This is a genomic window from Komagataeibacter melomenusus, assembly GCF_013155395.1.
GTDB lineage: Bacteria > Pseudomonadota > Alphaproteobacteria > Acetobacterales > Acetobacteraceae > Komagataeibacter > Komagataeibacter melomenusus.
Window position 1 is genome coordinate 1 of record NZ_JABJWC010000002.1, and the last position, 57,471, is coordinate 57,471.

Below are 57,471 nucleotides of genomic sequence, written 5' to 3' on the forward strand. Positions count from 1 at the left end.
CTTGTATCCCGACCAAGAATTGCGACGGTTTCGGCAATATCCTGTTTGCCCGCAAGGGCCCGACCGTGTCGAAGCGTGCGCAGCAGTGTCGTCAGTTCGTGTGCCATCATGCCACCTGCCGGTTACGGGGCTGCGGGCGCAGCAGCCAGGTCTGATCCTGGCCATGCGCCGGATAGCGTGAGAGGTCGGCCTGCATGTCGTGATGCGGCAGCCCATGCAGGGTCATGGCTCCAAGGCTTTTCCAGTGCAGGCGGCGGAAGAACAGCACGTTCTGTTCCTGCACCTGGGCCAGGAACTGCCTGGCCCCAAGCCCGTGCGCCGTGCTGACCGCCATGCGGATGAGTTCCGCCCCGATCCGTCCCAGTTTGCGATGGTCTTCATGGACGGCCAGACGGGAGCCGCGCCAGACGCCGGGTTCGGCTTCATGGATGCGCACGGCGCCCACCACCCGGTCCGGCATGCCCGCCATGCAGCACGCCGCGATGATGGGAATGGCAACCGCGTCGATTGCGTCCCGGTCATCATCCGCAAAGACCTGCTGTTCGGTGCAGAACACGTCGCGGCGCAGCGCATGATAGCCAGCCCGTTCCCACGGCGTGCGGGCCAGCCGCACGACATATTCCGTAGGAATGAACGGGCGGTCGTCCACGCCTTCGAGGATCGTGGTCATTGTTCATACGCCGAAAGCGAGGAACAGGCGCCACACCGGCCACATCCGGCCCGGATATCGGTGGATTTCATGTTCGCCTCGCGCAGCATGCGCCCCAGCGGGGCCAGCACGGACTTCATGAAATCGGCGGAAGGCGGGGCATGATTTTCCAGTGGCGTGCCGGAAATCGGCACGAACGGCACCACGAAGGGATAGACCCCGAGCACGATCAGCCGTTCGGCCAGCGCCAGAATATCTGCGGCACTGTCACCAAGACCCGCCAGAATGTAGGTATTGACCTGCCCGCGCCCGAAGAGGGGCACGGCGCTGGCGAAAGCGTCCATGTAGCGATCCACGCTGACCGTGGCCTTGCCGGGCATGATCTTCTCGCGCACCGCCTGTGTTGCGGCTTCGAGATGCATACCCAGGCTGTCGGCCCCGGCGTCGCGCAGGCGCTGGAACCAGCCGTGATCGCGCGGCGGCTCGCACTGGACCTGAAGCGGCAGATCCACTGCGGCCCGGATGGCACGGGCTGACTCGGCCAGCACGGCAGCGCCCCGGTCCACCACATTGGGCGTGCCGGTGGTCAGCACCATGTCACGCACGCCGTCCAGTTCCACGGCGGCCCTGGCGACCTCGGCCAGTTGTGCTGGCGTCTTGTAGGCAATGGTGCGATCGGCCTCCAGCGACTGGCCGATGGCGCAGAACTGGCAGGACGTGCGCCGGTCGGCATACCGGATGCACGTCTGGTGCACCGTGGTCGCCAGCGTATCGCGCCCATGCAGCAGCGCGATCTTCCAGTAGGGAATGCCGTCCGCCGTGCTCAGGCCATAAAAGCGCGGGGCGGCTGGGAAATGGATGGTGCCTAGTGTCTGCCCATCGCGTAGCAGCGTGCTGGCCCCGTGCTGGTCCGGCGGGCTGGCCTGAAATGGTGAATGCCGCGCGCCAGATGTATAGACCGGGACCATGACGGTCTGGCCTGCAATGGTAATCGTCTTGTGATCCGAAGGACCGGCGCCTCCCTTGCGGGCAATGCCGCCGGTCTGCTCACTGATCTGAAGCCCGAAGGATTGCAGGTCGGTGACGAGCTTGCGACCAGAAAGTGTACCGAGCGTCGGAATAGTCATGACGCAGCCTCATCTGTAGATGTGGGAACCGGATTGGCTTCCCCAACGTAATGAACGGTGCGGGCAGGCCGCCGGTCCTGAAGCAGGCTGAGCAGTTCGGGCCGGGCGTAATGCCCTACGGAATCCATCATCCGCTTGCGCTTGGTAATCAGGGCGAAATCGAGATCGGCAATCACCATCCCCTCGCCTTCCGTCAGTGGTGTGCCGAGCAGCTTCCCTTCAGGCGAGACGATGGCCGTGAAGCACCCACCCCGCATCGGGCCTTCCAGTGCGGGATCGCCCGCTATTTCCTTGATCTGCCCGTCCGTCAGCCAACCCGTGGCGTTCACCACAAAGCAGCCGGATTCCAGTGCGTGATGCCGGATGGTGACTTCCATCTGGTCGGCAAAGATCTGCCCGACCAGCGAGCCGGGGAACTGCGCGCAGTGGATTTCCTCATGCTGGGTCATCAGCGCGTAGCGGGCGAGCGGATTGTAATGCTCCCAGCAGGCCAGTGCGCCAATGCGACCGGCCGCACTCTCTACCACTTTCAGCCCCGCGCCATCGCCCTGCCCCCAGACCATGCGTTCATGGTAGGTGGGCGTGATCTTGCGGCGCTTGAGCAGGATTTCACCCGTGGCATCGAAGATGATCTGGGTGTTGTAGAGCGTGCCGAAATCGCGCTCGTTCACGCCCAGCACCACGACCATGCCGGTCTGGCGCGCGGCCTCGGCCACCATGTCGGTGACCGGACCGGGAATGACGACAGCGCGCTCGTAGAGTTCCAGATGCTCCCCACCGAAGCGGAAAGCCGGCTGGATGAACGAGAAATAGGGGTAGTACGGCACAAAGGTTTCGGGAAAGACCGCCAGTTTCACGCCTTTTTCGGCGGCCTCGCGGATGGCCTGACAGACTTTCCGGGCAGTCCCCAGACCATCGTCACCAAGGACGGGGCTGATCTGGATGGCTGCGGCGCGAACGATACGGGACATGGCGTGCGGTCCTCCCTTCGGCCTTCAGAGGGTCCAGGTATTGAGGATGAAGGCGTTGTCGCGCCGGGCCAGCAGGATGATGTCGAGCACGTCCTGCGGGTTGATTGGCGTGATGCCGGGGATCAGGTTCTGCTCGCCGTAGCCATAGAGGGCCTGAAGCGCGAAGCGGCAGGCATAGACTTTGCCGCCCTCTTCGAGGATTTTTGCGATCTGCTTGTTGCAGTTCATGTGCCCCGGAAAGGCTTCGTCGCCCAGGCGGGGAAAGCCGCGCTGCACACCAAGGGTAACGCCCGGTCCATACAGCAGCACCGACGTCTCGAAGCCCTTGCGGATCAGACGGGTGGCCTGCAGCAGGTTGACGAACCCGACCGAACCTTCATTGGCGACGGTGTGGAAGGTGATAAGGGCTTTTTCGCCGGGCTGGGCTTTGACATCCTCAAAGACCTTGTTTTCATAATTGACGAAGCAATCGCCGTCTTTGTACGGAGCGTGTTCGACTTTCGGCATGGTATCTCTCCCGTGATGCTGCGGTCTCCGGCAGGGAGCCGGGACTGACCGCATTGCCGAGGCAAACGTGGCACGGGAGGACGGAGAGCCAAAATATTGTATGCTTTATAAAAAAGGTACAAACGGCTCAAATCAGATTACATGCCGCTATCCTGCCAAGACAGAGACATACAAAAAATATACGACAACCATACAATCGTAAGGGGCATCCATAAGGGACTGTTTTAACGTAATTTAATAATCACGCAGTCGTGAATGAAGTGCCTTTTTGTTTTTCCATGTGCCCGCACGGCGCACCCCGGAATCAGATGTGCCCATCGATTCCAGACACTGCGCGCAGGTCACACAATATCGGCAAAGCCGGGTGAGCGCTTGTGCTGCAACACCGACAGCACGCCATGCAGGGATTCCTCAAGGCTTGCGGCATCCGGTGCGCTGCCCAATGCAATCCGGGCCCGCTGCGGCGGCTCGCCACTGATGGTGAAAACGGTGCTGGGCACCAGCGCCAGCCCCCGCCTGCGGGCATAGGCCACAAAATCCGCACTGCCCCACCAGTCCGGCAGTTTCAGCCACACATGCGGCCCGTCGGGGTTCATGCAGTGCCCCTCCCCCAGCACCCTGCGGGCAATGGACTGGCGCAGGCGCAGTTCTTTCTGGATGGCGTGCAGGATCGTATGCGCCTGTCCTGTCTGCATCCATCGCGCCGTGAGCGCGCTGAGCAGACCGGCATTGGTGAGCGCAATGGCCCGGATGGCCGCCGCGACCCGTCGGGTCATGTCCGCATTGGGCAGGGCCACATAGGCGGTGCGCAGGCCCGGACTGAGCGTCTTGGCAAGGGTAGCCACGTAGCTGACACGGCTGTGGTCCAGGGCTGCCAGGGCCGGAAGCGGCGTGTCCATCAGCAGGCTGTAGGGGTCATCTTCCGCAATATGCAGGTGGTGATGCTGGGCAACCTTCAGGATATCCTTGCGTCGTTGCAGGGACATCGTGGCCGTGGTGGGATTGTGGATGGTCGGAATGCAGTAGAGCAGCCGGGGATGATGTTCGGCACAGACCCGATCAAGCTGGTCCGGCATCATGCCTTCCATGTCACTGTCCACACCGACCAGAATGAGATCGAATTGCGCCGCGATGGTTCGGATACCGGGATAGGCAATGCGATCGGTGACAATGACATCGCCGGGCTGGGTGTGCGTGCTGACGATCGCCGCAAGCGCACTCTGGGCACCGGGTGAGACAAGGATTTCGTCCGTTCGCCTTTGACCGATCACGGGCGCGATCCATTTCGCACCAAGCTGGCGTTCCTCCAGTGTGCCGCCGGTGACCCGATAGGACATCAGGCTGTTCAGATCCTGCTGCTTCAGGATGGCCGCGATGTCGCTCTGGATAATCCGTTGAAGCGGCGGGTCCTGCGGGATGGGCGGCAGGTTCATGGTCAGGTCAACTACGGCTGGGCCGGTATGGCGCCAGTGGCTTTCCCCCGCACCGACGCGGACGAAGGTGCCCCGGCCGACCGTTGCGTCAATCAGGCCGCGCCGCCGGGCCTCGGTAAAGGCCCGGGTCACGGTCGTCAGATTGGTGCCAAGACAGTCTGCGATCGTTCGCTGTGGTGGTAGCCTGTCCCCTTCCCGCAGGTCGCCCTTGCGGATGGAAAGCGCCAGGGCATCGGCCAGCGTCATGTAAATCGCATTCGGACTCCGGCTGATCTCTTCTTTCCAGTGGGCGAGATAGGGGTATGCGGACATGGGATGGAATTTCCATACATTCGATGAGATTCCATTCGACCATATACCATACAATCCATGCAATAATGATCGATACAGATTAGGGTTGGGTGTTGCGCCTGAAGATCGGGGCTTACGAAGCGATGTTTGTCGAACAGGATTTTCTTCCCGGCGCCATAAAATAGCTATAGGGCGGCGACGGATGGCACTCAGGGCAAAATCTTCGTGAGACTGGCCAGATATATTTCGGTATGCTTCATACGTCTATATCGTCAGATGACGGTAATGGGGGGTAAGCGGAATGTCGACTTTTCTGTCGAGAACGCTATTAAAGTCGGCATACCACTTATCCCTTCGTAGAGGATGTTATATAAATAATTATATTTTCCAAACTCTATTGTATGCTATATCTGTCATTATATTTACCCTTGAAATTACATCTTCAGGAGTCCAGTCACTTTTTTCTACGACAAAACTTGGAACAGCATTTCCCCAATCATTAAAGATCTGTTTCTTTTGTGGAAAGCTTTTGTTGGATAGAATTTTATTCCGCTCTTCAGATAAAAGAATTAAATTTCCAAGAGAATTTATAATATTATCTGGCCATGTTTCTGAAAAATTAGACTGAGCGTGCACGTGCTCAATAGTCAATCTATCTACATTAACGTCAAAAAGTATATTTTCTATATAAGAAAGCTTCAATAAAATATACTTAACTAAAGAATTACTTTTTATCATCTTATTATATTGTATACTTCTAAAATGAAGTGCAAACTCTTCTTTGCTTGGTATTCTTTCGCGTAGTTCATTTTTTACAGATTCTATAACTATGCCAGCAGCATCTGAACTTTCAGCTTCGTAAAGATTTCTGGCCGCCCTACCATACATTGACGCAATACTGCCAGAAGATCGTTGCGACGTAATTGCATTAAATTGGAAATGAAAGTTTTCAACCGATCTCATGGCCTTTCTTAACGTTTTATAAGCTATTTTTCCCTCATCAAAAGATCTTAATAGGGACAGTACATAGGGTATTTGCTGTTCAACATTGAAAATCCTCATAGCCCTCAGAGAGTCTGCCAGAACATATTGATATTTTTTAAACAACGTATCAGGACGATATATCCTGAAATATCTTTCAGAATCTTTATCGAAAGCTTTCAAGTGAGACAGCGCGATACTTCGTCCTGAAGATTCTCCTGCAGCAATAATACCATCTCGCAACTTCGACTTAAAAGCTTTGAAAGCCTTTTGTTTTGTAACAGCAGAAAAGCGAGAGACCCAAGAATGAACAAAGAAATTATCTATTTTTACTGCATCACCGCAATTCGATATATTTTCAACTATTTTTTGCCATAATATTTTTAGTACATCAATATCTCCATTTTTCTCAAACAACGATCCAATACTATTCTTAATTAGGTCAGAAAGAGTTAGGTCTTGCCCTCTTGTGTTTAATGTTTCAAATATTATATAAGCATCATCTTCATCATCCAGTTCTATTTTAATAACTTTTAGGTTAAATATTATTTCTCTCAAGCCTTTTAAGGCTGATATTTTTGCAGCCTTTTTTCTTCTTGGTCTAACAGGCCTGAAGTGCTCTGCTGAAGATATTTATCAACATATCTGTTGAGATTGTCATAAGCCTGCTGTAGACGTAACTCTTCTTCTCTAGGCTGAGTATTTAATTCTGCATCGTCAAAGCTCTGAATCCTATCCTGCAAATAAGGGAACGAAGTCTCTGTTTTAAGTATAAAACTTTTAACATTATCTCGATCACGAGTTTCAATATAATTATGAACACCCTGTGCTAATTCGTGCTCACCTAAGTTCTTAAGATGATCTCTAATTGCGCACAAAAGTATAGTTATTGTAGTAAGCCTTTGCTGCCCATCGACAACCCCAAAACAATCTTGCTTCATGGAGTATATAACCATTGATCCTATGAAATACGATCCTTCGTCTGAACTGGTTATGTCATTCCAAAAATCTCTTATATTTTCAGCTTTCCAAGAATAGGGTCTCTGGAATCTAGGTATTACAATTATACCCATCCTTAATAGTTTTGATATATCAATATCTGCAGCTTCTATTTTCATTTTTACCACCAAATAAAAAAACTATTTAAGTCAATGTGAAATTATATCACACATAACTCAAGGAGACGGTTTATAAAAGCCGATAAATGATTATTTTAGGTTGATAGTTGATGTATGAATGTCCGAAATGAGGCGTGACCGGTCTGTCCGCTTTGATGATGCATCCTGTGCCCACATGAACGACCTGACCGCGTTGCATAAGGAGTCGAACAGACGTGCCGAGTAATATAAACCCAGTTGCCGCCGGGTAAGCTGCCTTGCCATCCGTGACGATCCGTTATGCAGACTCCACGGATAGAGCGATAATCGCCGGGTTCGTCTACGACCTGCTGAACGAGATATAAGGAGGGCAGCCTCCCGCGCGCGACGCCATTCTCGCGACAACAGACGTCGTTCTTGCGAGCCAGGATGTTACCGTTTTTTTCGCATGTGTGGATGAGCAGCCAGTTGGGTTCATGACCTTGAACGCCTGTATCGCACTCTATGCGGGAGGTCGGTTTGGGGAAATATCCGAACTCTATATAAGGCCCGATATGAGATCGCGCGGCATCGCCGCGCACTTGATCGTCCAGGCGGTGACGGAAGGCTGCGCACGCGACTGGAAACGGCTTGAAGTCGGCGCCCCGCCCTTCCGGCGGGAGCGGGGAGCCTCGCTTTCTATCGCGACAACGGGTTTGCGGAAATTGGCCCGCGGCTCCGCTTGATATTGTAAAAAACCGGGCAGAAAATATGACAGTGTTCAGGAAACCTGATCCACGATTTTCTGGATCCATGTGCTTGTGATGGGCGCATACGGGATCAGCATCCGGTAATAAAATGCGCCATAGAGCAGATCGAGAATGCGTTCTCCCGCCTCTGGCAATACGCCAAACTGCGCCAGCGCTTCCACGCCTGCTTTGCGTCTCGGTGCAATCCATCGATCCCAGAAAGCCTGTTCGAGCACCGCACTGGACTGGGCGGCGGCAATCATGTGCCGCAAAAGTTTACGCCGAGATTCGTCCAGCGCATGGCTGAGATCCTCAAGGGCGAAAACGAGCGTCTGCCTGGCATCCTGCCCGGTTCTATAGGCAATCTGCGGCGTCAGTTCCGACAGGAATGCATCCATCACAACGGCGGCGGCACTGTTCCAGCGCCGGTAGAGCGTTGTTTTCGCCACGCCTGAATGGCTTGCGATCGCCTCCATCGTCACCCGCTCCGGTCCCAGGTCATAGGCGAGTTGCAGCGCTGCCGCCTGTGCTGCCCTGGTCGCTTCCTGACTGCGTTTGCGGCCGCTTCCCGCCGGGGAAGTTTTTGCAGCATGAGATGGGTCGGGGATGTTCAAGATCGTTCTCCAGCGCGCTACGGGAAAACTGCCATTGCCCGCTGTTTTGCGCAACGCTCCGTATCGTTTATTGACTACGATACGGAGCGTATCGTAAGTGTTGGTCCCATCCTGATAACGGTCAGGACAGGACAGACACCGGAGCAAACCTGTGATTGGACAATCCATCCAGAAATGGGACGCCCTCGACAAAGCCAGGGGGGCTTTCCCCTACCCTTCTGACCTGTATCGCGACCGCTGTGTTCATCTCAGGGTCCTGCGCGCCGGACGTGCCCATGCCCGGATCGTGTCAATCAATACGAATGTGGCACGGCAGGCCTCCGGGGTCGTGCGGGTTCTGACGCATGCCGATATTCCGGGCCTCAACCGTTTTGGCCTGATCGCGCCCGATCAGCCCGTGCTGTGCCATGACCGGGTGCGCTTTTGTGGTGATGCGGTGGCCCTTGTCGTGGCCGAAAGCGAGCAGGAAGCGCGTCATGCCTGCAAGCTGATTCACGTCGAATATGAAGACCTGCCCGCCTTGCTGGATGCGCGGCAGGCACTCGCCCCCGATGCGCCGCAGATCGGGCCAGACGGCAATCTGTGCCATGAGGTCGATCTGGGTTTTGGCGACGTGGATGCGGCGCTGGCAGATTCTGCCCATGTCGTGCGCCTGACCTACAGCACGGGGCGGCAGGAACATGCGTTTCTGGAGCCCGAAGCGGGCATCGCCTGGCGTGATGAGAAGCAGCGGATCGCCATAACCTGTGGCGGACAGAACCCTTTTGCGGACCAGAAGCAGATTGCCGCCATCCTTGGTGTCCCGCTGGAGCAGGTCCATGTGTCGCATCCACCCATGGGGGGCGCTTTTGGCGGCAAGGAGGACCTGAATGTTCAGGCGCATCTGGCACTGGCGGTACATGCTACGGGTCGCCCTGCCCGCTATGTCTATGAGCGTGAAGAAAGTATTGGCTATTCCGTCAAACGCCATCGTTTCGAAGTCGATGTTGCGGTGGGCTGTGATGCCACGGGCAGGCTGACGGGCTTCAGGGCCGGCCTTCTGGCCGATACCGGGGCGTATATGACGCTGGGGCCGGCTGTTCTTGTTCTTGCAGCCGAACATGCCTCCGGCCCTTACCGTTTTCAGGCCAGCCGGATTCAGGGCAAGGCCGTCCATACCAATACCGGCAATGCCTCGGCCTTTCGCGGGTTTGGCAATCCGCAGGTTATTCTGGGCATTGAGCAGGCGATGGACGCGCTGGCGGCAAAATGTGGCCAAAATCCCATTGAGTTCCGGGTGCAGAACCTGCTTCGCGGCGGTGACCGGGCCGGGGCCGGGCATATCGTGCGCAATGATGTCACGCTGCCACGCCTGATTGCAGCAGCCCGCAACGGGCCATTGCTTCGTGCGCCTGAGGCAGAAACCCTGCGGCCAGATGAAGATGGCAGGCTGCGCGCGACCGGCTTTGCCTTTGTCTGGCAGGGCTTCGGGCTGGGAGCCGGGGCCGAACCCGGTTCCAGCGTCACCCTGCGCCGCGACGCGAACGGCCAGTTCTGGCTGGACTGTTCAAGTGCGGATCTGGGCGAGGGCAATCTGTCCGCATTCCAGCAGATTGCGGCGTCAATGCTGGGTTGCGCGGCGCATGACATCGGGCTTGATAGCGGCAGCACGGATAATACGAATTCATGGTCCACGAACGCCTCCCGCTCGGTGGTCGTAACGGGCAATGCCGTGGCGAAGGCGGCCCGTCAGTTAGCCGTGCGGATTGATGCGGGTGAAAACGGAGCGCTTGCAGAGACCGCGCATTTTGCCCCCGATTTCCCCGAAAAACTGACATTGGGCGCGCCGCATGTAGGGTATTCCTACGGCATACAGGCCGTGCGCATTGCGCTGGATACCGCGACTGCGAATGTCACGGTGGAAGAAGTCGAGACATGGCTCGATGCTGGAACGGTCATCAATCCTGATGGGGTGACAGGCCAGATCGAAGGCGGTCTGGCGCAGGGGCTGGGCTTTGCCCTGAGTGAAGACCTTGTGCAGCACGAGGGGCGTGTCCTGAACAACCGTTTCTCGTCCTACATCCTGCCCACCATCCGCGATGTGCCGGTGGATGTCCGTGTTCACCTGATCAATCACCCTGATGCATCAAACCCGCTGGGCGCGCGCGGCATTGCGGAAGTCGGGCTGACACCTGCGGCGCCCGCCATCGCCAATGCCCTTGCGCGCTGTCTTGGCCATCGCTTCGAACAGTTCCCGATCACGCCGGAGGCCATTCTGCCGGTCATGGAAAACGCCCTGTCATGATTACGTTCCAGCTCAATGACGCGCCGGTCCGGATAGCGCATGGGGGCAAGACCCTGTTGCAGGTCCTGCGCGATGATCTGCACCTCAGCGGCGCCAAGACTGGCTGCGGCGAAGGCGAATGCGGGGCCTGCACGGTGCTGGTGGATGGGCGGCCGGTCTGTTCCTGCCTTGTGGTCACCGAAACGCTGCAAGGCGCTACGGTTACGACCATTGAAGCCCTGGCCTGGACGCCAACTGGTGCGGAAATCTGTTCCGCCCTGGCGCGCGCGGGCGGTGTGCAATGCGGGTTCTGCACGCCGGGTATTGTCATGGCCTGGGCCGGGCGACACCGTGATGACACCCCCGATGATGCCCTTGAGGGCAATCTCTGCCGGTGCACGGGCTATGTGAAAATCCGCGCAGCACTGGAGCAGGCACCCTGCCTGCCGCAACACAGGGGCACCGTTTCCGGCAAGGCGGACCTGTCCTTGCAGGACGGCCTGGCCCGTCTGGCCCAAAACCCTGAACTGGTCCCGATCGCAGGGGGCACCGACCTTGTGGTGCGGGCGGGCCATGCTCTTGGCGCCCTCCGGCTGTTTTCGCTTGAGCGGCTGGATGCGCCGGAACTGCATCAGGTTTTTTGGGAGGATGGCAATCTCGTCATCGGTGCCCTGATGCGCTGGCAGGACATCCTGCATAATCCTGTCATCGCGCGTTTTGTGCCCATTCTCAGGGATGTCGCGCATGGGGTTGGCAGCCCGCAGGTCAGGAATGCCGCGACCATTGGCGGCAATGTGGCCACCGCCTCCCCGGCAGGAGACGGGCTTCCCGCGCTGGTGGCCCTTCAGGCCCATGTCCGGCTCATCCATCGCGATGGATGCCGGGAGATGCCCGTTGCCGCGTTCATCACGGGGGCCGGGCGCACGCAACGCAGGGCGGGAGAACTGATTGCTGGCTTTGTCATTCCCGCAAAATGCCTGGGCCAGCCGCAACTCTTTACCAAGGTCGGCCCGCGCAGGGCGCAGGCGATCTCGAAACTGTCCCTCGCAACGGTCGGCGTGCCTGATGACCCGGCCGGGATCAGCTTTGCGTTCGGGGCGGTCGGTCCCGTTCCCATGACATGCCCGAAGGCGCATCATTCCCTTGCCTCAGGCATGCGGGATGACGCGCATCTCAATGCCGTGGCTGACCTGGCCATGTCCGAAATCACGCCGATCGATGACATGCGCTCCACCGCTGCCTACCGCAGGCGCGTGGCTGGCAACCTTTTCATGCGCCATTGCCGGGTGCTCTTCAGCCGCACGGCGCGCAGAGGCGGCGGATGATGTCCTCTATCTGCCCACGGTCCAGCCTGGCGGGGGCCACCGAGCCATGAATGCCCATGCCCTCGACCAGGGCATCGAGTGCGCGGCAGGTCAGCGGATCGAAGAAGCGACCCAGCGCCTCCCGACTGGCCTGCATCCAGTCGCGCATGATGGCCGCGAGTTCGGGCTTGCGGGCGGCAAAGGCGTATAATTCATAACTCAGCAGCAGCGTGCGCGGCGTGGACCAGATGTTTCCGGCAATGATATCGACAAGCGCCTGTATTGCCTCCTCCCGGTTTCCGGCCTCGGCCAGCCGCCCGACAAACGCTGCGGAACTGGCATGGGCCACCTGCGTGAAAGCCAGATGCAGCAGGTCGTCCATGCCGTTGAAATGGTACGTCATCGAGCCAAGCGGCACGCCCGCCGCCTTCGCCACGCGGCGGTGCGTCGTGCCCTGCACGCCATATTCCACGATCACGTCCAGGGCAGCATTGATGATGCGCTGCTTGCGGTCGGGGTCAGGGCGACGGATGGCTGAAGGGTTGCTTGACATGAGGAAACAGGTTTAGCCTTGCGCTATATGTACGTTCGTACACAAGATGAATATCTCAACGATGCGGGATGGTAGCAGTGAGCGAGAATACCGGAAAGAACACGCAGCCCGGCATGACACGGCGCACGGTCATTGCAGCGGGCGCAGCAGCCGGTGGCATGGCCCTGGGCAGCGGGGCGCATGCCAGCACGCGCGGACCATGGCGGGGCGGGGTCTGGCTCAACAAACCACGCCACAGCGCGATCAGGGCCGATACGCTTGAGATGACAACGGACAAGGGCTCCGACTTCTGGCGCGAGACCTTTTATGGCTTCACGCGTGATAGCGGCCATTTCTACGGCATGCATGCCCCTGCCCGCTTCACGGCGCAGCTTCGCATCCGCGCTGAGTATGAGAAGCTGTACGATCAGGCCGGTCTCATGGTGCGCATTGACGAGACGCGTTGGGTCAAGGCCGGGATCGAACTCTCGGATGGCCGCGCCATGCTCAGCAGCGTGCTCACCGATGGCCGATCGGATTGGGCCACGGCTCCTTACGAAGGTGACCCGAAAGATTTCTGGATGCGCGCAAGCGTGGCCGATGGCGTGCTGCGGCTTCAGGTCTCGGGCGATGGCAAAACCTGGCCGCTCGTGCGCCTGGCCCCCTTCCCCGTGGCTGGGTCCTATCTGGTCGGGCCGATGTGCTGCACGCCTGAGCGTGAGGGCCTGAAGGTGCGTTTTTCTGACTGGCACCTGACCCCACCGCTTAACAAGCCGCTGCATGACCTGACATGATGCCCCACCGCAGCGAAAAACAGAAAATGCTGGCAGGCGAACTGTACGTAGCCAGCGACCCCGAATTGCAGCGCGAACTGGCGCAGTGTGCCGAGTGGCTTGCCCGGTACAACACCGGCAACGGCTCCCTGCCCGAGCGGCTGGGTGCAGTTGGGGAGAATACCTGCATCCGCCCGCCTTTTCAGTGTGATTACGGCTATAATATCTTCCTTGGGCGCAACGTATTCCTCAATTTCAACTGCATCGTGCTCGATGTGGTGCCGGTCACGATCGGGGATGGCACGCAGATCGGTCCGGGCGTGCAGATCCTGGCCGCCGACCACCCGCGCGACCCGGCCTTGCGCCAGAAAATGCTGGAATCTGGCCGCCCTGTCACTATCGGCAGCAATGTCTGGATTGGTGGGGGCGCCATCATCCTGCCTGGCATCACGGTCGGGGATCATGCCATTATCGGGGCGGGCAGTGTCGTAACCCGTGACGTGCCTTCTGGCGCAACCGTAGCCGGCAATCCGGCGCGGCCTCTGCATCTCTGATCATAACCTTGGCAAACAGACACACCCATGGCTGAATTCCAGTTTCAACAGATCGATGTATTCTCCGCTGAGCCGACCAGGGGCAATCCGGTCGCCGTGGTGATCGGGGCAGACGGCCTGACTACCGAGCAGATGGCCGCTTTTGCCAACTGGACCAACCTGAGCGAAACCACGTTCCTGCTCCGGTCCACCACCCCGGAAGCAGATTACAGGGTGCGTATCTTTACACCCCGGACCGAACTGCCCTTTGCTGGCCACCCTACGCTGGGTAGCTGTCATGCCTGGCTGGCGGCGGGCGGCCAGCCGCGCGGGAACATGATCGTGCAGGAATGTGGCCTGGGCCTTGTGCCGGTGCGCGCGCATAATGGCTGCCTTGCTTTTGCAGCACCCCCATTGCAGCGATCGGGTTCGGTGGAGCCTGCCCTGCTGCACCGGGTTGCGGATGGGCTGAAGATTCCCGCCTCATCCATCCGGGCCGCGGCCTGGACTGATAACGGGCCGGGATGGCTGTCCGTCATGCTGGGGTCGCGCCGGGAGGTGCTGGCGCTTGAACCCGATTACGCGGCCCTGTCTGACCTGTGTATCGGCGTTATCGGTCCCTGGGATGCGGCACAGGATGGAAAGCAGCCACAGTTCGAGGTGCGTGCCTTCGCCATGGCCTGTGGGGTGAACGAAGATCCCGTCACCGGTAGTCTGAACGCCGGGCTGGCGCAGTGGCTCATAGGCAGCGGGCTTGCGCCTGGGCATTATAGTGCCAGCCAGGGCACCTGCCTTGGCCGGGCCGGGCGCGTGCATGTTGACCTGGAAGATGGAAAAATCTGGGTTGGCGGGGTGACAACAACCCTGATTGCCGGTGTGCTGCGGTTATAACGGACCTTGCCCGCATGGCGGGTCAACTGGCAACGGCCTTCACCCTTGAGCAGGCAGGCCGTTTAGGCGGGAAATATGTCTGGCTCGCTTCGTGTGCAGATCATCTTTCGCTTTGTGACGTATTGCCGGGGTTTTTACGTTATATCCGCAATGGCGTGTGCACGGTACGGTCGCTGGTTACATGGCCCGTGTTAAGGGTTGTATTCGGCTCCAGCAGAACAACATGGCATTCGTCCCCCAAGGCTTCGGGGCAATGTTCCACCCCATGCGGCACAATAATGAATTCGCCCGCATCGACATCAATGTCGCGATCCCGGAAATGCATGCGCAACGTCCCGGCGATGACCAGGAACAGTTCGTCCTCATGCTCGTGATGATGCCAGTCAAACGTGCCCCTGAATTTGGCCAGCTTGATCTGGAAGGTGTTGATATCGCCCGCCACACGGGGGCTCCAGTAATCGGAAAATGCCGTGAAAGCCTGAGCCAGGTTGATTTTTTCCATTGAATGTCTCTGTCAGAGTTGCTGAACGATCGTCTGGACATAGGCAATCTGCCGCGCCAGATCGGGTAGCGTTGGGAACGCACCATCCAAAAGCGCCGTGCCGACCGTAAAACCGGCTGCCCCTGCCGCAGCGGTGGCGCGGATACGCTCCGCCCGATCGAGCGAACCGGCCACGATGACAGGCTTGCCTGCCACAGCGGCGCAGACCTGCCGCATCAGGCCGGGCACATCTCCCGCAAACCGATAGGCCAGCAGGTCCAGCCCATGAACGCCGGGCCGGGAAGCGAGATCGACCGCGCTGCGCACGATTGCGTTTTCGGTCCCTTCGAGAATGCTTGGATGCCCGCTGATCTGGCCGGGAAAAGGGTAATAGCGGATCGTCGTGCCTTCCAGCAGCCTCAGCGCATCATCGACATGGGTGCCACCCAGCAGGTAATCGACACCCAGCGCGATCCCGGCCTGCACCGAACGCAGTTCGCTATCGCGATCGAGCGAGACGACTTCCAGATAGACCTTCGCCCCGGCCTGGCGGATGGCGCTGGCAAGCGCCTGGAGTGCGGCAAACGGCAGCCCGATATCCTTGAACCCGATATGGCGGATGCCTGCCATGCGGGCGGTTTCGAGCAGATCGGCAGCGTTCTCCACCGTCCGGTCATGGCGGGTCAGCATGAAGATGAAATCGGGTCGGGTCATGTCGTGGCTCCGGTCGTAAGGCGAAGGGCGTAATCGAATGCCGTCTCCAGGCTCGAGGGGTCAGCAATACCCTGCCCCGCAATATCGAAAGCCGTACCGTGGTCAGGGCTGGTGCGGACGAAAGGCAGGCCGAGGGTAATGTTCACCCCCTGCGCCAGACCCATGTATTTGACCGGAATCAGCCCCTGGTCATGATATTGCGCAACCACGACATCAAAGCGCCTCCCGCGCGCCTGCATGAAGACCGTGTCACCGGGCCAGGGACCGGACGCATCAATGCCCTCGCTGCGTGCCTGCGCGATGGCGGGCCTGATGATGCGGGTCTCCTCATCACCAAACAGGCCCCCTTCCCCGGCATGGGGGTTAAGGCCCGCCACGGCAATGCGCGGATGTTCGATCCCCAATGCGCGTGCTCCCGTGCAGGCCAGCCGGATTGCCGCCATCTGGGCCGGAAAATCAGCACGCAGGATCGCATCCCTGAGCGAACAGTGGATGCTCACCAGAACGACCCGGATGTCCTCGTTCGCCAGCATCATGGCAACGCGCGCGCCGCCAGCCTGTTCGGCCAGGATTTCCGTGTGGCCGGGATAGGGCAGCCCGGTGGCGGCCAGCGCCTCCTTGTGGATCGGCGCGGTGACGATGCCCCGGATGGTGCCCGCCTTCGCCAGCCGGATCGCGCTGGTAATTGCCGCATGGGCTGCGCGGCCACTTTCGGCGCTGACCTGCCCCACTTGCGGCCGGGCTACGCATTCCGATGACAACAGCACATTCAGTGCCCCGTCATCAAACCGGGCATCGGCTGGGGTCGTAATCCGGCGCATGCGGGCCGATGGGTCAAGGGCTGCCAGTGCGTGGCGCATCACCAGCGGATCGCCCACCACGATCCAGCGCCGTTGGGCCGGTCGCCGCAGGAACATCCGGGCCACGATCTCCGGGCCAATCCCGGCGGGATCGCCCATCGTGACAGCCAGCGGCAAGGTGGGGCGGGTGGTTTCTTTGATCATTCGGTGAGAATAACGAAACCATCCATGAGGAAAATCGATATGAACTGACCTGTTCTGGTGATAAAAACTGACCAATGAAACGCTCAGACATGCCATCGCTGGACGACCTGCGTGCCTTTGCCGCGGTTGTGCGCCTCGGCTCGGTGCGGGCGGCGGCCACGGAACTGGCTCTGACACACGGGGCGGTCAGCCGCCGGGTGTCCAAGCTGGCCGATGACCTGAAACTCCAGCTTCTGGAACCTGACGGGCGCGGCGTGCGACCGACGCGGGAAGGTCTGCGTCTGGCAGAAGCGGCAACCGATGCGATGCAAGGGATCGCGGCGGCACTGGCCGCGATCCGGTCGTCATCCGGTGTGCAGCCGATCGTGCTGTCGTGCGAGCGCTCGCTGGCGATGCGCTGGCTGATCCCGCGCCTGTCCGACTTTCAGGACCGCCATCCGGGGATCGATGTGCATCTTTCAACCGGCGGCGGCGCGCTGGATTTTGCGCGCGACCGCGTCACGCTGGCGATCCGGCGCCTCGACTTTCCGCTCGATCCTGACTGGACAGTAACGATCCTTGCGCAGGAAGCGGTGGGGCCGGTCATGCGCCCTGACAGGGCACAACGCTTCGCCAGCGGGGATTATCTGGCGCTCGGCGCGCGCACCCGGCCCGAGGCCTGGAAGAACTGGCTGGCATCCCGGCCCGACAGGCCCACGCCGCGCGACATCCGTCTGTACGACCATCATTTCATGATGCTGGAAGCCGCTGCCAATGGTCTGGGCGTCGCCCTGTCGCCCTCTATCATCGCGACGGACGATGTCGCCACCGGCCGGCTGGCAGCGCCGGTCGGGTTCGATGCGGATGGAACATCTTACGGGCTGATCCGGCCTGGCAGGATGAAAATGACGGAAAACGTCAGGGCCCTGGAAGAATGGATCATCAGACAGGTGCCATAACCCGTGAGGAATATGGCCTTGCCGCAACGCTGCGGTGGCGCGATCTGGCTGCCATGAATCATACGGTCACCGGGGCCGAAATCCGGGATCTGACCATCTGGCTGCCTGCCTGCTTTCCTGCTTGCCTGCTTTCGGAACCCGATGCTTCCAAGCCGGGCATTCTCATCGGCTTGCAGCCTGACGGGCGATGCGGCGCAGGTCCGCATTGTCATACATCCGGCATCCATCACCCGTCTGCTCCACAAGCCCGGCAATCGCCTTCGCAACGGTTTTCGCATCAATGCCGCCATATGCAGAAAGCCTGCCGACCATAAGTGGTGCCAGAACCGTCGCCAGTCGTTGCCCGATCGCCTCCATCGGTCGTGCCTGTGCACGGTGGCCCAGCAGCATGCCGGGGCGCAGGATGTCCACGCGGCTGAAACCGAGTGCCCTGATGTCGCGCTCGATCGCGCCCTTGGTCCTGAGGTAAAAACCGGGTCCACCCGCCCCTACGGACGATACGAGAATGAACCGGCGTGCGCCAAGCGCATGCGCCGCTATGGCAAAAGCGAGGACATAGTCATGATCGACGCGGAACATGGCCGCCTGCGATCGGGCAGCGCGCATTGTCGTGCCCAGGCACGAAATCGCCACGTCAGCGCTGGCAGGGGCCACAGCCTGTAATGTCGCTTCGGGTGCTGCGCACAGGTGCTCGAAATCAATGACATGATCGGCGCCGGATGATTGCCGGCGTGTCAGGCTGGTGACGATGGTATCGGGCCGCGTGGCAAGGGCCGCATCAACGAGATGCCCGATCAGCCCGGTGCCCCCGATAAGCAGAACGCGCGTCGTCATCGCAGGATCAGATTGGTGATGGTATCGGCAAGCCTGCCGAAGGGTGGCTGAAGCAGGGTTGCCGCATTGAAACGCCCCTGTCGGTATACGCCCCGGGCATGCGTGAGCGCCATGAAGCCTTCCTTGCCATGATATGCCCCGATGCCACTGTCCCCCACGCCGCCAAATGGCAGGTCGTCCTGCACATAATGCATCAGTGTACCGTTGATCGTCACGTTTCCTGAAACCGTGTTCTTCAACACCCTGTCGCGTTCAATGCGGTTATCGCCAAAATAATACAGGGCCAGGGGCCGGGGGCGCGCGTTGATGAAGGCAATCGCGTCATCCAGCGTGCGATAGGTCAGCACGGGCAGGACGGGTCCGAAAATCTCTTCCTGCATGACCGCCATCTGCGGTGTCACATCCAGCAGCAGCACGGGCGCCAGGACATGATTTGCAGCTGAATCACTGCCCAGCCGGATAACCTGCGCCCCCTGTGCCGCGGCATTGTCGATCAGACCGTTCAGGCGCCCGTAATGATGCATGTTGAGAATGGCCGTATAATCAGGCGACCCCGCATAACCGTTCGGATGCTGCCTTTTCACGGCGTCCTGATAGGCCGTGGCAAAAGCGTCCCGGTCGTTTTCATGCACCAGCACGTAATCCGGCGCGATGCAGGTCTGCCCGGCATTGGTCAGCTTGCCAAATGCCACGCGGTCCGCCACCCGCTGCATGGAAAAGCCGGGCGCGATCACCACGGGTGACTTGCCGCCCAGTTCAAGCGTGACCGGGGTCAGATTGCGCGCCGCTGCCTCGGCCACCTTCTTCCCGACCGCCGTGCTGCCGGTGAACAGGATGTGATCGAACGGCAGGGCCGAGAACGCGGCCCCCACATCGCCATCGCCGGTTACGACAGAAACCTGCTCTGGCGGAAAGATGGCCTGAACGATCTCGCCGATGACTGCCGATGTGGCCGGTGTGAATTCCGATGGTTTGAGCATGGCCCGGTTACCGGCAGCGATCGCCGTGGCCAGCGGCACGAGGGCAAGCGAGACCGGATAGTTCCACGGCGCGATAATGCCCACCACACCCACCGGCTGCCGCACCACCCAGGCACGACCGCACTGGAAATAGGCCGAGACGTGGCGGCGCTGCGGTTTCATCCAGCACCCCAGATGCGCGATCATGTAATTGATCGACTGCACCAGCGGGATCAGTTCCACGATGGCGCTCTCGCGTTCCGAGCGCTGGCCGAAATCCGTTTTCAGGGCGCGCACGATCTCGGTGCGCTGCTTGAGGATTTCAGCTTTCAGGCGGCGCAGATCGGTCCGGCGCTGTTTCAGGTCGGGTGGCCCGGCCTGCAGGAACGCCGCGCGCTGGCGGTCGAGAATATGGTGCAGGTCAGTGGATGTAACATCGGACATCGCGTCCTCCATGTTTACAGGAGAAACTTATGCAGGCAGGATATGAAGCATGACGATCTGGTGTCAATGAAAGTTTCTTGTGTAAACATGGACCTCGCGAATGCGTGAAACCACGGACCGCCCCTATCATCACGGTGACCTGCGCCGCGCCCTGATCGGCACGGCGCTGGACATGCTGGCCAAAGACCAGAACTGGACTTTTACATTGCGGGAGGTGGCCCGGCGCACGGGTGTCAGCCACGCGGCGCCCTACAAGCATTTCCGTGATCGTGAGACGTTGTTACGCGAACTGGCCCGGATCGGCTTTATTCGACTGGGGGAGAGCCTGACAGGGGCCATGTCTCCGGGGCTGCCGTCCACGCGCGCGCACTTCATGGCTGCGGCGCAGGCCTGTATCGGGTTTGCCTGCCAGAACCCCGGTCTTTACCGGCTGATGTTCAGTTCCGATGCCGACAAGACGATAGACCCGCAACTGCATGATGCGGCCATGAAGACCTTCGGGATTCTTCTGGATCTGCTGGAAAGGGGCCAGCGTGACGGAAGTTTCCGTCCGGTTGCTGTAAGCGCGTTGGCCGCGGCAGGCTGGGCGCAGGTGCATGGCCTGGCCATGCTGGCGATCAGCAATCAACTGCTGGAAGAAAAGGTCGGGGCAACCCCGATCCCGGCCGCGCTGGAGGTATTGCTCGATGGCATGTGCCGCACCGATTGTCCCGTCCACGTTCCAGCATCAGGCGGCCATAGCGAGCATACATGCCCGACGCGATAGGGAACTGATGGCGCATATCCGCCAGATGGTGCACTTCGTGCATCACAATAGCGGTCGATCCGATCGACCAGATGCCTGGCACTGGCTGGCATTGATGCCTCGGTCAGCACGGTCGGTAACTGCTGCGACAGCGCATTGGCGGGGGCGATTTACATGGATCGGCCAGTCATTTTCCTGCCTGCCGCTCCATGCCCCCCGGCGCTACCCGCGCCAGTCGTGCAGGCGACGACATGCCCTGCCTTTCACCAGCCAGCGCAACAGCCCCCGACATCAGGGGTCCGGCCTGCCTGCGTTCCATGGCCATGCGGGGTCTCCTGTCAGGGCTGCCGCGCAGGTTGCTTCTTGCGCCCGGTTCTCAGGCTTCATCAGGTGACCGCGTCACGTCCGGGTCGGGAAAGGTGATGCAGGCGCCAAATCCCCTGCCTGACCCGGCCAGGGGGGAGCGCAGGTCCACGGTCACATCCATCTGCCGGGCGATGTTGCTGGCAATGGCCAGGCCAAGGCCGCTGCCTCGCGTGCCTGTTCCGCCGCGCACGAACGGGCTGGTCAGCCGCGCCAGCATGTCCGGCGCCAGTGCCGGGCAGTCGTTGGTGATGTCAATGCGGCCGTCGGGCATCACGGTCACATGCACGGGCGTCTCACGCCCCCCGTGCAGCAATGCGTTTTCAAGCAGGTTGCGCAGCATGATGCCGGTCGCATCCATATCGCCATGCACGAATATATGGCTGATTCCGTTTGCGGTCAGGATGATGCCGTGCCCATCATGCGCATTCGGCTCCATATCGTCAGCCAGCACGCACAGCACGCTCATCACATCGAAGCGATTGCGCCGGAAGGCGATGCCCGATGAGGCGCGCGAAAACTGCAGCAGTTTTTCCACCGTCCGGCCCAACTGGCGGGTGCGCCCGGCAATCAGGTCCACCCGCCTGCCCGCGTCCGAACCTTCCGGCACCATGCGGCCCAGCATCTGCACCTGCGCCAGCAGGCCACCGAGCGGATTGCGCAGTTCATGCGCGGCACTGGCGGCAAAGGCCCGCTCGGTGGAGAGCGCGGTCTCCAGTCGGGCCAGAAGGGTATTGACGGCATGCTCGATGGAGACGAGCTCGACAGGCAGGTCAAGCGCGGGGATGGGCCGCAGGTTGCCGCTGCCACGCGATTGCATTTCATCATGCAGGCGGTCCAGCGGGCGCAGGGCGCGCCGCACGATAAGGCGGACCAGCAGCCAGATGACAGGCAGGAACACAAGGATGGGCACGATGGCGATCGCCGTTGCGCGCCATGTGGCGCCACGGCGGTGCAATGTCGGCTCCCCTACCAGCACGCGATAGGCGGTGGCGGTCGGGGCCGCAACATAGACCCGGAAGCGCGGCGTATCGGCAAACCCGGTATGGATGTCGGGCACAAAAGGCTGGACCGGCGCATTCTGTGAGCGCAAAACCACGTGCCCTGACTGGTCAACGACCTGATAGGCCAGTGTCCGTGGCCCGACACCGGGCACCCATGCAACGGTATCGTGTGGTCCGTGGGGCTGTGTGGCGATGGTGGCTTGCAACCGTTCGGAAACCTCCTGCAGGGAATTGTCCAGCCGTTCCGTTATTTCGTAGCGGGTGAACCCAGCCACGGCCAGGCTGAGGGCCAGCAGGCTGAGGGTCACCACGCTCAGCACGCTGCTGACAATGCGGGTGGCGAGGCTCCAGCTTTTCATGCGGCCTCGCCATCGGCTAGGCAGTACCCGCGGCCACGGACCGTCCTGATGGTCATGTTGCCCACCTTCTTGCGCAGGCGGCTTATGAACACTTCAACCGTGTTGCTGTCCACATCCTGATCCAGCGTGTAAAGGGCCGTGTCGATCTGCTGGCGGGAATAGATCCGGCCGGGATGGCGCGACAGCAGTTCCATGATCGCCCATTCACGCGCGGTCAGGTCCAGCACCTGGTCCCCGCGCGATACGGCACGATTTTCCCGATCGATCGTAATATCGCCAATCCGGTAGCGCGCGCGCCTGCGCGGGGCTGCATACCGCCGTGATACGGCGGCTATGCGGGCCACGAGTTCGTTCAGGTCATAGGGCTTGACGATATAGTCATCCGCCCCTTCGGACAGGCCGGCAATGCGGTCGCTGATCTGGTCCTCCGCCGTGGTGATGAGGATGGCGATATTCGATGATGTACGGCGGATCTCGCGCAGCAGGTCGCGCCCGTTGCCATCCGGCAGGCCAAGGTCGAGCAGCATGAAGTCGTATTCCACGGTGGCCATGGCCGCGCGCGCGTCTTCCAGTGTCGTGAACCAGTCCACGGCATGCCCGTCCAGCCGCACGCGTTCCTGCACGGCCGCCCCAAGGTCATGTTCATCTTCCACAATCAGGATACGCATCAGTCCTGGCCCTTCTCGCGCATGACGCGGGCATAAAGTGATGGCAGCACCAGCAGGGTCAGCAGCGTGGAGGTGACCAGCCCGCCAATCACCACGCTGGCCAGCGGGCGTTCCACCTCCGCTCCGGCGCTATCGGAAAACGCCATGGGAAAAAACCCGAGGCTGGCCACAAGGGCCGTGGCCATGACCGGGCGGAAGCGGGATTCGGCCGCCGCAAAGGCCGCCTGCGCCACTTCCATGCCGCGCGCGCGCAGGGCCGCGATCTCGCTGAGCAGCACCACGCCGTTGAGGATCGCAACCCCGAACAGCGCGATGAAGCCGATCCCTGCTGAAATGCTGAACGGCAGGCCGCGCAGCGTCAGCGCCACGATGCCGCCGGTCGCCGCCACCGGCAGGTTGATGAAGACCAGCAGCGCTGGCCGTATGGCCCCGAACGCCACCACCAGCAGCGCAAAGATCAGGCCAAGGGCGATGGGCAGCACGATTTCCAGCCGCTGCATGGCCGATTGCAGGTTACGGAACTGCCCGTCCCACTGCATGGTATAGCCTGCGGGCAGCTTTACGTCGCGTGCGACACGGGCCTGTGCCTCGGCCACATAGGAGGCCAGATCCCGCCCGCGCACGTTGGCCTGCACCACCATGCGCCGACGCACCCGGTCGCGGCTTATGCGCGGTGGCCCATCGACTTCATGCACATGCGCCACCTGCGAGAGCATGACGCTGCCCTGCCCGTCCATGCGCCGGACCTGCAGCGCACCGATCGCGGCGGTCGAACCGGCAATGCGCGGGTCAAGGCGCACCTGCGTGCTGATGATGGCGTTATCGACAATGACCGGCCGGGCGCCGATATGCCCGCCAATCGCCTCCACCGTGTCCAGAATGTCCTGCACCGCCACGTTGCGGCTTGCCGCCTGCGTGCGGTCGATGTCGGCCACGATCAGCGGCACGGTGCCATCGCCCGCAGCCGCCACGTCCGCCGCCCCCTTCACGCCCGACATGGCGGCCACGACCCTGTTGCCCAGTTCGGCCAGCGTGGCCAGGTCATCGCCAAAGATCGAGACGGCAATCTGCGTGCGCACGCCAGAGAGCAGGTCATCCATGCGCATCTGCACCGGCTGGCTCCATGAATACAGCGCATCGGGCAGTTCGCGCCGCAGCGTGTCGTCCATCGCGGCGACAAGCCCGGCCTGCGTGCGGGCGGTTTTCCATGTGGAGGGCGGGTTGAGGAAAATGAAGCTGTCGGTCTCGTTCATGCCCATCGGGTCGGTGGGGATGGCGGATGTGCCGGTATTGCTGACCACGGAGCGCACTTCGGGGAAGTGGCGCAGGATCTGCTCCTGCTTCGTGACCGAGGCCAGAACGGTGTCAAGCGAGGCCGAGGGGAGCCGCGTGGTGGTGACCGCCAGCGCGCCCTCGTCAAGCTGGGGAATGAACTCGCCACCCAGCCGCATGGCAAGCCCCGCCGAGAGGACCAGCGCCACGATCGTGCCGCCAAACAGCAGGCGCGGATGCCCTTCCCCCCATGTCACCATGCGCGTGTAGGGCCGGCGCATGAAGGCGATCAGCCGCGTATCGCCCGCTGGCCGCACGCGCGCCAGCGCAAGGCTGGCCAGCACGGGGATGCAGATGAAGCAGTACGCAAGCGATGCCAGCAGCGCCATGATGACCGTCTGCGCCATGGGGCGGAACATGTGCCCCTCGATCCCCTGCAGGGTCAGGATGGGCAGGTAGACCATGATGATGACCAGTATGGCGAACCCCACCGGGCGCATGACCTGCTGCACGGATGAGACCACGAGGGGCATGAATTCCATCTCCGGCTCTTCCTCGCGCCGGGAGAGCACATGCTCGATCACCACCAGCGAGCCATCGACGATCATGCCGAAATCGATCGCGCCAAGGCTGAGCAGGTTGGCCGAGATGCCGAACTGCCGCATCCCCGCCATGGCGCAGACCAGCGCCACCGGAATGACCGAGGCAATGACCAGCGCCGCCTGCCAGCTCCCGATCACCACCACCAGCACGCCCACCACCAGCACCGCCCCCATCAACAGGTTGTCACGCACGGTGGCGATGGTCTGCCCGGTCAGGGTGGCGCGGGTGTAATAGGGCTCCAGCGTAACGCCCGCGGGCAGCGCCTGCCTTATGCCCGGCAGGGCGCGGTCTATCGCGGCAAGGGTGGCGTTGGAACTGGCCCCGCTTTCCATCATCACCACGCCGATCACGATCTCGCCCTGCCCGTCACGGGTCACCGCGCCAAGGCGGGTGCGCGCGCCGGTGGTGATGCGGCCAAGGTCGCGCAGGCGCACGGCGGACCCATCAGGGTTGGTGCGCACCGCGATATTGCCAAAATCCGCAAGGCTACCCACCAGCCCGCGCCCGACCACGCTCTGCTGTTCGGCATGGTGGGTGATCCACCCGCCGCCCGATGCCGCATTGCTGGCATCGACCGCGCGATAGACCTCGCCTGCCGACAGGTTGCTGCCAATCAGCCGCGCGGGGTCCAGTGTCACCTCATAGGTTTCCTCCGCCCCGCCATTGACGTTGACATCCACCACGCCGGGCACGAGGCGCATCTGCGGCACCACGGTCCAGTTCATGATGCGGTTGAGGTCCATGAGCGAGCGCCCGGCGCCACGGATCTGGAACTGCATGATCTCGCCCATGCCGGTGGCCAGCGGCCCCATGCTGACGGTGATGCCGGGCACGGATATGCTGGCGCGCGCCTGCTGGATACGTTCATTGACGCGGGTGCGGTCGAGGTTGATGTCGGTCCCGTCGGCAAACTGCACATACACCACCGACACCCCGCCGCGGGAGACGGAACGCAGGTCGGTCATGCCGGGAATGCCGGTCATGCTGGCTTCAAGCGGGAAGGTGATGAGCTTTTCCACTTCCTCCGTCGCAAGGCCGGGGGCGACGACCGAGACGAGCACCTGCCTGGGCGAAATATCGGGCACCGCTTCCACAGGCAGGCCAAGCACCACCATGATGCCCGCCGCCAGCAGCAGGCCCAGGCCGCCCAGCACCAGCATGCGCGCGCGCAGCAGGGCCTCGAGGTATCTGTGCGCCATCAGTCCGCATCCATCCCGGCAAGGCCGATGACCGAGCGCAGGGCGAAGCTGCCATGGGATACGACCGGCTCGTCGCCTTTCAGCCCGGAGCGGATGACAGCCCGCGTTCCGTCATCAAGCGCTACATCGACCACGACGGGCCGGTAATCGGTTTCGCTCACCCGCACGAACACGACGCTGCGCGCGTCAATATGCTGAAGGGCTTCGGACGGCACGACAATGCCCGCCACGCTGTCACGCTGCGCCAGCGTGGCATCCAGCACCATGCCGGGCACCAGGGCGCCGCCAGGGTTGGCCACGGTGCTGATGACCCGGACCAGCCCGGTCAGCGGGCTGGCCATGCCATCTACCGTATCGATACGCGAGATGAGCGGGCCACCGGGTACCTGCGTCACCTGCTGGCCGCCTGATCCGATCCGCGCCGCCTGGTCGGGCGGGATGTCGGAGACAAGCCATATGCCGGACAGGTCGGCCACGGTCGCCACATCCATGGTCGGGTCCACGTCGCCCGCCACCGATGTATTGATCGCCTGCACCGTGCCATCGAGCGGGGAAATCAGGGTCGAGGTCTCGTCTTCCGTGCCCTTGCTGTCCTGTTCCGATGATGAATTGAACTCCTCGGCAAAGCGGTGGCCCAGCGTGTCCACATCCGCCTGCCGGGCGCGCAGGGTGGCGTCTGCCTGCGCCAGCACGTCCTGCCTGCGGCGCAGTTCGGCCATGGAGATGCTCTCGCCCGCCAGCGCTTTCGCCCGTTGCACGGCACCGGCGGCATCGGCGCGGGCCGCGATGGCCGCCGTGAGTGCGGCGCGCATCTGGGCTGCCTGCAGGCGCGCGACATGCAGGGAGTGATCCTGATAGCGCACCAGCGCCTGCCCGCGCGCGACATGCGTGCCCGGCTGCACCAGCACCGCCAGCACCTTGCCGGTGCCTGCGGGGTGGATGTGCACAACCCGTGTCGTATCGGGCGTGACCCGGCTCATGACCGGCAGCACGGGCGCAACCGTGCCGGGCGTGGCCGTGACCACGCTGATGCCTTCATTGCCGAGTGCCGCCGCATCCAGCTTGACCACGGGCGGCAGCGTGGCTTCCTCCGCCCGGGCCGGAAGGCAGCCGGGCATGAGCAACAGCAGGGCGAGGGCAACGGCAACGGGCTTCATGGCACGATGCCTGTCGCGATCAGCATGCGGATGCTGGCCACATGCCACTCCACCTCCGCCCGGGCGCTGGCCAGCCGGGTATTGGCTGCCGCCTGCCGGGCGGCAAGTGCCGTGTCCAGGCTGGCTTCGCCTGCCCGCCAGGCGTGTTCCTGCGCCGCGGCGCGCTTCTCCATGCTTTCGGCAGCGCTGCGGGTGGCCTGCCGTGCCGTGGTGGCCGTGATCAGGCGTTCGCGCACGCGGATCAGTTCCAGGTGCACCATGCGCCGTGCCTGTGTTTCCTGGCTGGTGGCCGTGGCCAGCCGGTTGTGTGCCTCGGACATGATGGGGGTATTGCGGACCTCACTGGGCAGGGGAATGCTGAAATTCAGCCCCACGCGGTCATCCCACGGGCTGCCGTACTGCTTTTCATGGATGGCATCCACGCCAATTTCCGGGTTGGGCATGAAGGAACGGCGCGCCAGCTTCATGTTGGCCTCGGCGGCTTCAACATTGCGGTGCGCCACCTTGATGCGGGGGTCATTGTCTTCCATGTCACGCGGGGCGATGAAGCGGGCGTGGGTGACATCGCCTTCCCCATAACGCGCGAGATCCGGCACGACCGGGTGGCCGAGGAGCACGTCCAGCGCAGCGGTCGCGTTTTCGGCCTCCTCCTGCGCCAGGGCCAGTTCGTTGCGGGCGTTTTCCATCGCCGCCTGCGCCACCTGCCCGTCGGTCGCGGCCAGTTCGCCCCCCTGCACCGCGCGCGTGGCGCTGGCGGCCATGCGCGCGGTCGCATCATACAGGGTGCGGGCCACATCGACCCGGCTGCGGGCGATCAGGGCGGCGGCGGCTGCATCAAGCACCCGGATGGACAGCGCCATGTGTTCGACATTGAGCTGTTCATCAATCGACGCTGCTTCCGCGCTGGCGACCTGTTTCGTGGCGCTGCCCTGCCCCGGCAGCCACAGCGGCACCGACACGCCGCCCTGATAGGTTGTATAGCCTTCGTTACTGCCCAGCATGTGGTCATCCATGTATTCACCCGACAGGGTCGGGCCGCCAGCAAACCATGACCCGGCAGCGCTGGCGCGGGCGCGGGCGGAATGGTGGCCGACCTGAAGTTCGGTGCGGACGGGATCGATCGCCCAGGCCATGCCGACGGCTTCATGGAAGGATGGGCCAGGGCGGGCGTCCTGGGCCAGGGCCATCCATGGCAGGGCGCAGGCCATGGCGATCGAGACGATGGAGGGGATGGCGCGGTTCATGCTTCAGGCCATCATGGAATGGCGGGACCACCATGGCTGATCCGTTCGGCGAGATCGCTCCACAGCCGCGCCATCAGCAGATTGATGTCGGACGTGACCGAAAACGGGGACTGCGAACGCGCCAGGGGCGAAAGGGACATGCGTTCCCCGATGACAAGATGCCCCTGCGAGAACAGCCGGGCCGAAATCGCCCCCTGCTGCCCCTGCCCGATGGGGCGGGTAACGGAAATGCGCAGGTGCGGCGGCGGGGTGGCAATGAGACCGAATGCATGCCGTTCAGCCTCATCGGAGGGGCACGCCACGCCCTGCAGCACGGCATCACGCAGTACGGAATGGGGATAGCCGCCATACATGCCATCCACATGCAGGCGGATGCCTTTGTAGACTGTCATGCATATGCCTTCTGTCACACGCGCTGCCCGGCTGGTCGGCACCATCAGGAAGAAAATACAGGCCGTGTACAGGCTGCCCTGCAATATCCTTCGCATAATATGCGTCTGTTCCTCCATCTGGCGTAAAATTCCTGCCATCACGATGATGACACTTTAGCGATAGCAGAGAAACCTGACGCGAACCTGAACACTTCATTCTACAGTGGAAATTTATATTATGAAAATGATTATCATTTCGTTTCTGGAGCAGGTTACCAGGAGAAATACAGGGTGCGGGACTTGATTTCATGCAAGTCCGGGTCACCGCAGGGCGGGCATGCCGCAGGGTCTGTCCGGTAGAGGCCCGGATTCAGCTACCGATCGCTGCGATATGCGTGGCTGGAGCCATCAAGGGCCCTTCAGTGCAGGTGGGCAGAGGGAACCTGTTCCATATCGATCAATACAGAATTCGCTTGCATGCTGCTGCCTCCATGTTCTGTATTGATCGGTCCAGAACGCAAGGGAATAAGGTAATGAGTGTTTTTTCAGGCAGGAAGGCGCTCGTGATCGGCGGCAGCCGGGGCATTGGTGCTGCGATCGTCAGGCGCCTGAGCCGTGATGGCGCATCGGTGCGCTTCACATGGGCCGGTTCGCGCGCAAGGGCCGAAGACATTGCCCGCGAGACCGGAGCGCAGGCCATTCGGGCCGATGCAACCGACCGTTCAGCCATCCTCGGCGCCACGCGCGACGCCGGGCCGATCGATATTTTCGTCTTCAACGCAGGGATCTGCATTGCCGGTGATCCGCTGGTGCTCAACCCTGATGACGTTGATCGCATGATCGACATCAACATTCGCGCAGCCTATCACGGCGCGGTTGAAGCGGCCCGCGCCATGCCCGATGGCGGCCGGATCATCCTGATCGGTTCGACAAACGCCAATCGGGTGCCCTTCAGGGGGCTGGCGGCCTACAGCATGACAAAATCCGCCCTGCAGAGTATGGTGCGCGGGCTGGCGCGCGACTTTGGGGGGCGGCGCATTACGGTCAATGTCGTTCAGCCAGGGCCGACGGATACGGATATGAACCCGGCCAATGGCCCCGAGGCCGATCTCATGCACAGCGTCATGGCCATTAAGGAACATGGTTGCGCGGAGGATGTTGCCGCTTATGTCGCGTTCCTCGCCGGGCATGCGGCGCGCGGCATTACCGGGGCCATGCAGACCATTGACGGCGGCTTCAGCGCGTGATGCTGGCCATCCATTTCCGGACCGATTAGTATGGAAACTTATCCACGCGGAGGGAGGCACCACATGGCCCGGACAGGACGGCCCCGTGCGTTTGATCGGGACAAGGCGCTCGAGGCCGCGCTGAGCCTGTTCTGGGCACAGGGTTATGAACCGACCTCGCTGAACCAGCTCAAGGCCTGCATGGGGGATATTTCGCCCGCCAGCTTCTACGCGGCATTCGGGTCGAAGGAAGCGCTGTTCCGCGAAGTCGTGCAGCGTTACCTGGCAACCTATGGTCAGGTCATGGCGCCGCTATGGGATGAAACGCTCGCCCCGCGGGATGCGATTGAACAGACCCTGCGCCGCTCCGCCCGCATGCAGACAGCCCGCTCGCACCCCGCCGGCTGCCTGATCGTGCTCGGGGCCAGCAACTGCGCGCCACAAAACCAGGCCGTGCAGGCGCTGCTGGCTGCCGAGCGGGAGCGGAGCCGCAAGGGAATCCGCGCCTGCGTGGAGCGCGCGGTGGCAGGCGGGGAACTGGCCGCCTCACCCGCAACCCAAACCCTGCCTGCCCTGCTGGCAACCTTTCTGCACGGCATGGCCTGCGAAGCCAGGGATGGCGATGGGGCCGGTCAGCTCGATGCGGCGATCACGACCCTCATGCAGGTCTGGGACAGTCTCGCGCCAGCCCCTGCCGGTGGCGCGCGCGCCCAATAGGCCGCGCGGCTGCTCCGCCAATTAATCTGTATCGGTCAATCCATAAATAATTGACGGATCGCCCTTCCCTATTTATGTATCGATTGCTCTTTAAGTCTGGCACGATCATCCCCTGCCCGCGCCATGCACTGCAATCAAAGGAAGCCGGTCATGAACCAGAAGCACGCAGCCCTTGTCACGGGTGCCAATCGCGGGATCGGGCATAGTATTGCCAAATATCTGATTGCGGCGGGCATTGACGTGATCGGCACCTATCACACCAATGAAGCCGAGGCGCGGGCCGCACAGGCAGACCTCGGCACCGGGCGCGCAAGGCTGCGCATGCTGAAACTCGATATTGCAGACCATACCACCTTCGCAGCCTTTGCGGCGCAGGTCAGGACGCTGCTTGAGGGCGAGCTTGCACCCTCTGCGTTGCAATACGTTGTGCAAAATGCCGGCAACATCATTCACACCCGTTTTGATGCAGCGACCCCCGAACAGCTCGACAACCAGTACAACATTCACTTCAAGGGGCCGTATCTGCTGAGCGTGGCGCTGCTGCCGCTGATCCGTGACGGGGGGCGTATTCTCAACATCACCTCGGCGGCCACGCGTTTCTACCTGCCTGATCACGGCCCCTATTCCGCCATGAAGGGCGCGACGGAGGTGATCTCGCTCTACATGGCAAAGGAACTCGGCGAACGCGGCATTACCGTCAATGCAGTAGCCCCCGGTGCCATTGCCTCCGACTTCGGGGGCGGGCTGGTGCGTGACAACGCTGCGGTGAACAAAAGCCTGGCAGAGATCACGCCGCTTGGGCGCGTGGGGCAGCCCGATGACATTGGCGCAGCCGTCGCAGCCCTTCTGTCTGGCAACATGCACTGGGTGAACGGCCAGCGCATCGAGGTGACGGGCGGCCAGTCGCTTTGATACCTTCCTACAGCGCCCAGGAAAAAATACGATGATAGACGTCATGGCCAGCACCGTGCTCGATGCGCCCGTTGCCTCTGTCTGGCCCCATATCCGGGATTTCGGGGCGATCGGGGACTGGCTGCCCGGTGTGAAAAGCTGCCAGATCGAAGGCAATGACCCGGGTGAGCGTGTCGGTGCCATCAGGCGGGTTGAAATGGGCGATGTCGGCCTTATCCGCGAGCAGCTTCTTGCCCTTTCCGATACGGATCATACGGTGACGTTTTCGATCATCGAGTCAGCGCTGCCGATCTGGAACTATCGCTCCACCATCATGCTGTTGCCTGTAACGGACCGTGCACGCACGTTCATCCGCTGGAAGGGGCGCTTTGAGGCCCGTCCGGAGCATGCCGCCGCCATGCAGGCGCGCATGCCAACCCTGATCTACCAGCCGGCATTCGATACACTGGCAGCCCGGCTCCGTGGCAGATAATCGCTGGGGCGGCGCGCTATGCCGTGCCCTCCGTTTTGCCTCGTTGAGGAACGATACCGTTTCGTTTATATAAATGGATAAAGGGCGCCCGGCCTGAGCCATGTGACGGGCATCCTTGGTCTTTATGTGGATGAAAAGGAAAGTTGATGCCTGCCAGAATGAAAAGATATGCAGACGGGAAGACGTTCATCAATCTGATGGCAGGCACTGCGCTCATTTTGTTGGGGATGAACATATGCCAAGCCGCCGAAACGACCCGCGCGCGGGAAGCGCATGCCTGTGAAAACGATGCCTTCAAATTCTGCGGCAGGGACATTCCCAACAAGAAAAAAATTGCAGCCTGCCTGCAGGCCAACCGCGAGCGGCTCCGCCCGGCCTGCCGCGCCATGTTCCCTGCCCCCGATACGCCTGTTGGCAACACGGTACAGGGCACGCCCCTTTTGGACTAGGTTCTGCTGACAGGGCTCTCGTCAAGCCGTAGCCCAATCCTGACGGAAGCTGTCGCTGTCACATGGCTGGCAGGGAGAAAGCCGGGAAGATGTCCCTGACCGCGCCCCCTGCCCACGCCCGGCCGGAAGAAGCGGGCCAGTCACCGCCTCTTCTGTCGGGGCGACCTAATCGACTTTCTGGAACTTCAACTCAAAATTGTCGCCTTCGCCAATCGCCTGATATTTGGCATGGTCCACGGCACCGAGTGCGTATGTGGGGGGCAGCGTCCATACGCCTTTTGGCCAGTCTGTCGTATCCTTGGGGTTGGCTGCGACTTCTGACGTGCCAACGAGCTTGAAGCCCGCGCGTTCAATGAGCGCAATCGCGTAATCCTGCCGCACGTAACCACTTCTGGCGGCGGGGTCCTGCGGGCTGGTGGGGCGGGCGCGATGGTCTTCCACGCCAAAGATGCCGCCGGTCCTGAGCGCCTTGTGCACCGCTGCGAGCATCGCGGGTGCATCGTTATCCTTCATCCAGTTATGCACATTGCGGAATGTCAGGATGACATCGGCGCTGCCAGCCGGAGCGAGGTCGGGGTGATCATGCCCGAACTGCGTGTAGTGAATCTGGTCATAGAGTGCCGGATGCGCATCGATCTTGGCCTGCATGGCGGCGGGCCAGCGCGCGTATTCGCGTTCGACCTTCGTGCCATCGGCAACCCCCATGGCGGCATAATAGGTGCCATGGGCGCGCAGCAGCGGGGCGAGGATTTCGGTCCAGTAGCCACTGCCGGGCCAGATCTCGACAACCGTGGAGTGCGGCGTGACGCCGTAGAAGGAAAGCAGTTCGTAAGGATGGCGGGCGCTGTCGCGCCTGACCAGATCGGGATCGCGCGTGGGGGCGTTCACCGCTTCATGGAGGGGCTGGCTGGCGGGGGAAGCCGCCATGGCTGGCCCGGCAAGAGCCAGGCCGGCAATGGCATAAAATGCGTTGCGCATGGACATTTTTCCCGATCCTCGCAGGTATGGTGTTATGGCCTCGAGCCTAGCACATCCTGTGTCATTCCGGCCAGCAGCGACGGCCCTGCCCTTTTGCCGGAATTCCGTTCCTTGCGCATTTTCTGTTCAGGCTCCCCAAAAGCCAGTTCCAGCCTGCCATGCTGCGTTGACGCGGCACGGTGCCCCCCGTAATAGTCCGCCCTCCCGCACCAGCGAAGCCCGAACAGGCGTAGCCTTTACAAAGCGCCGGAGGCGCTGCTTGACCATGTCCATGACTTTTGCCGATCTTGCCCTGGCGCCAGAACTCCTGAGCGCACTGGCCGAGGAAGGCTATGCCCACCCCACCCCCATCCAGGCAGGCTCCATCCCGATGCTGCTTGCTGGCCGCGACCTGCTGGGCATGGCCCAGACCGGCACGGGCAAGACGGCCTCGTTTGCGCTGCCGCTGCTCCACCGCCTTGCCATGAATCCACGCCCCGCGCCCAAACGCGGCGCGCGCGTGCTGGTGCTGGCGCCCACGCGCGAACTGGTCTCCCAGATCGCGGATGGCTTCACGGGTTTCGGGCGGTATCTCAAGCCCGGCATCACGACGATTTTTGGCGGTGTCAGCCCGTTTCACCAGATCAATGCGCTCAAGGAGGGGGTGGACATCATCGTGGCGACCCCCGGGCGACTGCTCGATCTGATTGGCCAGGGCGAATGTGACCTGTCGCAGCTTGAGGCGCTGGTGCTTGATGAGGCCGACCAGATGCTCGACATGGGCTTTGCCAAGCCCATCGAGCGTATTGTCGCAACCCTGCCCGCAGACCGGCAGACCGTGCTGTTCTCGGCCACCATGCCCAGATCCATCACTGTTCTGGCCGAGAGCCTGCTGCGTGATCCGGCTCGGGTCGAGATTACGCCCCCCTCCACCACCGTGGAGCGGATCGAGCAGTCAGTCATGTTTGTCGATGCGGCTGACAAGAAGGCCGCCCTGCTCGAACTGCTGCGCACGCCGGGCATGGGCCAGGCCGTGGTCTTTACCCTGCAGAAGAACATCGCCAACGAGGTCTGCGCCTTCATTACCGAGGCGGGGATTACGGCCGAGGCCCTGCACGGCAACAAGTCACAGGGGCAGCGCGAGCGCGCGCTCGAGGCCTTCCGCTGTGGCGCGGCACAGGTTCTGGTGGCCACCGACATCGCGGCCCGCGGCATTGATGTCGATACGGTGACGCATGTGTTCAACCATGACCTGCCCAGCCTGCCCGAAAGCTATGTCCACCGCATTGGCCGCACCGGGCGCGCGGGCCGCACGGGCTTTGCCATAACGCTGTGCGATGCCGAGCAGCGCGCCTGGCTGCATGGCGTGGAGCGCGAAATCGGCCGCACGCTTGATGTGCGGGCGGACCATCCGTGGCATTCCGAGGCCGCGCGCCACTCCACCATGCGCCCCCCTGTTCTTGGGGGTGGCCCGGTCAAGCAGGTCAAGCCGCAGAAAACGCGCGAGCGCAAGATCTGGACCGAGGAAGAGAAGAACGCCGCCCGGGCGGCAGCCAGGGCCGCCAAGGCCTGATTTGCCTGCCTGGCGGGATAGTGGCGCGGTGGCGGCTCGGCCCGTTCCCGCGCCGGTAAACCTTGGTCGGCTCAGGCAGGCACAGGTTCCGCCGCAACGGGCCTGAGCATCGGTGGCGCCTGCCAGTGCCCCGTATCAACATTTTCGATCTCGCCATCGATCTCGCTGACAACCTGCCGCGCAAACGGGCCAAGATGCAGGTAAAGCGCGCTTGTCATGACCACATAGGGCAATGCTTTGGGATTATGCAGCGCGCAGTCCAGCAGCATGCGCCAGAACTGTCCGGCTGTGCCCGGTCCTGCGCGATGGATACGGAACATAAGCCTTATAAAGCTGCGCAGATCGCCCTTCACCATCCGGTGGCTACGCTTGCGCCCGAGCAGGCGCCCCAGCCTGCGCACGCGACCGAAATAGGCGACAGGGTCATAAATCGTGCTGAGCACCGTCCTGTAATCGCTCAGCACGTCGCGGCGCGGGCGTTTTGTCTCGAAATTCAGCCCCGCCGTGCACTGGTCGCCCGACTGGGTCTGCTCGCTGCCCGAAAACAGCCGCCCTTCGGCCAGCAGGCGGCGCGTCAGCTGCGTTGTCGGCAGGGCATAAAGCAGGCCGACCATGCAGACCGGGATCGATGTATCCTCGATGCATTCGATCATGCCCGGCGCGACGCTGCCCTTCTCGCTGTCAAACCCCACGATGAAGCCCGCATTGACGAAAATGCCGGCCCTGTGGATCGTCTCGATGCTCTGCTGCAGGCTGCGCCGCGTGTTCTGCTTTTTCTGCATCAGCACCAGGGAGTCCGTATCCGGGCTTTCGATGCCCACGAACACCGCGAAGAAGTTCGTGTCGGCCAGGCTGCGCAGCAGGTCGGCGTCATCAGCGAGGTTGATGGAGGCCTCGGTCGAGAATTCGAAGGGGAAGTCCTTCTCATCCTGCCAGCGCTTCAGGTCGGGCAGGAATTTCTTGAGCGCCTTTTTATTGCCAATCAGGTTGTCATCGACAAAATCGACATGGCCCCGGTAGCCAAGCGCGTAAAGGGCATCGAGTTCGGCCATGACCTGAGCATTGGTCTTGGTGCGCGGCACCCGGCCATAGAGTTCGATGATGTCGCAGAACTCGCAACTGAACGGGCACCCGCGCGAGAACTGGATGCCCACATGCAGATACTGGTCCAGCTTGAGCAGGTCAAAGCGCGGCAACGGGCTTTTGGTCACATCCGTCTTGCCCATGGGGGCTTCAAACACGCCCTGCCGCACGCCGCTGCGCCAGGCGGCGATGAAATCCTCCATGATCTCCTCGGCCTCGCCCAGAACCTGAAAATTGGCGGCGCTGTAAAGCGATGGGCTGGAGGTCACGTCGGGGCCACCCACCACCACCGGCCTGCCGCGCGCGCGGCAGGTCTCGATGATGTGCAGCGCATCATTGCGCTGCGGCAGCATGCCGCCGGTCATGACCATGTCGGCCCAGTCGTAATCGGCATCCGTCAGGTCTTCGGTATTGCGGTTGACCAGCCGGACTTGCCAGTTCCGGGGCAGGAGGGCTGCGACCGTGACCAGGCCAAGGGGGGCCGCCGGATAGCGTGCGCCCGCAAGGTCGCAGGCTTCCTTGTAGTTCCAGAATGAATTGGCGTTGAAAAGCGGGAAGATCATCAGGACCTTGCAGGTTTCGGTCATTATGATGAAATCCTTTGGCGTGCCTCCTTCGCATGATCAGAACGGCCTCCCCGATCGGGGGTGGGGCATACGTGGATGGGTGGATCCCGCAGTGGTGAAATGGCGATAGTCCGGCACACGGTCGTCATAAAGATCTTCCATCAGGATGAAGGCCCGCTTCTACACCCCCTGCCCCGCAATAGCGAGAAAAGAGCCTTTGCTATGCCGGATATGTCCCTTTTCAAAGTGTAACAGCCCTGTGCATGGACCGGAAACCCTGAGCCCCGACCCAATGGGCAAGGGCTGTAATCCACCCCTGAGCCTGCCCTGGCTGTCCCATATCGCTTTCAACGGCACCTGCATTGACGTGCTGGCCACAGGCAGGCTGCTCTTGCCGCAATTCATGGAATATGAAGGCGGCGTGTTTCCGGGCAGGGAATTCGATGTTGCCGTGTCTGAACCGGAAGACGGGCACGGGCCGGCATGATGACACATTCGAATATGAAATTTTTAAGAATATTGAATGAAGTTAAGATGAAATAGAATATAGCGGTGTATAAACAGAACAGGGAATTTGTTAGAGGGCCTCCATTAAGATTCATTTTGGAACGCCCCATGGCAATGAGAAAAGTTTTACTTCTGAGTGCAGTCTGTTTTTTTGCCCAGAACACAACGGCATTTGCCAAAGAAAAAACCGATAACCGGCACGGTGGCACAAAAAAGACAGACCATGCCACCGCCGATCCGCATCACGACAGGATGCGGGAGGATGGGGAAAAGATTGCCGTGCACGCCACGCATAAAGAAGCAGGCGGCGGCATGATGGCCTATCACACCACGCCCAAGACGGTCAGTTCGCTTACGCATGACTATATTGACATGCAATCGCCAACATCCACGATTGAATCCCTTATCCAGACGCTGCCCGGTGTTGTCTCGGCCAGTGAAGGCCCGTTGACGACCTCTTTCTCCACCATCCATATCCGTGGCATGGGCCAGTCCGAGATCGGCGTCACGTTCGAGGGCATTCCGGGCGCCAACCCCTTTACCTACAGCACCTATACCCCCTCGCTCGTTGATAGCGAGAACATCGGGCAGATCAATGTCATGCAGGGCGCGGTTGATATCAATTCGCCCACCTACAATGCCACGGGCGCTGAAATTTCAACCTCCATCAGGCGTCCTTCCGCCAAGCAGAACATTTATGCGTCGACCTCCGGCGGGTCTTACAGCACCAACAAGGATTTCATCCGCTATGATACGGGTGAAATCGGTCATTCAGGGGTGCGGGCCTTTGTATCGGGGTCTTATGCGCGCAGCGACATGTGGCGCGGCACGGGCGAGGTACGCAAGTGGCATGTCGATGCAGCCCTGGTCAAGACATGGTCAAAGGGCAATGAAACGGAAGCCATATTTGGCTGGACCCAGGCCAGGCAGAATGAATGGCTCTATCCCTCCATGGCCAACTGGAAAACCTATGGCACGAATTATGGGCTGAATGACCAGTATTATGAAGGCGACACGCATTATGCCGGGCTTGATGGCAAGAACACGGGGTCGATATATGGCGCGCTGAAAAACCATTTCAGCTTCGGGCATGGCCTCAGCCTTGATGCCGAGGCCTATTCGGTCGAATTCCATGGCCCGTATGAATACGGCGAAAGCAATCTCGCCGTATCCAGCGGCTATGTCGGGTCTGAAAAATATAAATACCTTGATAATTACAAGAACCTGCCCGGCTATGATCCGACAAGCAAGAAACTGACCGCCGCAGAAGTTTCGGATTGGTACACAATATCATCCGGCCTGACGCTGGTTGGCAAATGGCACCACAAATTCAATACGCTTACGTTCTCCTACTGGTATTCATACGCAACCGAAGGCGCGCGCGACCGCTATTATCCCGTCAATGGCAAGGGGCAATGGAGCACGTCCGAGCCGTACCTGACCGCAGGCGGCATTCCCATCGGTGAAGATAACGAAAACGGCAAGCAGCAGCTCAACAGCTTTGCCGTTGATGATAAACTGTCGTTTTTGAATGACCGCCTGACCATTGATGGCGGCATCCGCATGGCCATGGTCAGCCGCCAGTTCACACAGGACCTGCCGGGGGTCAGCACGGCGCCGTCCATCCGCAACCTGTTCATCCCCGCCCCGCAGGTGCTGATCAGCTACCGCTTCAACCCCAACCACCAGATCTACGTCAATGGCACCACGGGCTACCATCTGCCCGCCTCGTTAAGTTCGCAATTGCCCGAATACAGCTACACGACCGGCAAGCCCCTGCAGATGGCCATGAGCCAGTACAAGCCCGAATACATGATTACCGAGGAACTGGGCTACCGCTACAGCGGCCTGTTCATGGCCAATGTTGCGGGTTTTCATTACAATGTAACGAACCATCAGGTCTCATCGGAAACGTACCAGCCGGGCACCACGACCGAGATTTCGCAGGTGATCAACGCGGGCGGGCTTGAAGCGTGGGGCCTGCAGGCCGAACTCGCCACCCGCCCGTGGCACCATGTCAGTTTCTATGCCTCGGGGCAGTATATGTACACCCAGAATGGCAACAACATTGCCTATGGCGGCGGTTATCTGCAGACCAAGGGCAAGCAGGAAGTGGGCGCGCCCAAATTTTCCGGCTCCCTTGGCCTGACGTATAATGATGGCAAATGGTTCGGCAATTTCACCTTGCAGTATACCGACTCCCAGTATGCCACCCTCATGAACGATGAGAGCATTCCCAGCTATGTCACGGCCAATCTCGGCTTTGGCCGCACCCTGCCGCAGGTTGGCCGGGTCAAGCCGCGCCTCAAGATCAACCTGACCAACCTTGGCAACGAGCATTACCTCTCTTCAATGTATTCCTACACAACCAATGCGACGGCGGCGGCAGGTGTTGGCGGCAAGTCTTCTGCGCCCACCTATGTCATCGGCGCGCCCTTCGTGGTCATGGCGACCCTTTCCGCCAATTTCTGATAGCCTGCCCCCGCCTCCCCCGATCCATCCCTACTACTGCTGCTGCTGCTGCTGCTGCGCGAGCGAACCATGACGACACGTAGAGATTTCCTGAAATATGCCCTCCTGACCGGTGCCGCGGGAGCATCCTCCCGCCTGCCCGCCTCCATCAGCCGGGCCTTCGCCATCGCGCCCGACGTCGGTTCCACCTGGCAGGATGCCGAGCATGTCGTGATCCTGATGCAGGAAAATCGCTCTTTTGATCATGTATTTGGCACCCTGCAGGGCGTGCGCGGGTTCAACGACCCGCGTGCCATGCGCCTGCCCAACGGTAACCCGGCGTTTGTGCAGTCCAGCCAGTCTGGCGAGACCTACCTGCCGTGGCGGCTCAATATCCGCGATACGCGCGTGACATGGATGGGCTCCATCCCCCACTCCCGCGACAGCCAGGTCGATGCGTGGAACAGGGGCGGCCATGACCGGTGGATTGATGCCAAGAAGTCGCACCACAGGGAGTATGCCCGCTATCCGTTGACCATGGGGCATTACACGCGCGAGGACCTGCCCTTTTACTACGCCCTGGCCGATGCCTTTACGGTATGTGACCAGAATTACTGTGGCGCCATGACCAGCACCACCCCCAACCGCCTGCTGTTCTGGACCGGCACGGTGCGCGACCGGCAGGACCCCACGTCGAACGTGTACATGCGCAATGGCGAGATCCTGGAAGGCGGCATGACGTGGCGCACCTTCCCCGAGCGGCTGGAACAGGCGGGCGTTGCGTGGAAATTCTACCAGAACGAACTCTCGCAATCAGGCGGCATGAGCGGGCCGGAGCGGGCGTGGCTCTCCAATTTCGGGTGCAATGTGCTCGAGTGCTTCGATCAGTACCATGTTGGCGCCAATCCCGGTTTTGGCGCGTGGCTTGAGGAGCGCATCAGTGAATGCCAGACCCATATCGACCGGCTGAACACGCATGAAATGCTCGTATCGGGCACGCACGCCGAACAGTTGGCCGAAGCGCGCAACCTGCTGGCCGTGCTCACGCGCCGCCGTGCTGCTGTGGGCGAGACACCGGAGAAACTGACGCCTGCGGAACGCGCCCTGTTCGAGAAAGCCTTCGTAACCAACACGGGCGACAGGAATTACCGCAAGCTGGAAAAACTGAAATTCCATGATGGCGGCAAGGCCATCCACATGCAGGCGCCCAAGGGCGACGTGCTGCATCAGTTCCGCCACGATGTGAGAACGGGCAGGCTGCCCACCGTGTCATGGCTGGCAGCGCCCGAGCATTTCTCCGATCATCCGACCTCGCCCTGGTACGGGGCGTGGTACGTATCCGAGATCATGGATATCCTGACCGAAAACCCCGAAGTGTGGAAGAAAACCATCTTCATCATGACCTATGATGAAAATGACGGGTATTTCGACCATTGCTGTTCCTATGCCGCCCCCGACCCCAATCGGCCTGAAACCGGCGTGTCATCACGCCGTATCGGACAGAAGGGGTTGGAATATACCAGCGCGCAGGATGAAATCGACCGTGGCGTGCCAGAGCGCCTTGCGCGCAGCGGGCCGATCGGGCTGGGCTTTCGCGTGCCGATGGTCATTGCCTCGCCCTGGAGCCGGGGGGGATGGGTCAACTCGCAGCTGTTCGAGCATACCTCCACGCTGCGTTTCCTTGAGGCTTTCGTGCATGCCAGATTCGGCAAGGACGTGACCGAGACCAATATCTCGCCGTGGCGGCGGGCCATCAGCGGCGACCTGACATCGTGCTTCCGCCCCTATGATGGCAGCGTGCCCCACCTGCCTTTCCTTGAGCGCGATGCGTATCTGCACACCATCGAGAGCGCGCGCAACCGGCCCCTGCCAGGTGGCTACCGGGCCCTTGACGATGCCACGATTGCCGCCCTGCGCAACAATCCGGCCAAGGTGCGGGAAAGCGTGATGCAGGAATCCGGCACGCGGGCTGCTTCCCCCCTGCCCTATGAACCGTATTGCGATGGCGGGGTCTCGGCGGATGGCAGGCAGGTGGCCGTGCATCTGCGCGCGGGCACGGCCCGCTTTGGTGCCCGTGCCGCGGGCGTGCCGTTCAATATCTATCGCCATGGCGTTACAGCCGAAAGTGGCATGCAGGCGGGCACCTATGCTGTTGCAGCAGGCGATGCGCTTGACGCGGCTTTTGCCCAGTCCACCTTCCGCAACGGAGTCTATGATGTGGACGTGCATGCCCCCAACGGCTTTTACCGGCGCTATAGCGGCAAAAAGGGCGGCCTGCGGCTCCAGGCGGCCTGCACCTACCTGCGCGGGCCGGGGCAGGATCTGGTCGTGACCCTCAGCAACCATGGCGCGAAAAACGTGCGCCTGACCTGCACCATGGCCCCCTCCGGTGCCACGCGCGCGGTGCATGTGGCGGCGGGCGGCAGCGTGGCCGTGGCGTTTGACCTGATGCAGGGCATGCTGTGGTATGATCTTACCGTGTCGAGTGCGGATGAGCCGGAACTGCTGTATCAGTTCGCAGGGCGTATCGAGACCGGGCAGCCGGGGCGCACCGACCCGGCCATGGGGGCGGCCCATCCGGCCTGACCGGCCAGTCCCTGCCCTGCCTGTGCCGTGGCCCTGAAAACTGCTAGAGCAATTCCACTGAACTCAGGTTTAGTAGAATTGCTCTGACTCATTGTTTATCGAGCATCTGCTCCGGACTCCGGCCTGTGGCACCATGAAACCAGGCAGGGTCATCATATGAACGAAGACACACGGCTCGATCTCGTCAGGCCGGATCTTGTCGAACGCGGGCGCAGGCTTGCCCCGGCGCAACGGGCCGCCATCGCCCGCGCGGTGGCGGCATGGGCCTGCCATGTCAGCCACGCCGAACCATATCTTGATGCCAGCGTGCGGGCCTGGCTTGCCACGGGCAGGGCTGGTCCATGCCTGAACCGGGATGCCATCGGGTCCGTTATCGAATGGCTGGATAACGCCTGCTTCGATTCACAGGAGGAGGCCGATGGCTACGATGCACAGGCCATGGCGTGGTTCAGCAAGGCCCGGTCGGTCAACGCCGTGCTGTATGCGCTTGATGGGGCGGACCCGCGGGCTTTTTACGATACAGTGTACGAAGCCCATGCCGCGATGGGTGAGTGCAGCCAGATCGAGGCCATCTGGGCGCGGCATGAAGCGTAAGCGCCTCACGCCTGGCGGATTAGTCCACGCATCGGGGTTGCCGTCGCACCGGGGAAGACCGTGGCCATGCCCGCAGGCTCCAGCCGCATGTGATCACACAGCAGCCCCGCCGCAACGCAGCGCAGGTCGGTGGTGGGCGCAAGATCACGATTTTCAAACAACTGGTCAGGGCGCAGGCCCGGCCACGTGCCTGCTACCCGGCCCCCGGCCACGGGGCCACCTGCAATGAAGGCGACCGTGCCCGTGCCATGATCCGTGCCACCCGTGCCGTTGATCCGCACCGTGCGGCCAAATTCGGTCATGGCCAGCACCACCGTGCGCGACCAGGCCGGGCCAAGGCCATCACGCAGGGCGGCGAGCCCGCGGTCGAGTTGCGCCAGGGGGCGGCCAAGGCGGTCAACCTGCCTTGCGTGGGTGTCCCACCCGCCAATTTCGAGGGCGGCGATGCGCGGGCCACGCCGGTTGGCCAGCATGCGGCCTGCCGCGGTTGAAAGGGCCAGGAACGCATCGGGCCTGCGGCCCTTACGCGGGGCGGCGGGGGCAGTCCTGCTGCCTTCCATCACGGTATCGGAAAAGCCACGGGCCTGCAGGGCATTGCGGAGCGCAGGGCCTGTAACCGGGTCATCCGCGTTAAGGGCCGCGATCTGGCGGTACAGATCCGGGTCGGGGTGATGGCTGGCCGCGGGCGCGTAGCAGCCGACCTCCGCCGGGCCACGCAGCAGCAGCGGCACGGTCAGCCCCATGGCCAGGCCGTAGCCATCCGGCCCCGCATCGCGCTGGGGCATGAGCGAGACGGCCCGGTTGAGCCAGCCGCTATCCATGCGCCCGTCCGCGCCGCTTTCAAGGTAATCCTGCGCCTCGAAGTGCGAGCGGCTGCGATAATTTCCCGCCACGGCATGCACCGGCAGCAACTCGCCTGCGCCATAAAGGGCGTGCATGTTCTGCAATGCCGGATGCAGCCCGTAGAAGCCGCCCATGTCAAGCAGCCCCCCGGCAGTACCAGGCGGGGGCAGGATGAGCGCGCGGCGATGGGTGGCAAGGTCCGGATCGCCATAGGGCGTGACGGCGGACATGCCATCAAGCGCCCCGCGCATGATGATGACAACAAGGCGCGGGTCATCTTCATGGCTGGACGGGGCCGCCATGGCCAGCGAGGCACACCCCAGCGTCCAGCTTGTGGCCAGGCCCAGCAGGGCCGCGCGACGACGGATCAACATGACTTAACGCCTCTGGAATTCGGGGGAGGAGAACAGGAGCGTCAGCGCATCCTGCCGTGAGCCTGCATGCTGCATGGCCGTGAGCGTCTGCGCCCGGAGTGCCGGGCCAAGCACGGCATGGGCAATATCCAGCGGGTCGCCATCGCGCACCTGCCCCGCCATCTGCCACGCCCAGTCGCTGCGGGCCAGCATGTCGGCGGGGGCGGCCCAGTCGGCGGCGCGGTCACTCCAGCCATTGGGCAGCGGCGCGGTCCATAGTGGCTGGCCCAGCGCGGCAAAGGCTGCAAACAGCGTGTGCGCGGGCGAGCGGGGATCATCGGGCCGGCTTGGCGCGCCACCCATCGACAGCGCGCGCATCACTGCCGTGGCATAATCCATGGGCGAGCGGAACTTGCCGCCCTGCGGGCCCGTATCCACCAGCGTGGGCAGTACCAGGGCTGCGGCGGCCAGGTTGCCCCCCGTCTGCTCCAACACACCGCTGACCTGCGTCACGTCGCGCGCATCAGGCGTGTCGGTTATGAAATGGGTGACCATCCGGGTGGCAATATGGTGGTAGGTGGCTGGATGCGTGCCCAGGAAATGCAGCGCCTGCAGGCCGCCTTCCTCGCCATCCCCAAAGCGGTGGCCCATCAGCATTCTGGGGCCGGGTTCATGCGCCTTTTCGCGGAAGACAAAGCCGGGCCGGTCTGCCTTGAGGTCCACGCCCCACCCGGTGAGGATGGCGGCGAAGGCCGTGACATCGGCCTGCGTGTAGCCGCCCTGTGGCGAGAGGGTGTGCAGTTCAAGGCATTCGCGCGCCAGGTTCTCGTTCAGGCCCCGGTGCCCCCTGCGCCCTGCCGGGCTGTCCGGCCCGATGGATGAGGCGTTATCAAGATACATCAGCATGGCCGGGTGGCGCATGACGGCCACCAGCATGTCCACGAACCGGCCGGTTACATGGGGCCGTATGGCTTCGCGCATATAGGCGCCAATGATCGCGCGCGTGCCGCCCTGACGCAGGCTGACGGTAAAATGGTTGAACCAGAACCACGCCAGCCGCTCACGAAAAGGCTGGCGGGTCAGGAGCAGGTTGTCAAGCTGGGTCGCCACCTCGGCCTGAAAGATCGGTTTGACCAGCGGGTCGCCCTGTACCCTGTTCATGCGCTGGGTGTGCAGTGCAATCAGCCCATCCGCCGTGGTGCCCACGCCGGTAAAGCGGGCAGCATCGGGCTCATGCAGTTGGCGCGCCAGCCAGTCATGCGGCGTGTCTGCCAGTGTTTGCGTGCCCCGCGTGCCCCAGCCGAACCTGTTCATCATTTCCAGAGACTGCATCAGATTCCTGTCCTGATAAGCGGCGGCTGCCGGTACAATACGATCAGGCCCCAATCAATCAAGGTAGCGGGCCATGCGCGTTGATGGAGGCGGCGCCGGTGGCCCGGTGGGCATAACACCACACGGCGTGCCGTTTTATGGAACATTTATGAAATTATGGCATGCTGCCCCGACGGCGCCAGCCTGATGGCAAAGGCTTCCGCAGGAAACGGCCTGCCCCGCCTTGCGGGCAGCATTGGTCATGCCACGCTCTTATTTTTTAAAGAAATCGGCAATATTCTGCCACACGTTGCGGGCGATGATGTCATGCCCGGCCTGGTTGGGGTGGGTTGTGTCGGCAAGCCACTTTGTCTGGTCAAGCACATTGGCAAGGGGCTCGCCGGAGAGGAAAAGATCGAGTTCGGTATCAGCCGTGATCTTTCCGTCCTCGACTGCGCTGGCAAGCGCCTTGCGCGGGGCGCCCTGTGTCCCGGCCTCATCAAGGAAGGCAATGTGGTAGCCAGCCTGCCGCAGGCGTTTGGTGACCTGCCCGAGGTTATGGACCGTCTCGCCGGTGCCGATATGGTGCAGGTGGTCATTGAAGCCGCCAAACACGACCGCAACCTTGCGGCCGGGCTGGCGGGCCAGCTTTTCGGCTGCGGGCACCATGTCGCGCATCTGTTTGGTCGTGGCGCCCGATACGGCAAGATTGTAGCTTTTGTAGCGGGCATAACGCTGCATGAGATAGGGCCAGTTCGTGCCATCGCTCAGGCCGTAGCCTTCCGTCCGGCTGTCGCCAATGGCCACGACCGTATCGCGCAGCTGCGGCATGTGGTCGCCCGCCACGGCGGCGGCGGCTTCAAAGTCCTGTTCCTGCCCGGCGGTGGCGGCCTGGTCGGCAATGACGATGCCGGTCCACTGCCCGGTATTGCGCCCCTGTTCAAACCATGATCCGCCATCGGCATTATAGCCGATATACCCGCCCGAGAACGTACCCTCGGGCAGTGCGCCGCCAAGCTCGGCATGGTTGTTGCCATTTTCAAGGCGGTAGCCAGCCGGCGTGGCGCTGAGGCCGAAGGCTGCGGGGTCGTTGCTGATGATCAGGTCCGTGCGCCGGTCCGGGCTGCGCATGTCGGCTACATGCACAAAGCCATCAAGCGTGTAGCTACCCATGAAAACCTTGAATTCCTGCCCCTTCTGCCCAAGCATGAGCGGCACGGGAAAGGCCGAGTAGCCGGAATTGGATGAGGCATACGTGCCCGTGGTGCCAAAAAAGAAGCTGTTGGCAGGCACCTTGAGGGTCTGCGGCAGCACAAAGCCACCCGGCCCGTTATTCTCGCCCCATGACAGCGTTTCCTGTCCCGAAACCTGTACTGCGCCGATATGCACGACATGGTGCCCCGGCGTGGCCTCGAGGTGGTTGCCGTGGCCGGTCTGGTCATACACGCGTGTCACGGTGGCGAAGGTGCCCGCATCGCGCGCGGCCAGGACGCGGGCAAGGGTTGCGGTATCGAGCGTGCCATCGGGGCGTATGTCCAGCGTGGTGGCAACCGTCTGGCCGCCTGCCGTCGTTTCGATATCCACGGCGGGGCCGGCATAGCCACCGACCATTTGCGTAGGCCCGCCGGCAAAGACGGCATGCGGGCCAAACGTATCGGCCGGAGCGCGCGATGTGGTCACGGGGGTCCACTGCGCCGCACCCTGCGCAAGTGCCGTTGCGCGCCAGGCCTGCCCGCCTGCCTGCCACAGATCGCCCGGCGCGTACCCCCTGCTCCCGTCATCACCCGCGCCGGGCGGGCGGTTCAGGCCCTGGTTTGCGGCGCTGTTGGCGGGAATGCAGGTTTCCGCGCCCTTGTGGTCATCTGCCGGGCATTGTGCCGCCATGCCGGCGGCGGGCAGGCTGCCAGCGGCGATGGCCGCGATACAGGCCAGAACTCTTCCGCGCGTTTCCATGTAATGCTGTTCCTGAACATAAGGTGTAGGGCATGAAACCGCCCCGGATCGATTGTATTACTGACCGTCAAATGTGTAATGCGCCATCCACATGCCGCTGGTTTCCGACCAGTTACCAGCCCGGCTGTAGCCACCTTCCATGCCGACGCGCAGCCGGTGGGTAAACTGATAGACAAGGCGCCCGCGCATGTTGCCCACAAGGCCGCTTGCATCCTCGCTGCCAAAATACTCGGGCGGGTTCGCGCTCGCAAGCTGCTGCAGGGTCGTGCTGGTGGGGTAATAGGGGGCGCTGTTGCTATGATAATGCTGGAATCCCGCCTCCCCGCGCAGGAACCATGTCCACCGCCCGTTATGCCCCGACCATTCAACCGGTATCATCGCACCGTAATACTGCTGTGGCGAGAAGTAGCCGCCCTGCCCCCATGTAAAGAAGTAACTGTCACGCCTGTAACCGAAATACATGAGGTCCAGCCCCACGCGCAACCACTGCCGGTCATGGGCCTGCCATACCGTGGCGGTGCCGCCCGCACCGGCCTCGACCTCGGTATTGCTCTGCACATGCGTGCCATCAAGGTAGGCAAAGCCACCACCAGCGTAGATGTTCCACCCCGGCGCGGACCATTCCAGCGCGCCATGGCCGAACATGCGCGTCACCCCGCCCCACACCCGGTTCGTGCCCGGATCATGCATGCCCGCATAGGACAGTTCGCTATCCGTGACCATGCGGCGGCCCCCGCTTATGCGCAGGCCGAGGTTACGGGTCAGGCGCGGCGCGAATTCCACCCCCCCCACCACGTTGGTGATGGGAAAGCCGAGCGGGGAAGACCCGACATCGGCCGAGAACCAGTGATTGACATAATTCAGGCTCAGCCCCACGCCCTGCGTATAGTAATGGTGGTACGCCCCCGGCAGCGCCCCATTGACGGAATAGGTGCCGAACTGCTGGGCGGAATAGGGATTGTTCAGTGCATCACCCGTAAACAGCAGCGTGGGCGTGACCGAGAAGGACAGCCGGTGCTCCCAGGATTCAAATGGCAGCGTGCCGGTGATGGGCACGGCGAATTCCGTCAGTTGCCCCAGCCCCGCAATGCCCGTGCGGCTGCGCACGAAGCTGTTGGCATCGATCTGTGGCGATACGGAATCACGCAGATAGACGATCTGCCGGTCCATCGCCTCAGCGCCGTCATCCTCGGGGATGTAATGATAGGTCGCAGGCAGTGTTGCGCCCTGCAGGTCGATGTAATTGCTGTCGATGAAGGGCCAGCGGTAATCCGGCAGGAAGCTTTCATGGCCCTGGGGCGTGCCTTCGCCATCCAGCGTGCGCTGGGCGCGGCGGGCCTGTTCCACGTCGGCCAGCTGGGCGCGGGTGTTGCCCGCCACGCGATCGACATCGGAGCGCACTTCCCAACTCATCGGGCCATCGGGGTCTTCATGCGCCAGCCGCTCGGCATAGCCCCGGGCAAGCGCCACCTGGTTCGTGCCGCCCGCATCACGCGCGGCGGCGGCGAGGCCATAGATGTTGTGCGGCTTGAGGCGCAGGGCAATCTGGTCCTCCTCCAGCGCGCGCCGGGGCATGTTGCGGGCCTGGTATATCCGGCCCATGGCCAGATGGGCCTCGGCTGATTCAGGGTGGGCGCGCAGCACGGGCGCCATGACCTGATAGGCCTGCGTGGTCTGGCCGTAACGGTCAAATTCATCGGCGGTCATGATGGCCAGGCCGATGGCAATATCGTTTCTTATCCGCAATTGTTCCGGTGTGGCATAACCGGGAAAGTCGCGCGCCATGGCATCAAAGGTGCTGAGGCAGCGCGTGGCGTCGAACGCGGCGTGCAGGCGCAGGTACAGCCCGGCATAGGCCAGCATCTGCGCGGCCTTTGGCGGCTGGGTCAGGCGTTCTTCCTCGGCCAGCACCTGCTGGGCCTCCCGCGTGGCATGGCGGTCGATCAGGGCGCCGGCAATCTGTATGCCCCGGTCGCCCGTGGGGTCGGGCTGGTCGGCCAGCGCCACGAGGGCGGCATTATCCGCGCGCGGCGCGCGGTTGAGCGCCTGGATGTGGCGGGCGAGGTCAATCTGGCTGGCAATGCTGAGCATGCCCGCACTCCGCCCGGTTGCAGGCAGGCGCGCCATCAGGCGCTCGGCAGTGGTCAGGTCATGCTGGCCCATGGCGTAGATGATCCCGGCCTGCAGGGCATCTGGCGTGACGGAGGCGGCGTTTGTCAGGTCATCCATCAGGCTCTGCGCCTGAAAATGGCCGCCAGCATTATCAAGCGCACGGGCGAGCTTGAGGCGGATCCATGGATCTGTCGGCTCAAGGGCCGCCGCCTGGCGCAGCAGGGCAACCCGTTCATCGGGATCACGCATGTGGTCGGCGCGGGCGGAAAGATCGGCGGCCTGCAGGTAGTCCGCCAGCGCCGGGCGCAGCGGCTTGAGGCGGGCGATGATATCCTGCGCCTGTGCCCCGCGCCCGGTCTCGATCAGGATGCCGCCCAGATTGAACAGCGCATCGGCATTGCCGGGTGCGCGGGCCAGGATTTCACGGTAGAGGCACTCGGCTTGCGCATCATGTCCCTGCTTGCGCTCCAGCATGCCTTCCAGCGAGAGGAAGGTCAGCCTGCTGCCGGGGCGGCGGCCCAGAGCATCAAGGGCGGTGCGCGCCATATCATAGTGCCCGGCATTGATGGCCTGTAGTATCCGCATCACCAGCGGGTCCACGCCCCCGCCGCCCGCACCCGATTGCAGGGTCTTGATGGCGGCCCGCCAGTGGGGGGCCGCGCCCGGGTCCGCCTGTATCGCCTGCAGGAAATACTGCATGGCCTGGGCGGGCTGCTGCCGGGCCTGCGCCACCAGCCCCAGCCCGCCCAATGCATCGGCATCATGGGCATTGAGCGCGAGGGCATGGTGGAAGCATTGCGCCGCCCCTTCCAGGTTATGGCGGGCCAGCAGGGCATAGCCTTCCTGGTGGGCGGTGGCGGCGTCGATGGCGTTCTGCGTTTCCTGCGCCTTGTGCAGCAGCTCGCTCACTTCCGCATCATCGGGGTGCTGGCCGAGCCATTCATTATAGAGGGGAATGGTGGGGCCTGTGATCGGCTCCCACAACAGCGCCTCGCGCCATGCGGCCACCGCCCCTTCCCTGATGGAAGCAGGCGCGTTGGAGCGGGCGAGTTCGCGCAGCCCGTCCATCCCTTCGGCGCGCGATGTGATGCGGTATGTCAGGATCCGGTCGAGCAGCAGCCGGGCATCGAGATCGCGCGGGTTGCGCTCCACCCACGTGGTCAGCTTGGTCTGGGCCTCCTGCCGACCAAGAATGGTGGCGCCCAGCACGCGATAATATTCCAGCGCCAGGTCAGGTGGCGGGTCACCGTTCTTGAACAGGGCCTTGTACTTGAACATCGCCGGCATCATCTTGCCTGCCGCCGCAAGGGCGCGTGCTTCGGCCAGAGCCCTGGGGTCTATGGGGCCGGCCTGTATCTGCGCCTTGAGGTCGGCTACCAGCCCCGGTGCCGTGCCAGTGTGCTCCAGCCGGGCCAGCGCGGCCGAAGCCTGCGCCGCGTTGCCCTGCGCCATGAGCAGGCGGCCCTGCAGGTAAAGCGCTTCAGGGTTGTCGGGCTCGAGCGAAATCGCGCGCTCTATCGTTTCATGGGCCTTGTCAAGGTTGTGCTGGCCCAGCCAGTAATAGCCCTGGTTGAGCAGCAGCTCAAGCACGGCGGCTGCATGCGCCATGTGCGCGCGTTCGGCATCCTGCTCCTGTGTGGGCGTGACCGTAATGGTGGTGCCGTCAGCGGCTGTCGGGCTGTTCTGCGTGATCTGGGCGGGGTCTGCCTGCGCCACCTCGCCCGACAGGATGACCCCTGCCATCATGCCGCAGATGAACTTCAGCGTGCTGCTTGCCGGGCGCATGGGCTGCGGCGCCATGACCCAGGCCGCAGGCGCACGCCGCCACCCACGCCCCGCAGGCAGCGTGGTGGCGGCGTGGTATCGTCCTTTTATGCCGTGTCTAATGAACACGGGATACATAAGAGATATAGAACAGGATCGCAGCCAGCGTCATGCAGGTACCGACCAGCACGGCGGCGCCACGGTTGCGGGCGGCAACCCCGACCCGGTCCTCATAATCAAGCCCGGTGCGTTCCACGAACACGTAGCTCAGCACGCTGATGACAAGAACGATGCCCAGAACGGCAGCCATCATCCACCCATGCACCTGGAAGAAGAACAGGTAATTCGCCACCACGATACCCGGCCAGTGCCACAGATAGACCGAGTAAGAAATGACCCCGAGCGGCGAAATCGGCACAAGGGACAGCCTGCCCACCTGTGTCTGCGGCAGCATGATGATGGTGGCCACCGCGAGGCAGGGGAAGATGGTCATGTAGGACGGGCAGGCGAACTGAAGGGTATAGAACAGCCCGGCCCCCACGGTCACCGCCAGCGCCACGGCATAGACAATATTGGCAACAACCGGGGAAAGGCGTGGCCGGGGCAATATCCAGATCATGGTGCCAAGTGAAAACTGCCACAGGCGATCGAATATATTGTAATAAGCCTGCATATCGCCCTTGACATAGCTCCACGCGCAGAAGGCCAGCGAGGCGGTAAAGATGCCCGAGAGCACCAGCTTGCGGTGTTTTGTCAGCGGCAGCAGCAGCGCCATCAGGAAGATGATGGCATAGAACTGCATTTCCAGCGAGAGCGACCAGGTATGCAGGAACGGATAGGCAATGCTCTGCCCCTGGAAATACCCCACATGCCCCGAAGCCCATATGTTGGACAGGTACACCAGCGCATAGGCCCCGTTGATGGCTATATCGGCCCGGTCGCTCTGCAGGACCCACCACAGCATGCCCGCCGAGACTAGGCCAATCATGCACACCAGCGCGGGCAGCAGGCGGTAAAGCCTGCGGCAGACAAAGCGCAGCGGCTGGAACGGATGCTGCATGAGCGCCGAGCGCCCCATGAAATAGCCCGAGATCACCACAAAGATGTCGACACCGATAAAGCCCCCCTGCAGCCAGCCTGCGTGAAACAGCACCACAAAGGCAATGGCAAGGCCACGCAGCCCGTCAATATCACGCCGACGGTTGAGGGGAAAAAAGTCTTTCTCAAGTATTTCACGCCACCTGCTTGTCGTGGGGGCAGGCTCATTTTGGTGCAGCATCAACAGGTTTCCACGTCTTGTGCCCGTCATGGGCAGATACGGAAGCACCCCACGCGGCGCCGGGCCTGCTTCCGTAAGGGGCGGCCCTACTGGCCGGTGGCAGGCGGGGCGTCTTTCAGCTTTTCGAGTTCAGGCAGCGTCGCCTGCACGATCGCGTTGCCCCATACCTTGTAGCTTTCCGGCGTTGCGTGAATGCCATCGATGGTGTTCACGCTGCCCTGCTTGAGCAGCGCCGTGCCATCGACATAGCTGCACGGTGCGACTTCACCCTTGAGGAAGGAGGCCATCTCGGTTGCGCGCTGGTCGGTCTTGCCGTAGCGCGGGCTGAACTGGCCCCATGTCGGCCCGACCCAGATGCACGCGGTCTTGCCAATGGCATAGGTCAGGGTCTTGACCTGCTCGTCCACCCAGTCCTTTGACACGGCGGCCTGGCCATAGGCTGCCATAGTATCGCCAAGAATCACCATTATCACGTTAGGATGCCACTTGGCCACGAGGTCGCTGACGGGCGGGGGTGACGCGGGCTTCATGTTGGGCGCGCCAATCGGGGCATCGCCAATGCGCTCGGCCGCGCCGCAGCCATTATTGGGGTTGGGCACGACCCAGTCGGCCGCGGTGGAGGAACACACCCCGTAGGTGACCACCTTGGCGCCCTGGCGGCTGAATTCATCCGGCAGCACCGACAGGAGGGAGTCCTTGAACGTGACGTGGCTATCGCCGATGATCAGCAGCGTGAGGCCAGCAAGAAGAGCACTCATGAATTACTTCTCCATACAAGAACTTATTTATGGGCCGGAGCGGCGCGACCGGCTTGCCCACCCTGCAGGCCATGCCTTTTGGGGGCTGGCCTGCAGGGGGCGGCATGCCCTATGCCTCTTCGCTCCTGCCATCATCCAGAACGCGCCTGCGTGATTTGGCACGCAGCCAGCTCCATGCCCCGAAGGCCGTCAACCCCGCCCCTGATAGACCGGTCAGGTAAAGAATGAAAGGATGATGACTCAGATGCCGGTCCAGTTGCAGCCACAGCGGCACCGCGCCCACCGTGTATGTCGGCGCGGTGCGGTAACTGGTAAACTGCTCGGCGTTTTTCAGCACCAGATCCCCCTGGATGGAGGACAGATCCCGCGTGTTGCGCAGGCTGAGCACCAGGTCATGGATGCGCTGTGGCGTATCGCCCACAAAGGCAATGACCGAACGATGGCTGTCATAGGGCGACTGTGCGCCGATCATGACCCCTGCCTCGGCAATCGGCGCATTGAGGTGGGCGGCCACACCGTTGAGAAGGCCCGTATGGTCGCGGTCCTGAAACAGGTACCAGATGCCCTGCAGCCCCATGTGCTGGCCAACCCGCACATGCCCGTCGCTGATTACGTAAGGCGAGCGTGACAGCAGGGTGGCGGCCGGATTCAGCCGGTCGGCGGTAGAGAGCAGGATGATATCGCCCTGCAGCGTGGCATTTTTTATCTGGTCCGCCGTCATGACATGCACGCCAGCGGCAGGATACCACGTTGTCGCCCCGAAAAAGCCCATGAGATCGAGGAACGAGCCCGCCGTGCCCGCATCCGGGCTTTGCGGCAGGATGATCGTCGTCTCGGACAGATCGGCCATGCGCGAGAACGGAAAGGCGGCCTCGGCGAAATAGGACAGGTTGAGCAGTTCGGCATAATGGTAGCCGCGGCGGAAATCGAGGGTGGAATCTGAATCCACGCTCATGCGGATATCGACCGGTGTGCGGCGGCACGCACCCCGGTCGATGGGGCGGGCGTCAAAATTGAACTGCAACTGGTTCTGGCCGAACACCAGCAGGAGCGTGATCGTGCCGAGGCACAGCAGGCCCTGTGAATACAGGCTGAGCGTGATGGACCCCGCAAACCCCATGATGGATGTACCAATAACAACCGGCATCCATGGGGGCATCCGGCCGAGTGGTGTCTTTTTCATCAGGAGCGTGACTTTGTCCGCTATGCGTTTTGCCCTGACCATGTCCGGCTATGTCGCTGCCTTGCAAATGTTAATATTCAATCGTGCTTTTCCAGGGCATCACCACGCGGCGGAAGGCGATCACCTGGTATGAATGATGTTCATTTAAACCAAATCCGGTTCCCGCATCTGAGTCTCAATAATTATAAATCAATACAATAGAATAGAATCGTGATTTGCTTTCTGGGCGAGAGGTTTTTTCGTTTCTTGGCTCAACGGTATTAATTTCTCGTTAACTTCCTGTCAAGAAGAATAAATGCCTCTTTAAAGGCAAATAATTATTTTCATTTTTCAAGTAAAAATAGAAATTTTTGTTATTTTTCCATATGTTTAAGTGAGTTTTTTATTACGTTCTATTTATGTAATAATGTATATGGACATCCATTTTTTTGTAAAAATAATGCGCGGAAAAATGCCCGGGGCGCATCTCGTCAGATGTTTATATAAACGTTGTTCATGAAGTTGGCTGTCGAGGTTTAGGAATACAATCCTACAGGCCGTAAACGATGCCTGCCCCCGTTGTGTTGCTGCTTGGTGATGAAAGGCATTGCCCGCACGGGCACGCAATGCCTGGCTGCGCTGTCAAGGAAAAAATCCGTTCCCATGTCAATGCCACCCATCCTGATGTTTATCAGGCTGGGCCTTACCGATACGGCTTTGCGCCGATTAAGGCGCGAGTAGGATTTTTGTGATAAAATTTTATCATATGGAAAAGTTTTGTGACGACTGACTAAGGTAATAGGAATTATTTCGTATGTCGCATAAAATCTATCATTTTTTTCATAATACTCAATCGCAAGATAATCCCTGATTATTAAGATCGCTGTCATGCGTTCATGGCGCGGATTTCCAGAAGGATGCCTTCCCATTCCAAAATGCTACCATAAAGGAAATGTCCCTCAAGACCTGCGTATTGCCACCGTCAGAATACTTGAATCTGAACGGCTCGAAGATCTGTCGGTGCGCCGCCTCGCGAAGGAAGTCAGGGTAGCCCCGGCCAATTTCTATAATCACTACGGAAGCCTGAATGATCTCCTGCTGGAAATTGCCGTGGAACATTTTCAGGTCTTGCGCGAGCAGATCGCCCATATCCGTCGTACCTCCGCCCATCGCACCGATGCACTCAAGCGCATTGCATTCTACTGGGTAGATCTTGGCCGCACCCGTTCCGAGCTGTATCGGCTCATGTTCGGCTACCTGCCCGATGCGTATGCCCATCACGACTATCGCCTTGCCGCAGGTGCAGCGCTTGAGGACCTGATGGAGCTGATTTACGGATACCGGGTTTTTACCCTGACCGATGATTGCGACCCCAATGATGTAGAAACATTGGAGAAAAAAGTTCAGGTCGGTTACGGCCTCTACGCCATGCTGTGTGGCTTATCGAGCCTGTGCATTGCCCATGCGCCCATTGGCCCGTTTTCAGGCAGTAAAAACCCGCGTGAAGATACGGCCACTTTTCTTGATGGTGTCCTTGACGCTTTCATCAAGGGAGATATGGCGCGCGTTCTGAACGCAAAAGAACCTGGGGATTAAGCGACTGTTCAAAGTGAACGGTCACGGGGAGAGAGCCGGACGGTCTGGTGCGGTATTTTCCATAATTCGAACAGGCTCCTGCACCAGAAACGTCTTCATGGGCGTAGCGTGAGTATTACAGGTCCAGCGTAAGGCAAGGCGTGCGGGCGCGTGAGCAGCACAGGGCAATGCTGCTGGCCTGCTCATCCTCGGTCAGGACCATGTCGCGATGGTCGCCTTCCCCGGCTACAAGTGGCACGACACAGGCCCCGCACATGCCCTGTTCACACGAGAGGCTGACCTCGATGCCTGCCGCCATCAGGGCGCCGGCAATGCTCTGGCCAGGTGGCACGGTTATGCTGCGCCCGGAGCGGGCCAGAACCACTTCAAATGCCTGTTCATCATCCGGCGCCATTTCCGTAGGGCGGAAATATTCCGTATGGATCTGCGCAGGCGACCAGCCGGTGGCTATGGCATGGGATGAAACAGCCTGCATGAAACCATCCGGCCCGCACAGCATGATGGCCGTATCGGCTTCAGGGCAGGAGAGCGCGGCGGGATAGCCCTGTTTGAGGCCTCTGGCAATATGCACTCTGTTCACATAGGGGGCGGCAAGCAGACGTTCTTTGAACGGTACCTGATCGGGGTTGCGGGTGTAATAATACAGTTCCCACTCCGCACCCTGACGCTGCAGCCGCGCCATCATGGACAGCAGCGGCGTAATCCCGATCCCGCCTGCAATCAGCACATAACGCAGCGCGGCCGGGAGCGCAAAGGCATTGCGGGGCGGTGAAATGTGTAGTTCCATCCCCTTTTCCACGCTGCTGCACAGGGAGTCAGATCCCCCGCGTGAGGTCGGCTCGCGCTTGATGCACAGTTCATAAACAGCCGGATCATCGGCATCGCCACACAGCGAATACTGGCGCACCAGCCCACAGGGGGTCAGCACATCAACATGCGCGCCGGGTGTGAAGCGGGGCAGCGCCCCCTGCCCCGGCGCAGCCGCCAGTTGCAGGCGGACGCAATCGGCGCCCTCCGCCATGACGTCGTGCACGATAACAGGAAAAAGAGCTGACATGGTGTTATGCCGTAAAAAACTGGCTCAGGCCCATCGTGCGCAGGGCACGGCGATAGGCGATCGAGCTGCGGTCAGCCATGACATGGGCTTCAAGCGTGGGGTCGAGCGGCAGGTTCTCGGGCTTCTGGGCCTCGACA

The 57,471-nt window shown here is 61.6% G+C and carries 50 protein-coding genes and 2 pseudogenes (1 of these 52 only partly in view); 19 read left to right on the forward strand and 33 right to left on the reverse strand.

Features of this window, described 5'->3' with window-relative positions; all coding sequences use genetic code 11:
- From HNW77_RS18210 to HNW77_RS01020, 8 genes and pseudogenes are all read right to left on the reverse strand, one after another.
- A pseudogene (locus tag HNW77_RS18210) lies at positions 1-110 on the reverse strand (sll0787 family AIR synthase-like protein); the annotation flags it as partial.
- Positions 107-670, reverse strand: coding sequence for an MSMEG_0567/Sll0786 family nitrogen starvation N-acetyltransferase (locus HNW77_RS00990; protein ID WP_172154537.1), 564 nt, complete (start codon positions 668-670; stop codon positions 107-109). The gene HNW77_RS00990 and the pseudogene HNW77_RS18210, both read right to left, overlap by 4 nt.
- A complete protein-coding gene (locus tag HNW77_RS00995; RefSeq protein WP_172154539.1) occupies positions 667-1,776 on the reverse strand; it encodes an MSMEG_0568 family radical SAM protein in 1,110 nt (369 codons plus the stop codon). Before HNW77_RS00995 ends, HNW77_RS00990 begins: the two co-directional genes overlap by 4 nt.
- Entirely contained in the window at positions 1,773-2,747 is a 975-nt protein-coding gene (locus tag HNW77_RS01000) for a Nit6803 family nitrilase (RefSeq protein WP_172154541.1), read from the reverse strand. Before HNW77_RS01000 ends, HNW77_RS00995 begins: the two co-directional genes overlap by 4 nt.
- A 24-nt stretch (positions 2,748-2,771) precedes the next feature.
- Complete coding sequence (locus tag HNW77_RS01005; RefSeq protein WP_010512510.1) at positions 2,772-3,254, reverse strand: MSMEG_0572/Sll0783 family nitrogen starvation response protein; 483 nt, start codon at positions 3,252-3,254, stop codon at positions 2,772-2,774.
- Positions 3,255-3,595: 341 nt separating this feature from the next.
- Positions 3,596-4,999 carry an aminotransferase-like domain-containing protein gene (locus tag HNW77_RS01010; protein ID WP_172154543.1) on the reverse strand — a complete coding sequence of 468 codons (1,404 nt, stop codon included), beginning with the start codon at positions 4,997-4,999 and terminating at the stop codon, positions 3,596-3,598.
- A gap of 357 nt (positions 5,000-5,356) precedes the next feature.
- Positions 5,357-6,517 carry a DUF262 domain-containing protein gene (locus HNW77_RS01015; protein ID WP_172154545.1) on the reverse strand — a complete coding sequence of 387 codons (1,161 nt, stop codon included), beginning with the start codon at positions 6,515-6,517 and terminating at the stop codon, positions 5,357-5,359.
- A 5-nt stretch (positions 6,518-6,522) separates the two neighbouring features.
- Positions 6,523-7,077: a DUF262 domain-containing protein gene (locus HNW77_RS01020; RefSeq protein ID WP_172154547.1), complete on the reverse strand. Its 555-nt coding sequence runs from the start codon at positions 7,075-7,077 to the stop codon at positions 6,523-6,525.
- A gap of 371 nt (positions 7,078-7,448) precedes the next feature.
- On the opposite strand from HNW77_RS01020, the gene HNW77_RS18120 reads away from it, so the two are divergent.
- Positions 7,449-7,781 (forward strand): GNAT family N-acetyltransferase, encoded by a 333-nt coding sequence (locus HNW77_RS18120; RefSeq protein WP_368734797.1) that lies wholly within the window; start codon positions 7,449-7,451, stop codon positions 7,779-7,781.
- Between the two features lie 35 nt (positions 7,782-7,816).
- On the opposite strand, the gene HNW77_RS17480 is transcribed toward HNW77_RS18120, so the two are convergent.
- Entirely contained in the window at positions 7,817-8,398 is a 582-nt protein-coding gene (locus tag HNW77_RS17480) for a TetR/AcrR family transcriptional regulator (RefSeq protein ID WP_241694213.1), read from the reverse strand.
- A gap of 151 nt (positions 8,399-8,549) precedes the next feature.
- Between HNW77_RS17480 and HNW77_RS01035 the strand changes: the two genes are divergently transcribed.
- Together HNW77_RS01035 and HNW77_RS01040 are read left to right on the forward strand one after the other, a co-directional pair.
- A complete protein-coding gene (locus tag HNW77_RS01035) occupies positions 8,550-10,682 on the forward strand; it encodes a molybdopterin cofactor-binding domain-containing protein (RefSeq protein ID WP_172154551.1) in 2,133 nt (710 codons plus the stop codon).
- Positions 10,679-11,986: an FAD binding domain-containing protein gene (locus HNW77_RS01040; RefSeq protein ID WP_172154553.1), complete on the forward strand. Its 1,308-nt coding sequence runs from the start codon at positions 10,679-10,681 to the stop codon at positions 11,984-11,986. The genes HNW77_RS01035 and HNW77_RS01040 overlap by 4 nt, the downstream gene beginning before the upstream one ends.
- On the opposite strand, the gene HNW77_RS01045 is transcribed toward HNW77_RS01040, so the two are convergent.
- Complete coding sequence (locus tag HNW77_RS01045; protein ID WP_172154555.1) at positions 11,955-12,518, reverse strand: TetR/AcrR family transcriptional regulator; 564 nt, start codon at positions 12,516-12,518, stop codon at positions 11,955-11,957. The genes HNW77_RS01040 and HNW77_RS01045 overlap by 32 nt on opposite strands.
- Before the next feature lie 68 nt (positions 12,519-12,586).
- On the opposite strand from HNW77_RS01045, the gene HNW77_RS01050 reads away from it, so the two are divergent.
- The 3 genes from HNW77_RS01050 to HNW77_RS01060 are packed head-to-tail and all read left to right on the forward strand — an operon-like array spanning position 12,587 to position 14,694.
- Positions 12,587-13,291, forward strand: a complete 705-nt coding sequence (locus HNW77_RS01050) for a DUF1349 domain-containing protein (protein WP_172154557.1) — start codon at positions 12,587-12,589, stop codon at positions 13,289-13,291.
- Entirely contained in the window at positions 13,288-13,824 is a 537-nt protein-coding gene (locus HNW77_RS01055) for a sugar O-acetyltransferase (protein ID WP_172154559.1), read from the forward strand. The genes HNW77_RS01050 and HNW77_RS01055 overlap by 4 nt, the downstream gene beginning before the upstream one ends.
- Before the next feature lie 27 nt (positions 13,825-13,851).
- Positions 13,852-14,694 carry a PhzF family phenazine biosynthesis protein gene (locus HNW77_RS01060; RefSeq protein ID WP_172154561.1) on the forward strand — a complete coding sequence of 281 codons (843 nt, stop codon included), beginning with the start codon at positions 13,852-13,854 and terminating at the stop codon, positions 14,692-14,694.
- A gap of 139 nt (positions 14,695-14,833) precedes the next feature.
- Here HNW77_RS01060 and HNW77_RS01065 read toward each other — a convergent pair whose 3' ends face one another.
- The 3 genes from HNW77_RS01065 to pdxA are packed head-to-tail and all read right to left on the reverse strand — an operon-like array spanning position 14,834 to position 16,893.
- On the reverse strand, positions 14,834-15,196 hold the full coding sequence (locus HNW77_RS01065) for a cupin domain-containing protein (RefSeq protein WP_172154563.1): 363 nt from the start codon (positions 15,194-15,196) through the stop codon (positions 14,834-14,836).
- 12 nt (positions 15,197-15,208) lie between these two features.
- A complete protein-coding gene (locus HNW77_RS01070) occupies positions 15,209-15,889 on the reverse strand; it encodes a 4-hydroxythreonine-4-phosphate dehydrogenase (protein WP_172154565.1) in 681 nt (226 codons plus the stop codon).
- The gene (gene pdxA, locus HNW77_RS01075) at positions 15,886-16,893 is read right to left on the reverse strand and encodes a 4-hydroxythreonine-4-phosphate dehydrogenase PdxA (protein ID WP_241694214.1); all 1,008 of its coding nucleotides are present in this window, start codon (positions 16,891-16,893) and stop codon (positions 15,886-15,888) included. Before pdxA ends, HNW77_RS01070 begins: the two co-directional genes overlap by 4 nt.
- 74 nt (positions 16,894-16,967) lie before the next feature.
- Between pdxA and HNW77_RS01080 the strand changes: the two genes are divergently transcribed.
- Complete coding sequence (locus HNW77_RS01080) at positions 16,968-17,831, forward strand: LysR substrate-binding domain-containing protein (protein ID WP_172154567.1); 864 nt, start codon at positions 16,968-16,970, stop codon at positions 17,829-17,831.
- Positions 17,832-17,993: 162 nt separating this feature from the next.
- On the opposite strand, the gene HNW77_RS01085 is transcribed toward HNW77_RS01080, so the two are convergent.
- Positions 17,994-18,665, reverse strand: coding sequence for an NAD(P)H-binding protein (locus HNW77_RS01085; protein WP_172154569.1), 672 nt, complete (start codon positions 18,663-18,665; stop codon positions 17,994-17,996).
- Entirely contained in the window at positions 18,662-20,068 is a 1,407-nt protein-coding gene (locus HNW77_RS01090; protein ID WP_241694216.1) for a coniferyl aldehyde dehydrogenase, read from the reverse strand. The genes HNW77_RS01085 and HNW77_RS01090 overlap by 4 nt, the downstream gene beginning before the upstream one ends.
- Positions 20,069-20,168: 100 nt before the next feature.
- Between HNW77_RS01090 and HNW77_RS01095 the strand changes: the two genes are divergently transcribed.
- Entirely contained in the window at positions 20,169-20,834 is a 666-nt protein-coding gene (locus HNW77_RS01095) for a TetR/AcrR family transcriptional regulator (protein ID WP_172154573.1), read from the forward strand.
- Between the two features lie 166 nt (positions 20,835-21,000).
- Here the strand turns inward: HNW77_RS01095 and HNW77_RS01100 are convergent, their stop codons facing one another.
- Genes HNW77_RS01100 through HNW77_RS01130 form a run of 7 tightly spaced genes read right to left on the reverse strand, consistent with a single transcriptional unit; the run spans position 21,001 to position 29,074 of the window.
- The gene (locus tag HNW77_RS01100) at positions 21,001-21,138 is read right to left on the reverse strand and encodes a hypothetical protein (protein ID WP_172154575.1); all 138 of its coding nucleotides are present in this window, start codon (positions 21,136-21,138) and stop codon (positions 21,001-21,003) included.
- Between the two features lie 51 nt (positions 21,139-21,189).
- Entirely contained in the window at positions 21,190-22,539 is a 1,350-nt protein-coding gene (locus HNW77_RS01105; protein WP_172154577.1) for a sensor histidine kinase, read from the reverse strand.
- Entirely contained in the window at positions 22,536-23,207 is a 672-nt protein-coding gene (locus tag HNW77_RS01110) for a response regulator transcription factor (RefSeq protein ID WP_172154579.1), read from the reverse strand. Before HNW77_RS01110 ends, HNW77_RS01105 begins: the two co-directional genes overlap by 4 nt.
- The gene (locus HNW77_RS01115) at positions 23,207-26,281 is read right to left on the reverse strand and encodes an efflux RND transporter permease subunit (protein ID WP_172154581.1); all 3,075 of its coding nucleotides are present in this window, start codon (positions 26,279-26,281) and stop codon (positions 23,207-23,209) included. Before HNW77_RS01115 ends, HNW77_RS01110 begins: the two co-directional genes overlap by 1 nt.
- Positions 26,281-27,438: an efflux RND transporter periplasmic adaptor subunit gene (locus HNW77_RS01120; protein ID WP_172154583.1), complete on the reverse strand. Its 1,158-nt coding sequence runs from the start codon at positions 27,436-27,438 to the stop codon at positions 26,281-26,283. The genes HNW77_RS01115 and HNW77_RS01120 overlap by 1 nt, the downstream gene beginning before the upstream one ends.
- The gene (locus tag HNW77_RS01125) at positions 27,435-28,682 is read right to left on the reverse strand and encodes a TolC family protein (protein WP_172154585.1); all 1,248 of its coding nucleotides are present in this window, start codon (positions 28,680-28,682) and stop codon (positions 27,435-27,437) included. The genes HNW77_RS01120 and HNW77_RS01125 overlap by 4 nt, the downstream gene beginning before the upstream one ends.
- Positions 28,683-28,693: 11 nt before the next feature.
- Entirely contained in the window at positions 28,694-29,074 is a 381-nt protein-coding gene (locus tag HNW77_RS01130) for a hypothetical protein (RefSeq protein WP_172154587.1), read from the reverse strand.
- 512 nt (positions 29,075-29,586) lie between these two features.
- On the opposite strand from HNW77_RS01130, the gene bdcA reads away from it, so the two are divergent.
- The 5 genes from bdcA (at position 29,587) to HNW77_RS01155 (ending at position 32,829) form a co-directional block, all read left to right on the forward strand.
- Complete coding sequence (bdcA, locus tag HNW77_RS01135) at positions 29,587-30,300, forward strand: SDR family oxidoreductase (protein WP_172154589.1); 714 nt, start codon at positions 29,587-29,589, stop codon at positions 30,298-30,300.
- A 63-nt stretch (positions 30,301-30,363) separates the two neighbouring features.
- Entirely contained in the window at positions 30,364-30,996 is a 633-nt protein-coding gene (locus HNW77_RS01140) for a TetR/AcrR family transcriptional regulator (protein WP_172154591.1), read from the forward strand.
- Positions 30,997-31,146: 150 nt separating this feature from the next.
- Positions 31,147-31,908, forward strand: coding sequence for an SDR family NAD(P)-dependent oxidoreductase (locus HNW77_RS01145; RefSeq protein WP_172154593.1), 762 nt, complete (start codon positions 31,147-31,149; stop codon positions 31,906-31,908).
- Between the two features lie 31 nt (positions 31,909-31,939).
- On the forward strand, positions 31,940-32,380 hold the full coding sequence (locus HNW77_RS01150; RefSeq protein WP_172154595.1) for an SRPBCC family protein: 441 nt from the start codon (positions 31,940-31,942) through the stop codon (positions 32,378-32,380).
- 146 nt (positions 32,381-32,526) lie between these two features.
- On the forward strand, positions 32,527-32,829 hold the full coding sequence (locus tag HNW77_RS01155) for a hypothetical protein (protein WP_241694217.1): 303 nt from the start codon (positions 32,527-32,529) through the stop codon (positions 32,827-32,829).
- Between the two features lie 165 nt (positions 32,830-32,994).
- Here the strand turns inward: HNW77_RS01155 and HNW77_RS01160 are convergent, their stop codons facing one another.
- Positions 32,995-33,807 (reverse strand): class I SAM-dependent methyltransferase, encoded by an 813-nt coding sequence (locus tag HNW77_RS01160; protein ID WP_241694218.1) that lies wholly within the window; start codon positions 33,805-33,807, stop codon positions 32,995-32,997.
- 265 nt (positions 33,808-34,072) lie between these two features.
- Here HNW77_RS01160 and HNW77_RS01165 point away from each other — a divergent pair, with 265 nt between their 5' ends.
- Positions 34,073-35,359, forward strand: a complete 1,287-nt coding sequence (locus HNW77_RS01165; RefSeq protein WP_172154597.1) for a DEAD/DEAH box helicase — start codon at positions 34,073-34,075, stop codon at positions 35,357-35,359.
- 71 nt (positions 35,360-35,430) lie between these two features.
- Here the strand turns inward: HNW77_RS01165 and HNW77_RS01170 are convergent, their stop codons facing one another.
- On the reverse strand, positions 35,431-37,029 hold the full coding sequence (locus HNW77_RS01170; protein WP_172154599.1) for a B12-binding domain-containing radical SAM protein: 1,599 nt from the start codon (positions 37,027-37,029) through the stop codon (positions 35,431-35,433).
- A gap of 271 nt (positions 37,030-37,300) precedes the next feature.
- On the opposite strand from HNW77_RS01170, the gene HNW77_RS01175 reads away from it, so the two are divergent.
- The 4 genes from HNW77_RS01175 (at position 37,301) to HNW77_RS01190 (ending at position 43,146) form a co-directional block, all read left to right on the forward strand.
- On the forward strand, positions 37,301-37,495 hold the full coding sequence (locus HNW77_RS01175; protein ID WP_172154601.1) for a hypothetical protein: 195 nt from the start codon (positions 37,301-37,303) through the stop codon (positions 37,493-37,495).
- Positions 37,496-37,794: 299 nt separating this feature from the next.
- Positions 37,795-39,987 (forward strand): TonB-dependent receptor, encoded by a 2,193-nt coding sequence (locus HNW77_RS01180; RefSeq protein WP_276592057.1) that lies wholly within the window; start codon positions 37,795-37,797, stop codon positions 39,985-39,987.
- A 69-nt stretch (positions 39,988-40,056) separates the two neighbouring features.
- Complete coding sequence (locus HNW77_RS01185) at positions 40,057-42,552, forward strand: phosphocholine-specific phospholipase C (protein ID WP_172154603.1); 2,496 nt, start codon at positions 40,057-40,059, stop codon at positions 42,550-42,552.
- Positions 42,553-42,708: 156 nt separating this feature from the next.
- On the forward strand, positions 42,709-43,146 hold the full coding sequence (locus HNW77_RS01190; protein WP_172154605.1) for a hypothetical protein: 438 nt from the start codon (positions 42,709-42,711) through the stop codon (positions 43,144-43,146).
- 5 nt (positions 43,147-43,151) lie between these two features.
- Here HNW77_RS01190 and HNW77_RS01195 read toward each other — a convergent pair whose 3' ends face one another.
- The 7 genes and pseudogenes from HNW77_RS01195 to HNW77_RS01225 all read right to left on the reverse strand — a co-directional run.
- On the reverse strand, positions 43,152-44,363 hold the full coding sequence (locus HNW77_RS01195) for a DUF1501 domain-containing protein (RefSeq protein WP_172154607.1): 1,212 nt from the start codon (positions 44,361-44,363) through the stop codon (positions 43,152-43,154).
- A gap of 3 nt (positions 44,364-44,366) precedes the next feature.
- On the reverse strand, positions 44,367-45,674 hold the full coding sequence (locus HNW77_RS01200) for a DUF1800 domain-containing protein (protein WP_172154609.1): 1,308 nt from the start codon (positions 45,672-45,674) through the stop codon (positions 44,367-44,369).
- Positions 45,675-45,926: 252 nt separating this feature from the next.
- Positions 45,927-47,606: an SGNH/GDSL hydrolase family protein gene (locus tag HNW77_RS01205; protein ID WP_172154611.1), complete on the reverse strand. Its 1,680-nt coding sequence runs from the start codon at positions 47,604-47,606 to the stop codon at positions 45,927-45,929.
- A gap of 57 nt (positions 47,607-47,663) precedes the next feature.
- Positions 47,664-51,611: a cellulose synthase subunit BcsC-related outer membrane protein gene (locus HNW77_RS01210; protein ID WP_276592056.1), complete on the reverse strand. Its 3,948-nt coding sequence runs from the start codon at positions 51,609-51,611 to the stop codon at positions 47,664-47,666.
- Positions 51,601-52,761 (reverse strand): acyltransferase family protein, encoded by a 1,161-nt coding sequence (locus HNW77_RS01215; protein ID WP_172154613.1) that lies wholly within the window; start codon positions 52,759-52,761, stop codon positions 51,601-51,603. Before HNW77_RS01215 ends, HNW77_RS01210 begins: the two co-directional genes overlap by 11 nt.
- A gap of 86 nt (positions 52,762-52,847) precedes the next feature.
- Positions 52,848-53,519, reverse strand: coding sequence for an SGNH/GDSL hydrolase family protein (locus HNW77_RS01220; protein WP_172154615.1), 672 nt, complete (start codon positions 53,517-53,519; stop codon positions 52,848-52,850).
- A 109-nt stretch (positions 53,520-53,628) separates the two neighbouring features.
- Positions 53,629-54,564: pseudogene (locus HNW77_RS01225) on the reverse strand (cellulose biosynthesis cyclic di-GMP-binding regulatory protein BcsB); the annotation flags it as partial.
- Between the two features lie 1,005 nt (positions 54,565-55,569).
- On the opposite strand from HNW77_RS01225, the gene HNW77_RS01230 reads away from it, so the two are divergent.
- Positions 55,570-56,277, forward strand: a complete 708-nt coding sequence (locus tag HNW77_RS01230) for a TetR/AcrR family transcriptional regulator (protein ID WP_241694219.1) — start codon at positions 55,570-55,572, stop codon at positions 56,275-56,277.
- A 115-nt stretch (positions 56,278-56,392) separates the two neighbouring features.
- Here HNW77_RS01230 and HNW77_RS01235 read toward each other — a convergent pair whose 3' ends face one another.
- Together HNW77_RS01235 and HNW77_RS01240 are read right to left on the reverse strand one after the other, a co-directional pair.
- Positions 56,393-57,334: a PDR/VanB family oxidoreductase gene (locus HNW77_RS01235; RefSeq protein ID WP_172154619.1), complete on the reverse strand. Its 942-nt coding sequence runs from the start codon at positions 57,332-57,334 to the stop codon at positions 56,393-56,395.
- 4 nt (positions 57,335-57,338) lie between these two features.
- A protein-coding gene (locus tag HNW77_RS01240; RefSeq protein ID WP_241694234.1) for an aromatic ring-hydroxylating oxygenase subunit alpha crosses the window boundary here: on the reverse strand, positions 57,339-57,471 show its end. The gene runs 869 nt beyond the window's last position; 133 of the gene's 1,002 nt are visible here — the last part of the coding sequence; the start codon falls outside the window, past its right edge; the stop codon is at positions 57,339-57,341.

What these genes read in the sequence shown, in the direction of transcription:
- HNW77_RS00990 (WP_172154537.1), bottom strand. Translation starts at nt 670, where the DNA reads ATGACCACGATCCTCGAAGGCGTGGACGACCGCCCGTTCATTCCTACG.
- HNW77_RS00995 (WP_172154539.1), bottom strand. Translation starts at nt 1,776, where the DNA reads ATGACTATTCCGACGCTCGGTACACTTTCTGGTCGCAAGCTCGTCACC.
- HNW77_RS01000 (WP_172154541.1), bottom strand. Translation starts at nt 2,747, where the DNA reads ATGTCCCGTATCGTTCGCGCCGCAGCCATCCAGATCAGCCCCGTCCTT.
- HNW77_RS01005 (WP_010512510.1), bottom strand. Translation starts at nt 3,254, where the DNA reads ATGCCGAAAGTCGAACACGCTCCGTACAAAGACGGCGATTGCTTCGTC.
- HNW77_RS01010 (WP_172154543.1), bottom strand. Translation starts at nt 4,999, where the DNA reads ATGTCCGCATACCCCTATCTCGCCCACTGGAAAGAAGAGATCAGCCGG.
- HNW77_RS01020 (WP_172154547.1), bottom strand. Translation starts at nt 7,077, where the DNA reads ATGAAAATAGAAGCTGCAGATATTGATATATCAAAACTATTAAGGATG.
- HNW77_RS01040 (WP_172154553.1), top strand. Translation starts at nt 10,679, where the DNA reads ATGATTACGTTCCAGCTCAATGACGCGCCGGTCCGGATAGCGCATGGG.
- HNW77_RS01045 (WP_172154555.1), bottom strand. Translation starts at nt 12,518, where the DNA reads ATGTCAAGCAACCCTTCAGCCATCCGTCGCCCTGACCCCGACCGCAAG.
- HNW77_RS01050 (WP_172154557.1), top strand. Translation starts at nt 12,587, where the DNA reads ATGGTAGCAGTGAGCGAGAATACCGGAAAGAACACGCAGCCCGGCATG.
- HNW77_RS01055 (WP_172154559.1), top strand. Translation starts at nt 13,288, where the DNA reads ATGATGCCCCACCGCAGCGAAAAACAGAAAATGCTGGCAGGCGAACTG.
- HNW77_RS01060 (WP_172154561.1), top strand. Translation starts at nt 13,852, where the DNA reads ATGGCTGAATTCCAGTTTCAACAGATCGATGTATTCTCCGCTGAGCCG.
- HNW77_RS01065 (WP_172154563.1), bottom strand. Translation starts at nt 15,196, where the DNA reads ATGGAAAAAATCAACCTGGCTCAGGCTTTCACGGCATTTTCCGATTAC.
- HNW77_RS01070 (WP_172154565.1), bottom strand. Translation starts at nt 15,889, where the DNA reads ATGACCCGACCCGATTTCATCTTCATGCTGACCCGCCATGACCGGACG.
- pdxA (WP_241694214.1), bottom strand. Translation starts at nt 16,893, where the DNA reads ATGATCAAAGAAACCACCCGCCCCACCTTGCCGCTGGCTGTCACGATG.
- HNW77_RS01080 (WP_172154567.1), top strand. Translation starts at nt 16,968, where the DNA reads ATGAAACGCTCAGACATGCCATCGCTGGACGACCTGCGTGCCTTTGCC.
- HNW77_RS01085 (WP_172154569.1), bottom strand. Translation starts at nt 18,665, where the DNA reads ATGACGACGCGCGTTCTGCTTATCGGGGGCACCGGGCTGATCGGGCAT.
- HNW77_RS01090 (WP_241694216.1), bottom strand. Translation starts at nt 20,068, where the DNA reads ATGTCCGATGTTACATCCACTGACCTGCACCATATTCTCGACCGCCAG.
- HNW77_RS01095 (WP_172154573.1), top strand. Translation starts at nt 20,169, where the DNA reads ATGCGTGAAACCACGGACCGCCCCTATCATCACGGTGACCTGCGCCGC.
- HNW77_RS01100 (WP_172154575.1), bottom strand. Translation starts at nt 21,138, where the DNA reads ATGGCCATGGAACGCAGGCAGGCCGGACCCCTGATGTCGGGGGCTGTT.
- HNW77_RS01105 (WP_172154577.1), bottom strand. Translation starts at nt 22,539, where the DNA reads ATGAAAAGCTGGAGCCTCGCCACCCGCATTGTCAGCAGCGTGCTGAGC.
- HNW77_RS01110 (WP_172154579.1), bottom strand. Translation starts at nt 23,207, where the DNA reads ATGCGTATCCTGATTGTGGAAGATGAACATGACCTTGGGGCGGCCGTG.
- HNW77_RS01115 (WP_172154581.1), bottom strand. Translation starts at nt 26,281, where the DNA reads ATGGCGCACAGATACCTCGAGGCCCTGCTGCGCGCGCGCATGCTGGTG.
- HNW77_RS01120 (WP_172154583.1), bottom strand. Translation starts at nt 27,438, where the DNA reads ATGAAGCCCGTTGCCGTTGCCCTCGCCCTGCTGTTGCTCATGCCCGGC.
- HNW77_RS01125 (WP_172154585.1), bottom strand. Translation starts at nt 28,682, where the DNA reads ATGAACCGCGCCATCCCCTCCATCGTCTCGATCGCCATGGCCTGCGCC.
- HNW77_RS01130 (WP_172154587.1), bottom strand. Translation starts at nt 29,074, where the DNA reads ATGACAGTCTACAAAGGCATCCGCCTGCATGTGGATGGCATGTATGGC.
- bdcA (WP_172154589.1), top strand. Translation starts at nt 29,587, where the DNA reads ATGAGTGTTTTTTCAGGCAGGAAGGCGCTCGTGATCGGCGGCAGCCGG.
- HNW77_RS01140 (WP_172154591.1), top strand. Translation starts at nt 30,364, where the DNA reads ATGGCCCGGACAGGACGGCCCCGTGCGTTTGATCGGGACAAGGCGCTC.
- HNW77_RS01145 (WP_172154593.1), top strand. Translation starts at nt 31,147, where the DNA reads ATGAACCAGAAGCACGCAGCCCTTGTCACGGGTGCCAATCGCGGGATC.
- HNW77_RS01150 (WP_172154595.1), top strand. Translation starts at nt 31,940, where the DNA reads ATGATAGACGTCATGGCCAGCACCGTGCTCGATGCGCCCGTTGCCTCT.
- HNW77_RS01155 (WP_241694217.1), top strand. Translation starts at nt 32,527, where the DNA reads ATGCCTGCCAGAATGAAAAGATATGCAGACGGGAAGACGTTCATCAAT.
- HNW77_RS01160 (WP_241694218.1), bottom strand. Translation starts at nt 33,807, where the DNA reads ATGCGCAACGCATTTTATGCCATTGCCGGCCTGGCTCTTGCCGGGCCA.
- HNW77_RS01165 (WP_172154597.1), top strand. Translation starts at nt 34,073, where the DNA reads ATGTCCATGACTTTTGCCGATCTTGCCCTGGCGCCAGAACTCCTGAGC.
- HNW77_RS01170 (WP_172154599.1), bottom strand. Translation starts at nt 37,029, where the DNA reads ATGACCGAAACCTGCAAGGTCCTGATGATCTTCCCGCTTTTCAACGCC.
- HNW77_RS01175 (WP_172154601.1), top strand. Translation starts at nt 37,301, where the DNA reads ATGGGCAAGGGCTGTAATCCACCCCTGAGCCTGCCCTGGCTGTCCCAT.
- HNW77_RS01185 (WP_172154603.1), top strand. Translation starts at nt 40,057, where the DNA reads ATGACGACACGTAGAGATTTCCTGAAATATGCCCTCCTGACCGGTGCC.
- HNW77_RS01190 (WP_172154605.1), top strand. Translation starts at nt 42,709, where the DNA reads ATGAACGAAGACACACGGCTCGATCTCGTCAGGCCGGATCTTGTCGAA.
- HNW77_RS01195 (WP_172154607.1), bottom strand. Translation starts at nt 44,363, where the DNA reads ATGTTGATCCGTCGTCGCGCGGCCCTGCTGGGCCTGGCCACAAGCTGG.
- HNW77_RS01200 (WP_172154609.1), bottom strand. Translation starts at nt 45,674, where the DNA reads ATGCAGTCTCTGGAAATGATGAACAGGTTCGGCTGGGGCACGCGGGGC.
- HNW77_RS01205 (WP_172154611.1), bottom strand. Translation starts at nt 47,606, where the DNA reads ATGGAAACGCGCGGAAGAGTTCTGGCCTGTATCGCGGCCATCGCCGCT.
- HNW77_RS01215 (WP_172154613.1), bottom strand. Translation starts at nt 52,761, where the DNA reads ATGCTGCACCAAAATGAGCCTGCCCCCACGACAAGCAGGTGGCGTGAA.
- HNW77_RS01220 (WP_172154615.1), bottom strand. Translation starts at nt 53,519, where the DNA reads ATGAGTGCTCTTCTTGCTGGCCTCACGCTGCTGATCATCGGCGATAGC.
- HNW77_RS01230 (WP_241694219.1), top strand. Translation starts at nt 55,570, where the DNA reads ATGCGTTCATGGCGCGGATTTCCAGAAGGATGCCTTCCCATTCCAAAA.
- HNW77_RS01235 (WP_172154619.1), bottom strand. Translation starts at nt 57,334, where the DNA reads ATGTCAGCTCTTTTTCCTGTTATCGTGCACGACGTCATGGCGGAGGGC.